This window comes from Alicyclobacillus sp. ALC3, from assembly GCF_028751195.1.
Taxonomy (GTDB): Bacteria; Bacillota; Bacilli; order Alicyclobacillales; family Alicyclobacillaceae; genus Alicyclobacillus_L.
Window position 1 is genome coordinate 57,672 of the sequence record NZ_CP066785.1, and the last position, 57,671, is coordinate 115,342.

The window sequence follows — 57,671 nt, forward strand, 5'->3', positions numbered from 1 at the left end:
ACGACTGCGTTGGTGCTTCCGTTGATGGCGGTGACGTTGCCATAGATGTTGGCGGAATACACATCTCCATTTTTGGGGTCGTAGGCCAGTGCAATTGGATCTCCACCAATGGAGTTGATGATTGTAACTAGTGAGTTTGTGTTGCCATTGATAACAGCTACGTCACTGCTGTTGCTCGTGACATAGATATCTCCATTGCCGGCATCGTAGGTTATACCTTGAGGGTATGAACCCACACCTCCGATTGTTCCAACGTCTGACATTCCGTTTATCACACTAACGCTACTAGAACCTTCGTTCGTGACATATAGATCATGGTTACCGGAATCATAGGTTATTCCTTGAGGGTATGACCCAACACCCACAGTCCCTATGACTGAGTTGGTGCTCCCGTTGATGACATAGACGTCATTCCCTTCCAGGTTCGGCACATACACATAGCCGTTGGATGGGTCGTACGCGACAGAGTAAGGCATCGTCGATGCACCGAGATTTAGTTTGGTAAGGACTGCATTCGTAGTGCCGCTTATCACCGTGACCGTTCCATCGCCTTGGTCGGCTACGTACAAATTGCCATTGGCTGAGTCATAGGCGACGGCTTGGGGATACCATCCTGTTGTTACTGTAGCAGCGAGTCCATCGCCGCCAGAGGCAGGCACCGAAAGTCCGGGGATGGATGGATTCCCTGGTTTCACAACCTGTGCTACGTAGTGGTCCGTTGCCGGACTTGATTTTGTCTGCAAGGCGTTGAGGGTCGACTGTCCAGAATGTCCCGAAGCAATAGTCTGTCCGGTCGTTTGATCCACGATGTCGAGCATGTACCCACTCGGGACGTTCTGCGCGCTGGCAGCAAGGTTACTGGACGATCCTACAGGCAAGGTTGTCGGGCTTGCGGTTAGCGTCACAGAGTACCATTTCACTGCCTGAATTGGCGACGTGACAAAAGCACTGCTGACCGAATTACTCGTACTGACATAGGCAACATAGCTGTCCGTTTGAGCGGTGGACTCTGTTTGTGATGTGGACACCGTAGAACTTTGGCTTGTCGCAAGCACTTGGCCGGTAGTTTCATCGAAGAGAATGAGCCAGTCCCCGCTTGGCATGTTTTGCGCGTTCGCAGTGATGGTCGAGGCATGATTGATGTCGAGAGCGCTAGGTGTTGCTGAAAGCGAAGCACCTACCCATTGGACTTGGTCCGTGTTAGATAGAGGCCCCGTCTGCACATAACCATCCGTTACGTATGCCACGAAGTCATACGTTCTTGCCGAACCCGACGCATATTGTCCGACAAGCGTTGAAGCACTACCCGATGCGACAGTCTGGCCTGTCTGCTCATCGACAATGACCAGGATATATCCGCTCGGGATAGGCGTCGACGTGGTTGCAGTGAGTGTCGTGGATTTCCCAACAGCGAGGACGTTCGGACTCGCGGTCAACTGGATGGTGCCCGTCCAGGCGTTCGTCCACTGCACGCTTGTCTGTGCACTGGCAATGGGTTGCCCGCTACTGCTCCGTATAGTCGCTGTGTACGTCTCAGCTATCGTCTGTCCGCCGCTAGGGTCCTCCGTTTCGGTATCACTCTCTGACGTAGATGTCTGCCCCGCCGTGTTCCACGGGTGTGCGGCGTTTCCCGAACCTGTCACCGAAACCGTGTCACCGGCAGGCAAACCGCCACTGACGGTATACGTGAGCCTCGTGGGTTGCCCAGGGACCATTTTCGTCGGACTTGCCTGAAGTGCAATCGATGGGGGCGTACTTGTCCATGTCACGGACACGTTGTTGGAACGCGCCACGAGTTGCCCTGCATCGTTGAGTACGTCTGCAGAGTAGTTGACTGTCGTGCTGTTTCCGTTGACCGGTGACTGGACTTGAATGTAACGGCCACTCGACGTATACGAGGACGTCGAAAAGACCGGGGTTCCTGACGTTGTCGTTCCGGTCAATGACACAGAGTCTCCCGATGGCAAGTTGCTGACTGCATACGAAACCGTGGATGGTTGGCCGCTACCCAGTGATTGCGGATTGGCCGAGAGTTCGATGCTTGGCGCAACGGGTGGAGATGGCAGGACTGCGCTCGCCCCCCACTGTACTGAGGCTGTGGCGGTGGCATCGACCGCGTCCGTTGTCTGGTTGACCAGCTCGGCCTCGTAGTTTACCGTCTGAGCGGTTTGCGACGTGACCTGTGTCTGCAACTGTGTCGCGCCGACCTGGTTGTTGGTGTACGAATTGGCGCCTGAGAGCGTGTTGGCTCCGGACTTGTCGATGATCTTGATGATATCTCCCGGTGGCACGTTGCTCGCGTTGGCGGTCAGTGTCGAGCTTTGACCAGCCGTTGTAGAGGATGGACTCGCGTTCAAGCTTATGACGGGTTGTCCCGAGGGCGCAACCGTAAATGTGTTGGTTGCAGGCGTGGCACTAATGCGATCGACGATGTCACCGGCCCAAAACGAGGCTGTGTAAGTGCCGACTGGAAGGTTGGCGTTGTAGGTGAAGGTGTCCGAAAAGTAGCCGTGCCCGCCGATTTCGCTTGTCATGCTATTGATGTCCGACGACCCACTGCCAGTGACCCAGTACGTCTGCCCGGTCGAGTTGTTGCGTAGTTGAATCGCGTCGTAATGGCGTCCCGAGGTCTGGTTGCCGCCGAGTTGTGGGTATATGTAGATGGCTGACTTGGCCGTGAATGTAACCGGGTCACCTTGAGTGATGTTGGCGCTGCCCGTTGTCGCATCGACTGCGGACAGCCCCGTGGCAACCGGTGGACGTGATGTGTAGATGTGTTGCGTCGTCGTGTACTCGGGATATGATTTCCCGTTGCTGCCTTTGTATATCTTCCCGTTCGGGACAGCGGTTGGATTGCCGAAAACGGCTCCCGATTCGTTGACCATTAAGGAAAGTGGGTAGTAGGTGTAAGTTTGACCAGTTGCAATGTCCTGAAGTGCGATGATGTCGTGATGACTGTGCATGTAGTTTTCGACAAAGGAAAGATTTCCACCGAGACGCTTTACCCACGTCGCAAAGTCGCTGCTCTCATTCGGTGTCGCGATGAGAAGGTAGCCTGAACCGGTTCTGTTTGTGGTCATATCTGCCTGGATGACGGGCCAACTGCCTTGACCATCTGATACCATGGCCTGTTCTACGGCAGCGTACATGTACCCACCAGCTAAAGCAGGGTATTGACCTTCCTTTACAACATGAAATTCGTCCCCAGTGCGCGTCATGGACAGTTCATGGCTAAGGGCTCCTCCGCTCTCATCGTTATAAACGACAGAGTAGTCCACGTTTGGATAGTTTGGGTAGAGACTATATGCGTCCGCAGTGTTCGCAAAAATACCCGCAAACAGCATGGACGCTACGGCACCGATCCCGATGCCTGCCTGGATCTTCGTCTTTCGGTTCACGCACTCACATCCTTTGTCTTAATGAGCGAAGAACGGGACCCACTGAGCAGCCTCCGACGCAGGGAGGACACCGGGGACCTCAGCCCACGATGTAGGATTCTGTTCCGCATAGGTGTCAGGAGTCGGTATGTTCTTAGCGATATACGTGGTCGCAGTAGAGGGTAGCGGGTCTGTTGTGAAGCCGTCCTGTTTCCAGGCGGTTCGTACGGTAGACTTTGTGGTTCCTGTCCACACCACAGCAGGTTGCTTGCGGAGTTGAGACCAAATCGACTTGAACTGGTCAATGGCATACTTTTCTGACGGTGAGATGTACAGAATGGTTTGTGCCGTAGCCTTTGATGGCAACTTATGTACCAGGTTTTCCCGCTTGGACAACGAAGACAAGTGGGACTGTACGGACACGGGTAGACTGATTAGCGTTTTATTGGTGGCTTGGGTTCCACATCCGGACAACAGGAGTGCAATGACGATTGACGTGCCCAGGCATAGAGACGTAAGCTTCACGTAGATCCCTCCCAACATGCTCGGTTAAATTCTAGCAGGTTATATCGCTCATAATCCGCCATCTTAGCGCCATTCTTTGCGGGTGGAGGGCAAATAAATAGGTCTCCCACCATGTGGGGAGACCTGTTTGAGCGCTAAGTGCTGTTGTTTTGTCTGTGCGTGAGATTAGGAATTCATTTCATCAACCGGATTCCAGGTGATGACGCCATTGTTATCTTTTAAGCCAAACAAGTACTGTGTAAGGTTAGCTGCGTTGGACTGAATGGCAATTGAAACAATGGGAACTGATGAACCTAACTTTACATGCAAAGTGACGCCGCCATAGGAGTTGAAGTTAGTTCCGTAGGTTTGGAATCCGCGGGCTACGACATTCCAATTGAGCTGCATAGGCGTATTGGCTACATTGGGTAGTGTCAGGTTCAGGGTACCATTAGTAACCGTCGCCGTAATGCGGTCAGCATAGTAGGCGTCTTCTGCTAACGCCTTTTCGTAAGTCGCAACAGGTATCCCGACACCATCAACGACATCGGCGTACTCAACAAAGTCCCCATTTACAGGCGCATGCAAGTGATACACGTTTCCAACTTTCTTGTACCCGTTCAACATCCACTTCAGATTCGCCATGAGGGTTGAAACTTCGCTCGTCGTAATTACACTGTTCGACCCTGCTACGTTCACCCCATCAAACAGGTCATTTTCGCTTGCCCACGTGTATGGATCAGTACTGGTTTCATATTTGAGTGACCAAGGAATCCATTGGCCTGCGTTTCCGTATATTTGTCCATGGAACGCATAAGTGACATTAAGCGCGTACCCCTTGGACTGTGTCATCCAATCGTTGAGCCACGTTGCAACCTGTCCTGCAGTCACAGGGGCAGTCGTGGGCGTAACGCCGGACTGCTGCATTGTGGCGTGGGTGTGCACGTCGAAGGTGGTGGCGTCGAATACGTTCCACATCGCGGCGGCCATCGCAGTCTGGGACTCTGTGTTGCCAGTCGCTTGTGTCGTAATGGTCCACGTTGGTGTGGTCAGGCCACCGTTCCATACGTCCGTGCCATTGTTGAGGTTGAGCACGCGGTTGAGCAGCTGCTGGATGTACCAAATCGGCATGTAGGTAGTCGACTGTTGTGCGCCAGACGGTGTTTCCACCAGGCGCGGTGCGTACTCTACCACACTTCCGTTAATTTCAATCTCGGTGCTACCGGAATTGCTGTAGATGATGTTCGAGTTGGCGTTCGGAATGGTGAGGTTCCACGTCGGCGTCGACAGAGAGCCATCCCAAACGTCGGTAGCGGTGGTGAGGTTGAGCACCTTGTTGAGCACCTGCTGTACGTACCAAATTGGCATGTACGTCGTACCGTTATGTACGAGTCTTGGCGGTGTCGCAAGAGTCTGCCCGTTGACGACGATCTTCGACGTCTGCGCAGCGGCTGTGCCAGCGAAGGCAGTCGGCATGGTGAGCGCTCCGGATGTCCCTGCTGCAACTGTGAGTGCGAGTAGTGATGCGATGGTCTTGTTCATTGGGTCTCCTCCTTGGCTGCCATGTCACGGAAGTTCTTACATGTCTATATGTTACTAAACTTTGAGTGAGTCCGTGAGCAAAAGCGGACCAAATTTTAGTTTCCTTGGTAGCTTTGTACGACCGGTATCGTGAACGTATAGGGCTTTACGTTGTGCGCGTAGCTTGGCATGGTGAACTGAATGACCATGATGATGGACGGGGAATTGAGTGTCAGATGAATGCCGTAGGTGTTGTTCGTGTACGGATATGGGAACGTAGCGTCGCTCCAGTCGAGGAACTGTTCGTAAAGGACCTTCGGCGCGACACTCAGCATGGTGTTTGGTTTCGGTTGCAAGGTGAGTGCGTTCAGGTCAAGATTCGCTGCCAGCGTCTGGTCAAAGGCGGTGTTGGCTTGGGCAGTATTGAAGATGGGTTCGCTGCTTGATACGCTGGTCGGCTGGACTTGTTCCACGGCATCGAGTGTGGCGAGTTGCACGGCCTCCTGGATGCGCCGGTAATCCGTCTCCTGCATTTCAAGATTGAACACCTGCTGATGTGCCTCAAACTGCAGAATCATGAGTAAGACCACCATCATGACCCACTTCATTGGATGGCCTCGCTGTCGGCCGTCTCGGAGGACGTGAGCATCGTGCCGTTCGCAGAAGGAGCGATCGTGAACAGGTTGATCGTGGATGGGATGGATACGGACAGCTCAATCGGTTGGCCGCGGTCGGTCGGCGTCGTCGTCCCCGATACGAGTACCTCATCCGTTGGATAACCAAGCGTTGTCGCCACGTTGTCTTGAATGGTCTGGAGGTCGGAACTGCTGAAGTACCCCTTAATCTTCGACTCGGACAAGGCCGTGTTCACGGTCGCCTGAAGGTACTGAAGACGAGCCCCGTTGATGGCATCCATGTACGGCTGGTAGTTCCATGTCAAGATACCGAAGAATAGCAGGGCTACGACAATGACATCTCTCACAGTTTTCCGACCTCCATCCCGAATTCACGTTAGGGCGCTGATGATGTTGACAGTGAAGACTCTGCACCGGAAAGTTGGGTTGCTGTATAGGTTTGCGCGGATTGTTGTTGAGATTGACCCCAATTATTCGAGGCCATGACGCCGACCACTGCTGCGATGAGCAACATCACGCCTGCAACAACACCTGCCATAACTCCGTTCATGTACCGTTCACCCCCTTTCAGCGAGAAGCTAGGTTTAGGTCGGGCGTGGTCTGGATGACAGTCACGCCTCTTGTAGCAATACTGTTCATTTGGACTGAGCCAAACTGCACGTCTGACACCGCCAGCAGTACGAACACGAGGATCATCATAATCGCGGCGATTATCTGTCTCAGATGGCTCAGCCCCTTCCTGCAGTTTCACTCTAGCACGATTCCCGCTCATAATTACGCCATCTTAGCGCCATTATTCAGCCGCCGAAGCTCGCTTTCATCAGTGTCGCCGTGTAGACCTGGATGATCACTGTAATGTCGTAGATGGCTGCGCCGACACCGAGCATCGTGAGAGCTGTGCCGAGGAGTGCACGAGATTGCAGGTACGTGGTAAATGCAGCGATACGGTCGGTGCGGAAACTCTCCTGGTTGTTTTGGAAGATGTCCAGCGCGACGTCGGTGCCAGCCTCCTCGATTTGGGTGAGCATGTGGGCAAAATTCTTAGCCTGTTTGGTGCCAAGGTCTTCCCCGAACTGCTGGAGAGCTTTGACCGGGTCTTCCATCCACTGGTTGAGACAGCGTTCCAGGAACGACCGAATGGTAGGGACTCTGTGCAACTGTCGGCGGAGCATGTCATTCAATCCAATGCGGCTGTCCTTGAAGGCCATGACCTCTTGCAGAAGCAGACGGTACAGCAGGTAGAGGCTACGGTCGCGGTTCGCCGCGGCTTGCTTTTGCAGCCATTGGAATCCGAAGTGCATGGGGAACGGACGTCGATACTCGAGTCCGAACCAAATCAGGACCGGGAACACAAGGGTCAGGCCGTGTCCGGAAAGCAACCCCATGATGGCGATGAACGCGAATACCGAAGTCGCTGCAATGCGAAAGTAGTGATACATCGGCGCACTGATCTGCAGGCCACTGCGACGGAGCAGGACAGTCAGTTGGTCGTCCTTGAACCGGTTCCGCATTCTCCTGCGCGTTGTGTACCAGCCGCCTGAAAGCCTTGCTTGGAATTGGAACCGCTCGTAGTCAGTCTGCGTTGCGCTATAGAAGACAAGACCACTGGATATGACGCCGAGAGCCAGAATGACCCACCCGATGTAACCCATGACTCCACCCCCTTACATGTCCTGCTTGGGTCGGTAGAAGATGATGCCGACCATAAAGGAACCAAATGTGAAAATGAGTGTAATGATGAACCAGCGGAAACTTGCCGGTGTGTCGAACTGGTACAGGAAAATGTTTCGAGAGAGATAGAAGTAGAACAAGACCATCATCCCCGGCCACATGACGAATGGCACACAGGCGACGAGCAGGCTATCCAGTCGGGCAAACTTCTGGCCTTTGCGCGCGTCTTCGATCTCCTTAAACTCCTTGTGTGTGAGCGACAGACTGAATTCGACGTCGACCCCATCCACGATGGCGTGTTCAATGTCGTTGGCGATCTGCACAGCCCAGCTTGTTCCGAGTTCCTTGGAGAACTTGTCCACTGCCCGTCTGGCTTCGACGGGTGTTACGTGGTTGGCCAGCTGGTCCACAAGCCTTGCCACGGAACGCCGCAGGGGACCTGTGGGGAGATACTCCACGGCAGCGGTGAGTGCATGCAACATGCTACCGTGGTGCTTTCTGTATTCGGGCACGAGGATGTCGATCAAAATCCCGATGTCGTACGAGTTCTGGATACCTAAATGGTATCTGCGGATGTTCAACAGTCCGTAGGGTGCGACAAGTGCGAGAAGCGCTGTGACCGCAGCCAGGGGCAGGTTGTGTACGCCAGCCAAAGCAAGCAGGAACACGACCGCGGAACCTACGACAGACCCCATGACGAAGCGGGATACCGATGGTTTGCTGGACTTTTTGAGTGTTGCACGCAGCAAGAGCTCGAGGTGTTCCTGGACTCTGTCATTCGTCGTCGCTTTCTTCGACGAACGGAATCCTTCGCTGACCCGCAGCATCTGCCGATGACCAATGCCGTAGTACGTGTGCCGCATCCAGGCATAGACGTCACGCCATACATGCTCGAACAGCAGGAACACGCCCACGCAGGCGAGGGTGTATAAAACAATTTGGATGAGAGTGTTTAGCATGGCCGCCATTGTAATTCCATCACTCCTTTAGACTCGGACTGTCCGAACCGCTTGTCCGGACAACGGATGTGCTTGTGCAAGCCTCTGAAACTCTGTCAGGAATGGCACCAGCACGTCCGGGTACGTGTCTTCCAACCGTTGCTTCAACTGCGGCGGTATTTCAGCGTGAAAGGCCCACGCGTCCGTCTGCCGGTCATACTTCATCCATGTCGTTACCGTGAAGCTGGAGGATTCGTGATCGAACTCGTAGGCGTAGACACCTGTCACGATTTTTCTGCCTGTAGGGTCCTCCCACATCGTGATTGCGACGTCGAGGCTCTGCGCGGTGCGAACGTACGTCGCCCGATGGTCACGGTTGGGTCGCACTTCCAGACTCAGGTCGGCAAGTTCAAGCGGGATATTCAGGACGTACGGGCTGTGATAACTCGCCAGACAGCCGTTGCCCCGTTCTCGCGACAGGATGAGCAAGTCCACTTCCATGCTCCGGATTTCCGGCACCATCATGTAGTGGGCATCACTGCGCAAGAATGCAGGAAAGAGCGAATTCATGTCTTCGAGAGTCGACTTGAGCGAATGGATTCGGGAGGAACGCTTGGGAAAGTCTCGCTTGAGATGGGCCTCGAACGTGCCCCGCTCCACCGTTACGACTTCGAGATCCGGGTCACGGGCGCCATATATGACCTTGAGCAGCGTGGTCTTCCCACTGCGTCGAATGCCTGTGGTCATCATGGTCAACATCAAGCGACTGAGCAGCTTCCACCACTGCACGGAGTCCCCGGGAATGGTGCGATGCTTTGCCACACTCTCAAAGGTGAATTCGTTGAACAGGTATTGGCGGAATACGATCACGTAGGTTTCCGATAACGGCGGTGTGAAGATGGTCACGCGCGTGCCATCCACCATGTCCACCTGTGTCCAGTTGTGGGTCTGGTTCACCTGCGTGTCGGCGTCCTTCAGCGTGAGCGTCCGGATGAGACGTTTCACCTGGTCGATGGAGTCGAACTCAAACGGCTGTAGTTGCTTGGTGCTGCTGCCGTGGGTGCCGAATAAGATCTGTGTTCCGTTGACGGTGGCCGATTCTGTAGGGTTCGCGAACCACACGCTCATCGGTCCGAACCCAAGGTGATGCTGGAAGATGGCCTCCGTCAGGCTCGGATAATACTCGGGGTACCGGGTGTTCTGGTACTGTGGGAACTCACGAATGAAGTCGTGGACTTTTTGGATGAAGTACTGTTTGTCCGCCTTTTCCCCGATAATGGCCCGGTGCTTACGAGCCAGGTACTCGGTATCGATGTCCTCCTTGCCATCCCGTGCATCCAGTTCTCTGCTGATGTAGTGTCGGAACGCCTCGATCACCTTATCGAAGGTGACTTCGCCCATGAGTCGCGCCTGTCCGGCCTGTGAACGGTCGAGATAGGCGTCTGCTCTGAACGGATTGGAAGGCAGAAGCTCTTGCGTAGTCATGACGCCACCCCCTTTGGCAACACAGAGGATGCGATAGCCTCGGCTGCCTTGCGGAACGTCTTCTCAGCAAAAAACAATTTGAGCGGATCAGGCTGTTGCTCTGCGTACAGGTCGATAGAGGGAAATGTCGGGATCGCGGCCATAGGGAGTAGGCCAATTGACTTCGCAAATCCACTGTTGCTCTTTCCATGTAGCTGATTCCCCACAAGTAGCAGCTGGTCCGGATCGATCCCGAGGGGCTTGAGCACATAGTCGATGTGGTCAAAGAACTGTTTCTGTGTGGACACCAGGTCGTTGGCCACCACGAATCGCTGTGTCGCGGCATTCATGCCTTCGAGTGCAAGTGCGGTGTTGAGGATGGAACCCAAATCGAGAATCAACACGTCAAAGCACGATTGGGCCACGTCAATGAGGCTGCGAACGTGCTCGGGTTGCAGCATCAATGCGTTGGTCTGGTTGCGCAATCCGGGTAGATATTTGATTCGGTAGGCACTTTCCATCGAACCAAGCAGGACTTGTCGGTCCAGTTTCCTGTGTTGCAAGAAAGATGAGATGTCGTCTAAATGATGTTCTGTATCGTTTAACATCCAATGCCCCGGATTGTAGGCGTTGAGTCCCACCATGCCGACTGACTTCCCGTGCTGTTCCGCCAACACATGCCCGACTGCCATCGCGATGATGGAGGTTCCAAGGCGTGGGTAGACACCCCAGAAGGCCAGGATAGGCGTCTGCTTTGCCTCATTCTCATCGGCACGCAGGGAAGCCACGACTCTTTCTGGTTCGATGAGTTGAATGCTGTGGGCAGCGGCAAATGTGCTCATGGTTGGGCTCATGCTGTCCACGACATAGGTCAGGGTCGCATTCGGGTGCTCTTCCATGAAGGTGTACAGTTCCGATTTTTCGACGCCAGCAGAGTCCACCAGGTATTGCGTTTCATGCACGTCGCCCAGTTCAGCAAACGTCCGATACATGGGCATGGACAGCTGGCCTTGTAAACTGTCTCGAAGTCCGATGGCAATCACTGTGTTCCCCCTCCCCTCTCGTTCCCAGAAGCGACACCGGTGATGAACAACTGCGTTTTTTGTTCAATGTAGGAGGTAAGCAACTTTGCCTGTGCCGTGGTCATCTTTAGGTCAATGTTGCTCGGGTTGCCTGTGCCGTTGTATAAGGTACCAATCGTCTGTGTCCCTGTTGGCGGTGCAGCATTCGTCACTTCCTGGTTGTTGCTGGTGTGCACGGAGAGCACCAGGATATTGTTCAGGCTGACGTTGCCTGGTGATATCGTGTTCGGTGCATTGGCTGTTGTGGACGCATTCCCTGTGGCGCTCGACGTCGTGGTGCCTTGGGGTTGCGCCAACGGCGTGATGTCCACGTAGTCACCCTGTCGCAGTGTCTCTGACACGGAGGCGATCCACGAGGACGGGATCGGCACATCTTGCGTTCCAGGCGTGATCGTGAATGGATCGGCCTCTGTGTCCATGGCGGTGAATTGCTGATTCGCTGACATCGGCTGAGCGGTGTACATCCCAGCAAGTTCGGCAGGGTTGGTTACCGCTCCAGGTGACACTTGGCTTTTTAGGAGACGTTCCCGCGTCCAGGCCCCGGTCTGAATCGGTGCATCGGCGTTAAGGCTGTGGGTTGCCACATACACCGATTCGCTGTTCAGATACGGTTCGAGGAGTTGGTTGTACGCAATGCTCCCACCGACCCCGACCACAAAGAGGGTGGTGGCGATAGAGTATTTCAACCACGCTTTCATGTCGCATTCCCCTTTAGAGCGTTGACAGCGGTTGTACGAGACGCATTGTGAGCGCCTGTAGGTCCGCGTCCACCTCAGATATGTTGATGAATTGCCCGTCCCACAGTGCCTGTTGCATGCGCTCGGGTGACAGGTAGGGCACCTTTACGGCATCTTCGAAGAGGTCCTCGTATTGGGCAAATCGTGTCCACTTATTAAGCACCGTGACCACACGACCGGGATGCTTGCCAGTCAGGTACTCGTACTTTTTCCCGAGTTCCTTCACGCTCAGGTAAGTCGGATCGCAGTCGAGGACGCAAACGATGTGGTCTGCCATGCCAAGCAGCATGTCGTCCGCGATATTTTGACCACAGTCGAGGACAGTGACGGGTCGGCGCCGTTGGCGGAAAATGTACTCGACCATGCGGGTCTGTGCGTCGTCTTTCACGCCTTCGAATCCCGGTGGGAGAGGTACCAGACTGACTCCATCGACTTCGATGGTTTGGTCCGCCCCCTGCAGCCAGTGGTGATACTGTTCTGCTGGCAGGTGCTTGTCCAATTGAAAGTGTTCCCACATGCGCCCCCACTGTTTGGGGTGTTCCACACAGGTCACAGAGTTCGGCGGCAAGCGCTCTGCGAGTCGCTTGGCCAATAGGTACGAGATGGTTGTGGTGCCAGCGCGCGGCCAGACGCCCACCACACACACCAGACGCGGTTGCAGAATGCGTACCGTAGACGGAGGGGATGTTTTGCCCCATCTTGAGCCGCCACGCAGGCGGTCTCGCAGCCCACGACGCCCATGGGGCGCAGCGGGTTCATCTTCAGCGGTTTCCTCGACGACTGCAGGCTGCGCATTTGGGCTTGCAAAGTCCTGCGGGAGAAATTCGCGTACGTCAGCAGGGGTTCGTGGATGTTCTATGAGATCGTCGATTCTGCCCAGTACAATTTCGTCCTTGAAGAACAGGAAGTCGTAAATGCCCATGAGGCAAAGCTGTTGCTTGAAGTCGGCTGTGTCAAAGTCGGTTGGCCCGACATAGATGACTCGGGTGCCCCGCTGCCGCGCACGGTATGCGAGGTGGATGAGTTCCGCCTGATCCGTCACGGTCCACCACGCCAAGACTAGCGTGTCATCCGGTGTAAACTGCGTGTCCTCAATCTCTCTTGTGTGCGTCAGCCATGTGCTGTCTTTGTATCGGTCACGCAGGTCTTGCGGAAACGCCAGATAGAGCACTGCCCTTCACCCCCTAGCTGTAATCATATAGGGAAAACACCCACATAGTGCGCCATCTTTACGCCAATGTTGCGGTGCTTGATGTCCCGGTCGGTGTCAAGGTCTCAGGTCCGAAGTACTTGGTGAGCGCAGGTACCCAACGGTTCTGGATCTGATTGACGTAGTTGAGTGTTTGGGCATTCTGAGCGACTTGGTACCCCTGCGACAGGGCTTGCTGCTCACCGCCCGGACCTGCGTTGTATGCTGATTCGGCTTCCACCGGATTGTTGCCAAATTCGTGGTACAGCTCGGAGAGGTACATGGCGCCAATCTGAATGTTTGTGGCTGGATTCGACAGGTCGGCCATGACGCTGTTGCCGATGTATGTACCGTTCAGATACATGCCGGAAGCGGTGGACGGTTCGATTTGCATGAGTCCCATAGCTCCCGTAGATGAGGTCAGGACACCGCCCGAGCTGCTGTATTCGTTACCGCTTGATTCCTGGCTCATGACGCCAGCGATGAGTACCGCTGGAATGCGATACTGTGCCGCGGCCATCTCAATGTAGGTCTTCCAACGAGCCACGTTCTTGATGGTGTTTGGACTTGCGGGTCCGACTGCTGTCCCTGTAAAGGCTCCGGTGCCACTGGGGAACAGGACGGTTGCGACCATCGCCTGAACGTGTGGGTCGGTGATGGAGTAGTCTTGCGCCGCGATGAGACCGGCCAGTGTTTGTTCATTGAGCTTTGTCTTGGTGATGAAGAAGTGCCTTCCACCGTTGTCTGCCGGGACATGGGCAAACAGGCTCCATACGCGTGACCACGTATAGGTCCGCTTTGTCGACGACAGTTCGATGTGCCGCGTCCAAACCCCGTTACACCCGACGTGTCCGGAGGTGACCCAGTGGTATGTGTCGCTCAGTGTGCCGTCCCAGGTATTTGCGCGGACGAGCATGGTGACAGGCGTATAGCGCACCGACTGGACACACACGGTCTGTCCCGTTTTCGGGTTGACATGTGAGTGATAGGTGATCGTTTCGTCTTTGAAGGTTTGCCAAGTGAAGCTGGGTTTCAGGTCGTTGGCGTACTCGTAGGCGTTCGGTGGATTCAAGTTGTTGATCATTTTGCCAATCGCCAGCAGCACAGCAGGGGGCGTACCCACCTGCTGTTGTTCCACTTGGCTGATTTGAGACGGGCTGAGACCGGGTTGCCATGTGTCGGCCGCGTGCTGGTAGGTCAGTTTGAGCTCGGTATTTTTCGCAATCGTGGCACTGTCCAATGTGACGTTTGTCCCATTCACAGAGCCGTTCCCTGAACTCTTGTAGTCGCCAATGAGAAATCCGAACAGGGACAGTGCGCCGATTAACAGTGCCAAGTAGCCCAATGACCCTCCACATCCAAGGTAAAGGAACATCTGTTTAATCACCCACACGAGCAGGTCTCGTGGATTCCTTGGGATGCGAAACGGGTTTGGGAACTTCATCGCGCAGCGCCTAACACGAGGGATTCGGACACCTTGTGATGTGTGGATGCAAGCAGTTGAATGAACTCTTCCTCTTCGTGCAATAGCCCATCCACCAGATGTGGGTCGAATTGACTGCCAGCAAGGCGTCTCAATTCATCTCGGGTGCTCTTCCACGGCCAGGCCGTTTTGTAGGGGCGAACGCTCATCAGTGCGTCGATCACGTCGACCATTTTCACGACACGTGCGACCATGGGGATGTCATTCCCGGCCTTTCCTTCAGGATAGCCAGAACCATCGAAGTTCTCGTGGTGATACAAGGCCACCTGCTTGGCGTACGAGAACAGGGTTTCGTCAAAAGCAATCTGGTTTGTCACAAGGGTTCGCTCGACGTTTTCGATGATGTTGAACCCGTGATGAGCATGTTGGCGAATGTAGACTCTCTCGTCCGCTGTGAGAGCCCCTGGACGGAGCAACAGCTCACGCGGAATGGTTGTCTTCCCGACATCATGAAGCAGGGCTGCCAAGGCGAGTCGTGTAGTCTCCTCGCTATCCCATTCCAGCACGTACTCAGCGACGAACCGAGCGTAATCTGATACCCGTTGCACGTGGTTCATCGCGTCTGGTTCTACGTACTCTGCCACATAACTGATGGCCTCGAACATCGGCTGCAGTTGCTGTAATCCCATCTCATTTGCGGTCAATTTCAAGAGACTCGCCTCCTCGAAATCACACTAGCACAGATTCAACGCGGGAATCCGCCATCTTTACGCCAATGTGATTGGAGGGGGCGAACGAGTCAAAGCACGTGTGCAAACGGGAGGCATGTAGGCGGGGCGCAAATGGAGCGGTTGTTGTACTACGTTAAAACCACGTGGTACTATGTTGTTGAGTAAGGCACTAAGTTTCTCAGTAATAAAACCTAAAATTTATTATTGAGAAGTGAATTAAAGTGCTTCATGAGCGCATACTAAACTAAGTGCAAAAGCCCCAGCACGAATGTACTAGGGCTTTTGCAGGGCCTGCTAGAGCTTCGTTCGGGCCTTTTACTGAGGCAGAGCAGTCAATCCTTGTCCGGGCCAGGACTTTGAGGGGATTGGCTGTTCGTCGTTTCGGACTCGATCTCCACTTCGAAATCGTGGAACAACCACCGCCAGATCAGACGAAAACGTATCTTCCTCATATGGACAACCTCCTTCCACCTTGCATTCAGAACATCGTGAAATGTCCCGAACGAAAGCTCCGAGGCCACAGAGCCAAGTGGAAGGGGTTGTCCAACAAACGAATACTCCAGGGTACACACTGAGATGTACGCCTACTATTCTATCATGCTTTGCAGTGGGCAGACGCTCAATCCGGTTCAACGGCATTGAGGCTTGGAAACAGCACAGCCCCGGCGCAATCGACCGAGGCCATTGTGAACCTTAGTTGAAGTTGTTCCCACCGCCCGGGATGAGCACGGGTTTTTCGTCGAACTTGTGCGCTTCTTTCTCGGCTTTGGCAGCTCTGTCCTTTCTCCACTTCTTCCACTTGTACCAGAAGCGCCATACCACGAGAAGGAGGATAACTTCCTCCACGAGCACCCATGGCAGCGGTATCCACACCACGTATCCGGTCCAGAAGGCGGAACGACTCCACACACGCGCTCTCGCCACGAAATGTTTGCGTATGCTGTTCTTATCGAACCAGGCGAACTCTTTGAACAGCATCGGGGCGATGAACTCCGTCATGACATATACGACAGGGACAATACCAATCGTCCACGCGCCTACCTCCCACCACCTTATGGCATGGTGCACGAGTAGGAAAAATCGTGCGATAGGCGTATTGATGATGTGGTTCAAACGCTGCAACACGTGTAGGAGTAAGTGGAAGGCGTGCTGGACGGTCATGTGTGTTCACCTCTCAAGATGAGGGTACCAAATTACGCGACGTGATGTTGGCGGTTCCGGTTGTGATTTGAGCCAGCAGGTGTACGTCGTCCTCGGAGATGAAAAACGACCCCCGACTCGGAGGCCGTTTCCCCTTAAAAGAAAGGTTTACTCGACCGTTGATGCGACTTCCTCATCGGCCGGGGAAGTGTAGCTTGGTTGATTCACAAAGACCGTACCGCATTTGTTGCACAAAAATTTGAGCTGCCAATCGCTATACAATTGAGGCCACACGTTCTGGTTATACCGCAGTCTGGTGTAGCCCCAGTATGCAAGTGCCAACCCGACGATGAGCATGACAATGCCGATACCGTGCGTGATTTTGGACAAACCAAAGAGTACCAAGACAATGCTTAATATCACCTGCCACCGCAAGCGTTTCTTTGCGGGTGCCGCGGTCATAGCTCCCACCGCTGTCTGTTGAGTGCCGGTGGTTCTGCTCTTGGCTGTTCCTACGCCAAGGCCACCGCGACCGACACCAACGCCAGCCGTTCTCGTCGAGGTATTTACGACTGAGGTGCCGTGGGCGTTTAAGATGGAAAAGCTTTGGCAGTTGTCGCTGCCGCATGATGGACAAAGAATTGCGCTCACCAAACCTACCCTCTTCCACTGTGATGTCACATTTTTCAATGGTAACTTCTACATCACACGCTATTTCCCTTTACGCTTGGTTTCATATTCCAGTTCACGTAGTCGATTGCACCGTGGTCGAATTTTTAGGACACGGTATATCAATCCTCGTTTTTTCCGCCATCCACCACCTGAAACTTGTCCTTATTCCAGTTCACGTAGTCGATTGTACCGTGGTCGAATTTTTAGGACACGGTTTAGGAATCCTCGTTTTTTCCGCCATCCACTACGTGAAACTTGTCCTTACGAATATTCTGGCCCAGAAATAGTGCTTCTCGCTCCCGAGCGGCTCTCAGTTCAGCTTCGAACCTCTCGTCCACTTCCCTTTGATCGTAGTAATACCTGCCTTCCGCCTTGGCCTGAGTGAGTGAACGTGCCTCCATCCCCTCAACAAACCACACGACCAGAAGAAACCCATATATCAGTAGGGCGGGAATGCCGAGCACGATCCACAGGAGGATCTCGGTTCCCCAGTATGGTAGTGCAAACCACCATGCGTAGAAGATCCAGAGTGCCCACATACCGGTTATACGGGCTATCCGGAGCATTTCAGCATCGTCCTCTGGGTGTAGGCCAGGCGCCACAATGACCCATGGCACAAGAAAGACGTAGAGTGCCGCGATGGCCGGCCCCCACCAGTGCAGCGCATTATGGAATTGAATGAGTCGCTCGGCAAACATCGCAGACACTCCCTTCAATGTCTTTTAAGTGTAGCAAATCAAACGTTGTGCATTGGAGGCTTTCAGGACCGAATCTAATGCCCGTTTACAATGGCTTTCCTTGCGTCGTACAAGAACGCGTTGGTACCTGCCGTTTTCGTCTTCAGCGGGTCTTTCGGTGGCGTGACTGCTACCCTGCCGGCGACTACGGCCTCTTTTGCTTTGCGGTCTAACTGTGCCGGCTGATAGGTTGCATACGCCTTTCGATACGCTTCCTGAGCGGCTGGCGTGTAGCTGCCGAGATTCGGCAGATGTTGGCCAACATCCCACTGTTGCTGTGCTGTCTCCGAGAGGTTCTGTGCGTCCCTCGGTGACACGCCGGATTCACGGAGTTGATTCACAAACTCGTTTCTGGCCGCAGAGTGCTTCTGCTCCGCGGGAGACGACAGTCCCTGAAATGTGTTGTTCTGTGCGTCATACAGATGGCTGATGCCGGGTACCCGTGCGGCTATGGCATTGTTTTGCATGACCTCTTTAATGTGGTCACGCGCGGTTTCCAATCGTTCTTGCCGAAGCTCTCGGTTGGCCAGGTGGCGTTGAGCTTTGTTTGCAACCGCGTCGGTCATGGCGGAAACCGGTCGGCCAATGAAGCGTTTGTTGCCCAAGGATGACCCGATGGACCTTGCGATCTTGTTCTTGCCCTTTGCAGATAAGTCACCGGCCTTGCCTCGGATGCCCCCTTCGTTCTGGAGTCCCTTCCACCCAGTCGTTGCCCATGTTCCAAGATTGCTGTGTGCAAAGGCGTGTTTCGTGGCTTGTACTGTTCTTCCGATTTCTCCAGCCGTGTGCGTGCGTGTGAGTGGCAGGCTCTTGCCACGTGCGCCACCCCTGGCTCCACCCGACCCAGTACCGAACCCCCGTGCACCCCCACTGGCGGCCTCAAGACCCACACCGCCATTGCGAATCGGGTCACCCTCTGCACCGTACTTCTGATGCATCATGATGTCGTCCATCGAGGCACCGGCTTGTACGGCTCCTGCGTGTACCTCACTCTTGTCACCGATTTTCGTTTTAGCCAAGTTCTTTGCCCACTTTGTATTGTCTACCTTGCGGAACGCTTTCCCCGCAGCAGCGCGTCCGGTACGGAGACTGGCCTTGCCGAGCAGGTCTCCGGTCATCCCAGCTCCGGCAGCCATCGCCATGCTGCCCCACGCCATACCGTGGTTGGCTCCAATCATCGAGGCACCAAATCCCTGCGCGACCATGTCAATGAGTTTCCGCATATACGTGGCAGACGCCAGGAGTCCAATCGTCCCTGCGAAGGAGACGAACACATCGGCGGCTGTCAATGCACCGCCACCGGTTGGACTGGCCACGGCGCTGGCTACACCAAATACGACCGCCTGGCCGAATGGAATGGCCATCTGGTAGATCCACTCGGTCCACCACATCTTCGCGATGCCACGTGTCTTGTCGTTCGCATAGAACGCCATCGCGAGCGGGAAAAACAGCATCCATACATAGAGGAACAACGCCCGGAACTGGTACACAATCCACACGACGATGGATAGAACCGCCTGCAAGAGGTTCACGGCTGACCCGAGCAGTTGCTGACCCCCTGTATGCGAAGGGGTCGACGCAGAGAAATTCGATAGGGAGTGTGGCAGACTCAGGAAGTAGTCGCTGAGGTAGTAGAACATCTGCGTCACCAACACCGCGAGGTGGGAGCCCTGCCAAATCAGGATGGCCGAGATGATGAGACTGAGGACTCCCTTCTTCAACCGTTCCCGCTGAATGGAACTCTCAGCCGCCCCTGCCACCTGGATGGCAAGAAGATAGATGGAGCCTAGCAGGAACGCCCAGCCAAACGCCCAAAAGGAGAGGGAAAACAGTTTGAGTGATGCGACTGCCTTCGGGTCCATGAGATTCGAGAAATTTCCTGAACCCCACGGAGGCGGGTTGCCATGCGGGAAGAATCCACTACCGAGGATGATGTTCCCCATGACCGAGTGCGTCAGACCCTTGACGGATACTGCTTTGGTTACCAACGCACTGATGCCCGTAGCCAGCACGTTCAGGATGCCTGCAATGATGCTTCCAAACCAACTCAAGCGAGCTCCCTCCTTTGCATCGCAAGCTGATGTTCAGACTGCGCAAAGGTTGTCGAGAACAGCTCTGCCTCTTCATCGAATGCGTTGAGTTGGTTGTAGAACACTTCCTCGCCGACGATCCAGCGCCCCTTGCCTTTGCGGAACCCAACCAGGTCGTCAAACTCCTGGTCTTCGAGGCCAAACACTTCCATGACGGCATCCTTGTCGCTCTTGGCCTGCTTGAGGAGGACCTTGGTGGCACTGTTCTGCACAATGGCGCGGCCGTGTTCGTTTTCGGCGAACTTTAAGAAGTCCTGACTCGCGGCCACGGCTGACCCGGACCGTTTCCGGATACGACGAAAGACGTCCTCAAGGAAGTGCGCGTGGTCTTCGGACTCGAGCATCTTCTGTGCCTCGTCGATGATGACGCGCTTGCGCATGTTCACGTTCTTCTTTACGAAGCGCTCAATCACCCATTCCAACACCACTTGCATGCCAAGCTTCCGTGCCAGAGACTTTTCACTGAGACTCGACAAGTCAAAGTGGATGATCGGCGTGTCCTGAAGTTCGACGTTGGAATAGCAGTCGAACATGCCCTCGGTACCGTCTTCACGGAACCGACGCAGGCGCATGAGCAGTTCTTCCAGGCGGTTATCTTCGTCCGCTGCCCGTTGAAGTTTCGTGTAAAAGTCCGAGAATCGGGGTTGAGACCGCTTCTGGCGGATGATCAGGCGATCCCCTTTGGCATCACGTTCCCAACTGTCCTTTCGTTCGTAGAGAGATTCCGGATCGGGTGTGAACTGAAAGTCCTCTTCATACATCTTCTGCAGCAGGTTGTTGATGCTGGCGGTGGTGTAGGCGTCCAGGTGGTCCGTGTCGCTGTGTAAGTGCGCCATGCTGCTGATCAGTCGTTCCATCTCACTGATCTTTTCCTTGATGTCGACAAACCTGCGAATGGTCCCATCTGGCAGCTTCTCTTCTTCCTCAGACAGTTCGAACGGGTTGAACTTGTGCGGCGAGCGCTCGTCGATTCGGATCGTCACACCGCCGAGCGCATTGACCAGGGCACCGTATTCGCCATCGTAGTCTACGATCACGTGTCGGATGCCGAAGGCTGCGGAGCGAGACACGAGGCCCTTGAGCAGAAAGCTTTTGCCGCCACCAGACGTGCCAATGACGATCATGTTGTGGTTGGCCAGATTCTCATGCCAGGCGTCGTATCGGTTCAAGTGACCGGACGACCAGTCGATCCCGATTGGAACACCGTACTCATGACTGAAATGCGAGTTCGTGAACGGGAAGGCATTGGCGAGGGCAGTGGCTGTCATTTCAATCGGATGGCGCAGCACGTTCTCCCCGATTGGCGCAACGGCTCGCAGACCCAAGTCGTGTTCCTTATACGCCTCCCGAATGAGGAAGCCCTCAAAGCCTTCTCTCTCGATTCGCTCACAGGCGGCGACAAATTCGTCACGGTCCGGGGACGACACCGTAAAAATGAGCGTCACGTAGAAGAGACGTTCAATCCCCAGACGAAGCTCTTCGCGCTCTCTTTCGAGCAGCTGGTACTGTTGCTGCAGGAACGCGATCTGCTTGTTGGTGCCCGCCTTTTGCTCACCAAGAATCTCGGCCTCGATCTTGGTCATCATCTTCGTTCGCTTGGACATTGCGAGAGCGTTGTCCCCTGGGTCGACGTGGATGCCAATGTGAACGTCTGCACCGATGTGAAAAAAGCGGTTGAGATACGCGAAATGGACTGTGGATGGGAGTCCCGTCACGTAGTACGTCTTGGTGTATCCACTTGGAGAGACAAAGATTTCTGTGTCTCGAACCTCGATGCCATCTGCCACGGTCATGAGGTCATGAATGGTCGGTGCATGCTCGCCAAGGACACTTGGATCATCGAGATAGACCTTTTTTGTAGCCTTACGCTTCGCCGACATTAGGTTTCACCTCACTCCCAATCATGCTGCTCCCGCTTACCTTCGGCGCGTGCGACCTACGAACGAGTGCGTCGCGGTAACGCTGTGTTACGGCTCGCTCGCGGTTCCAGAAGTTCTGAGCGGCTTCGATCACCTCCACCGGTTCCAGGGTCTGGAACGGGACGCCCATATTGGACAGCCCCGCCTCGACATAGGCGTGTTCGCGGTCCAGACGCTCCAGCTGCGCCTCTGGCGATTCCGCACCCATCCTTGGAACGACACCCACGACAATGATGTTTTCCCTGGCCGTGCGTGGCTTGAGTGCCTCTTCTTTGATGTACTGCTTGAGTCCCTTCGCATACTCGTTGAACACCGGATTCTTGTAGGCGTTCATCGTGTCGTCGACCGCGGACTCTGTGTACTTCACAAAGTCCGTATAGTTGGCTCGACGTGCCTGAACCGAAATCTGAAACGGATTGTCCAGGCGTTGCAGCATTTCCTTGAATCGGTCTCGCGTTGCTTGAATTTCTTCCACCGACATGGAGTACAAGTTGACATCCCCGACGTGAATGAGACGTCTGAATCTCTTATTGACGACAACCGACCCATCTTCTGCAAAGCGTTCAATGGGCAGGAATTCTTGCAAAGACCCTGAGACCTTCTTTTTGCCAGACGAACCTCTCTGCTTTCGTACATCGCGGGTGATGAGTACAGCCAGAAACATGACCATAATCACCGCGATCACTATGATCTTCACGCGACTCCCCCCTTGCGATGAACGCGGACTCTATACGTCCTGTCATACAGGATGACCTTCGGTCTCCTGGAGAAGCGATAACTGAGCCAAAGCCAGTCCGCTAAAGGTCGGCCTTTCACGGGGACCATTGCGAAGACGACCGCAAACACGGCGCCAATCACGAACACACCCAGTCTCGGCAGCCCAAAGTGCGGAAAAACGGGGAGTGCGATGGCCATGAACGGGGTGGATATGCCCACCCCGATCACCCCGTGCAGTACGTGCTTTGTGCTGATTCCCCAGGCTAAACTTTCGCCTTCCGTCATGGGGATGGGCGAGAACACTTCTAGCATGAGGACCCACTCCTTAGTGAAATGTTCCGCCGAGGTTGAACAAGGCCCCTGCGATCACGCCCGCGGCGCCCAACATGACACCTGAGATGGCCACGTGAATCAGATGGGACTTCGCCTCATCCCGCTTGGCTGCGTGGTTGGCTCCTGCCATGAAGCCGAGAATGGCTTTGTAGAGGTGAAACAGAAACCACGCGCCTGCAATCGATGCAATCGCAGCGAGAGCCCACGACATCACACCGTTCACGAAGCTACCGACACTGCTTGAGTTCCCGGACAAGGGATTGGTGATAGCCCCGCTGGTCGCGGCAAAAACGGGTGAAGCGAGTGCAGCCAAGGTAAGCGCTCCTGCTGCGGATGCAATTCCGGTAACACTTTTCACTGCATACTTGATGGACATGTTTTCACTCCCTATGCGTGCAGGTTGTTGTTGATGGCGACGATGACGCCAGGCAGAATCGTGGCTGCAATGAATCCCAGTATTGAATACAAGATGATGTGACCGCCCGTCCGTTTGATCCGGCTGTGGTGCCCGATGGAACCGACGAGAAATACGATGACGCCGACCAACACAGCAATTTCGGAGAGAAAGTATATCCAGGCAAAAACGACCTGAATCAGCGTACCGAACGAGGCTGTGATGTGATTGAGTAGCCCGAATGGGTTAACAGGTCGAAACCCCAACTTGGACATCGTTTGACTAACATTCGGCAACGTAGCGGTGGTTGCATTTGTACCGGCACTCACATAGGCTTCCTCCTTCCTCTAATAAGTAGGCTTGTTGCAATGAAACCTGTTGACTCCACCATAGCAGGTTTTCGCGCTCTAACTCCGCCAAAATAGCGCCATTCTTTCGGGAACGCCGCAATTTTAGGTTTGGCTGCTGTATGATTTGGAGAAAGCAATCCAAGGAAGGGGACAAGCAAAATGGTGAGAATCGAGTACGTGGACCGGGTGAGGCATGTGTTTAGCGAGCACCGCACAAATGACGAGGAACTGGCGTACGCCCTGACGATTGATGAGCCGGCAGAGTCGATTGACATCAAGACATTGAACGACGCGACCACAGTCGAAGTTGTGACGCCGCAGACGGTCTATCATTTCAGCACGTTTCGTGCGGACTATGTCGGCCACGCATCGAGAACGTTGGTGCAGCTGCTGGAGCACTTTCACGTTCATCTGCCAATCGAATACCTGACCGCCCACCAGACGTTTACGGTCTATGTAAAGGGTGAACGGATCGTCTCTGAAGACGAAAAGGAGTATCCCATTGCGAAGCGCGCAGACCAGTATGAATTGGTCGAGCCAGTTACGATGATGATGTCGCGAGAGGTACTGGACACCGTCCTTCAGTTTGCCGAGGAGTTCTCGGTGATGCCGGTAGAGATAGTAGAAAGTGCCATGGGCGCGTTCTATTCGATATTGTCCTTTGCGAATGAACACGCCATGGCACCGGAAGAAGTGTTGTCTGTGGTCACGAATCTGATCTCCAATGAACGGCCGGAAGAGACACCCGACGCTACGGTTCCAGTTTAGTCGGAACTCAGCTCTATCAGTTCCTTCAACCTGCGCGCAGTGAGTGTGGCATGCAGGACTCTGCCGATGTGGATCGTCATTTCCTTGACCTTTCGATCAAGAGTTCTGCTTGCGTAATTCGCTTCCTTCGCGCAGAGGTGATGTTTGAGTCTCAAAATATACTTCAGTTCGAAAATACGTTCCCATTCCGTATTTTTTACGATCTGCTCGATTTCCGCCATTTGCTGCTGTTGCTCCCGCAGCAGTTTCTGGATGGGCTTCTCGCTTTGTATGTGGGTAAGATGATTGACACTGGCTCGTAACCACACGTAGCTCTTCATGACTTTCTTACCGAGTTTTAGAAAGTCAGTCTCAGTCATTTGCCCTTCGGGAGTCACGAGGGGCAACGGGAACAGAACGGATACCTTGTCGTCGGCTCCGTAGACAGCCTGCCACGCCGCCCCTTCCTCTCGAGCGTAGATGGCAATCGGTAGCTCATTCCACTGGAATCCCATGGTTTGTGCAAACTTCGCCAGAACTTCGATTAATTCGTCCGGTGTCGCGGCGGTCTGCACTTCCTCCTCGTGGTCCATGTGCATAATCGTGTAGGTGTACGTCGCTGGGCCTTGCCCTTCGTGATCCATGCGCATCACCGTTGACATTGGCCTCTCCCCCTCATTTGGCTGAACCATTTCCAATGGCCCCTTATGTTCCCAACATACATCATTTTCAGGCACATAGTCCGCCAAAATTACGCCAATATTTGAGAGTGAGTGTTGAGGCTGTGTGGAATTATCCTCCTTCATGAATTTCTGCTGCATTTCTCTCTGTTGGATTAGCACAATCCTCACCCCGGTAACGTATACCCTTTACCCGCTCGTGTAGTTTTTGTGTATGTATTATGTCTACAAGGCATAAGTATAATCTGATTCGACAAAAGTTGACAATACTGTAGTTAAAAAAAGTTAGAATCAAGGTGCCAGAAGAGGCCAATGAGATGCTATGATGTGGTCACTTGTGGACTCGTTCAGGGAGGCGTCACGTGGGCACGATAGGGGAACAAATCAAGTCTCACCGAAAGAAAATGGGTATGAGCCAAACTGAACTCGCCAAGTTGGTTGGGGTGTCCCAGGGACACATCAGCCACTTGGAGAGCAACGAGAAACAGCCCAGCCTCTCAATTTTGGCGGACATTGCAAAGGTCTTTGGCGTAACGATCAGTCGCTTGATTGGGGACACCTCTGCACTCGGCTCTGGCGCGTACGATGTACTGGATATCTCCATCGAGATAGATCAGCAATGCCTCCATGAACAGTTCGGCGAAGCACGTCGTCTGATTGATGAGGCACGCAATATGCCTTACTTTTCCGACCTCCACAACCTCGCGGCGTTGGAAGTCAGCCTCGCGATCACGTATGTTCATGAGGAAAATCACGAGGCAGCCGTGCGAATATTAAAACCCTGGTTCGAACGTCTGGGCGAATTAGGACCAGGCCTTGCGGTGGAAGTCCTCTATTGGCTTGGTTATGCGACTCGTTTGGCCGCAACATCGACTGGGTCCGAGAAGATCGAAGAAGCTCTGGCATTTCTGCGTGAGGCAAAATCCGTGCTTGCATTTGTGGATCGGCGTAGTCGCTTGGAAACCCGAGCCATGGTTGAACTGGAGCTTGGCTATTGTTACCGAGACATTGGTGCTTCGGACAAAGCCCTCGAAAGTTTGCAGCAAGCCAATGCTCTCTTGTCGCCACGAGTGGCCTATATGGACCGACAATTGGCATATCTAACGCTCGCCATGGCCGAAGAATACGAGCGTGCGCAGAACTGGGAGCAATGTGTCGACGGTGGGATGCGCGCACGGGATCTATTTCGTAACATAGTGCGGGATGCCGAGGGCGAGTGTAAGGCCCTGCATACCGTTGCGAAAGCTCTGGTGGCGTTGGGGCGGCGTGAGGATGCCCTCAAGACCTACCATGAGGCGTACGCTTTGGCGAAGGATACCTCGCTGACTATGGTGCAAGCGATTTCGGAGAGCGCTGCGTCCAGCGGATTTGACCTGGGCGATGTGTGACCGGTGCATCGCAGTGATGGTCTGGCTTGTAGTCTTGGCTGGGTCTGTGTGTCGAGCGCGGACCAGATGCAGAGCGGTGAAGTTAATTGGCTCAGGAACCTATTCACTTGGTCCGGGTGTCCGTCACACTTCATAAACGCCGAACCCTTGGTCGACCATCCAATACTCGTTGGAAACGTCTGTACCGATACGCTCGAACAGTCGCTTGCAGTTCTCGTTGTCGGGAGCCGCGACGATGGAACCGTACTCGCTTGACAGGGACGCTATTGCTGCGGTGCCGATGCCGTTTCCGCGTTGCTCTTCGTCGATATCAAGGCGCTCCAAGTACGCGAAATGTGTAAATGCAATGAATGAGATAACAGGGACTCCTACGAAACAACCAAGTTGTTTTGCATCACCCGCCCAACAACAAAGTAGAACATCGCTAAATTAACGATGTCTTCCTTATGCCAATAAATAACTTGTGTTGACATGAAGTATATTTTGACATATTATTACATTAATTATAATGTTTATTATATAATTAATTTATTTGGAATTATGAATCGACAAAACGAATAATTTATGGGCATTTATGGTTTACATTTGATGTAATGATTGCTAAAATTATAATTAAACAGATAACAGATTCATTGGGTAAAGGCTCAACAGAGGGAAGCACAACGGTCTAGTTGACTTAGTAGGCCTGTGCTATCTTGGCGGCTTGGGTGGTTGAGCCCACACCATGAATCCACTAACGCACCCTGGCATGTTGAGAGTCAGGTTTTTTGTGTTTCCCTTGACTAAAAGAGAGGAGGGACTGTCACGTTTTAAGCCATCTAAACGTCTATAAGGAGGAGATAATGGTGAAAAAAATTGTCGCTGGAATCACTTTCGCTCTCGCGATGATGTCGCTACCAGCATTGGCATATGCGGCGACAGGGCCATCACCAAACGGGCACTATTATGGTGTTGCCCAGTGGAATAATGCCACCACAAATGAGGGTGCCTACGCAGATCTATATATCTCTTCAGGAAGTGCTGCAGACTACGCGAGTGGTGGGCACATTAACCAAACAGTGTGGGAAGGAACAAACTACTCGTCGACCGGATCGGATTGGGTGGAAGGTGGTTACACCTATGGGTACCACGGTGCAAATGTTCTAACGTATTACTGGGCACAAAATAACCCGACAACAGGCTACAGTGATCATCGAGTGACAAGTACTACACCCACTGTTGGCAATTGGGAACCAGTAGAGGTTTATTACATCGGGAACGATACATGGGATGTAGACTTTGACTGGTCCACGCAGACAGACTCTGACGGAACTCACACAGTAGCAACTGGCCAGCCACCGTATAGTAACTATATGGCGACAGGTGTGGAGTCAACAAGTTCTTCCAGCACTCTGAGTGGAGCGTATTCTTCGGGTATGGAATACGAAAATACGAGCGGAACTTGGAGTAGTGCATGGGGAAGTGGCACAGGGCTTCTAATATACACACCTGCAGAAGCTGCGTGGACTACGACAAACGCGAAACTCCACGATTGGCAAAATTGATGAAAGGGCGTGAACTGTAATGAAAAAAGGTCTCCTAATCGTCGCCTCTGGAGTGTGCGCACTTGCCCTAGGTAGTGGATTAGTGTGGGCTAACACGGTGCACAATTCTACCCCAAAAACGGCCCATGTAACGACTGGGGCACTACCTAGCTCGGTACCTAGTTTTGTATCTTCCTTAGCCCGAAAATTAGCTAGTCAAAATGGCGACAGCATCCCAGCCGGTGCACAAGTGGTGTTAACCACAAGACAAGCGGCTAATTCTTTGGCATTCAATGCAACAGTTAAGTCTAATCAGTCCGTGTACTTGGTGGTAATGAAAGGACATTTCGTTGACAAAAACGCATTTCTTCCACCCAACGCGAAAGCGCCCACAGGTACTACGCTGAGTTTTGTCGTGGACCCGACTACGCATCAAGTACTGGATTTTGGTATTAACAATACGAATCCTGCCTTGTCTCATTTGGGGCACGCAGCTAATCTTCCCGTACAGTAAATCCCTTAGGCAAGAAGCCGAGCCTCATTTGTAGGCTCGGCTTCTTCGATAAGCATTCGTCGACGTTGAGTTTCTATAGAGTGGTTCGACTGATCTAAATTTTGCGGTAGATCGCAATGACAAACGGTGTTCCTGTTCCCAAGCATGGGTCATGCGAGAGTGGAATGTGATACTTTAGCTCCATTCGGGTCATGAGCTGAAACAGGACGGGGTCCCTTGCTGTGCGCAAACATGGTCTACGGCCTGATTGCTAGAATATAGTCGCACGTTGGATGTCCACGTGGGTCTGTCAAGAGTTTTGTGTAAACCCCGGTTTGGAATCCTTCAGCGGATGTAGGGGTCAATCCGTTCTCCGAAATAGATGGAGAGTTGGCTGAGGATGGGGCCCCAGTTCTGAATTCGCATCGTCCATTTTTTTGTGACTTCCATCGTAGCCAGGTATAGCATCTTGAGGAGAGACTCGTCCGTTGGGAAAATGCTCTTGCCCTTGGTGACCTTTCGTAGTTGCCTATGGTAGCTCTCAATCATGTTCGTGGTGTAAATCAGTTTGCGCATCTCTGTGGGGTAGCAGAAGAAGGTAGAGAGCTCGTCCCAGTTGTTGCGCCAAGAGCGAATGACCATTGGGTACTTTGCGCCCCAGGCCTCTTCAAAGCGGTCCAGTTCGGCCCTTGCTGCTTCCTCGGTGCTGGCTTTGTAAACCGGCTTGAGTGCAGCGGTGACTGCCTTGTAATCCTTGTACGACACGTATTTGAGCGAATTGCGAATCTGGTGCACCACGCACTTTTGAATGTCCGTTTTCGGGTAGCAAGCGGCGATGGCTTCACTGAAGCCAGTCAAGTTATCCACAGAGACGATAAGAATGTCCTCTACGCCACGGCCCTTAAGTTCGTTCAGCACAGTGAGCCAAAACTTCGAGGATTCGTTTTCTCCGACCCACATGCCCAGCACATCTTTACAGCCTTCTAAATCGATGCCTATCACCATGTATGACGCCTTGTTGACCACCCGACCTTCCTGTTTCACCTTGTAGTGGATCGCATCCAGAAACACGGCGGCGTATACCGTTTGCAACGGTCGATGCTGCCATTCTTTGATGAGGGGCAACAACTTGTCTGTGATGTTGGAAATGAGCGTTGGGGAAACCTCCACGCCGTACAGGTGCTGCAGATGCGACTGGATGTCCCGTGTGCTTACACCCCGTGCATACAAGGCAATGACTTGCTCTTCGACGCCGGTCGTTTTCGTTTGGTGCTTCTTGACGATTTCAGGTTCAAACTCACCCTGACGGTCTCTGGGGATGGCGAGTTCCACCTCGCCATATTCGGACATCAGCGTCTTACGACTATGCCCATTACGGCTGTTTTCCGTCGCTTTATTCTTCACGTCGTGTTTCCCATAGCCCAGTTCGGTCTCGAGTTCGGCCTCCAACATTCCCTGCATCGTACTTGCGAACAGGTCACGCAGGGCGGATTGCACATCCTCCGCTGACTTGAGATTGTTTTCTTGAATAAACTGCTGCAGAAATTCCTTGGATACCTTCGTCATCTTCATATCCTCCCAATCTTGTACTCCCCTATAGGGACTGGGAGTTTACACAAAAGATCTTACACCCTCGTCCACGTGCACCTTTGCGGCTTACCCTCTCATGTCTCCCAGGGTCTCATCTGAGCCTCCGTACATTCCTTCGTTCTGCCTGCTAAGAGGGAGTGTCGTTGAACAGCAGTCGGCTAAAGCCCCACGTACGTCGCAGCGTTGTCATGGTAGAGCGAGGCATACCGAATGTAGCGGCGCACCATCGCCTCCCCCTTGTGCCCCGTCTGATTCATGATGGAATGCATGGAAGCGCCGGCTTTGGCGGCAGACGTGGCGAGTCCTGATCGCAGACTGTGGCCAGCGTACGACTCGCTTGGTAGGCCAATAGCCTCGGCGTAGTGCTTTACGATGCGAGCGACAGTTCGGTCGGACAGATGTTCGTCTTTTCCCTCTTTTTTGATCACAACTACCCCAACTCTACCCGCCTTGTCTACCCGTCGAAACACCGCGCCACTGGCGATGTCTGCTTGCTTCAGCCATTCTTGCAAGGTTCGCACGGGGCATGTTTCAGGACGTGACCCATAAGGGATTCCGACTTTCCGCCCGTAGCCTTCCTGGTCTGTTTTGCTGCGGCGGATGGTGATCGTGATCCCTTCTTGTGTCATCTCCAGGTCTTCTACGTCCAAAGCGACGAGTTCCGAGCGCCTGAAAGCACCCGCAAAGCCAACGAGAAGGAGGGCTCGGTCCCGGAGACCGCGCAGGTTGTCCGGTGCCACCTGAACCATACGGCGTAGGTGCTCTGTTAAAATGGGAGCTTTCTGTTTCGCCGCAACGCCCTGTTGGTGCCGAATGCCCTTCCAAGTGGACCGAACATACTCAGACTCAATGGGAGAGGGCAGCCCCTTCGCTCTGTGCGCGAAGCTGATGGAGGCCATGTGCCTGGCGATTGTGCTTACCCGTCTGCCTTGCTGGGACAAATGCGTTAAGTAGTTGGAGACTGCCTGGGGCGCTGCCGGCAGTGCGCTGTATCCTAGCCGGTCACACCAGGTAGTGAATGCTTCCCAGTCGGACTTGTACGCTTTTTGAGTGCTTGCTATCCTCGACTGCCTTTGGAACTCTTCCGTCCCTGCCGTGAGCTGTTCAATTTCCGTGGATACTTCGACAGTCACTGTACGATGCAACTGGATTGCCAAACGCCCCACCTCCCATCGCTATCAGTTGGCCTTGTAGACGAAGAGGCCTTTCTTTGGAGGCGCAACGCTCTGCAGCAGGCTCAACATCCATCCTTTAAGGGAACTGTCCTCCACATCCGTGTTGCAGCCACAAGCGTTCAATATCTCGCGGACTGTGCCTTGTTTGAGGATGTCGCGCCCAGACTTGATATCAATTGCTGGAGAGAGCCAGAGTTCCCGTCCTGAAGCGTCTTTGACGACCACGTTGAACACGGTTTTGTGCCCAAGTTCGTTAATTTGTGACTTATGAACATACCCCGACTCCTCAGCTGTTTCCTTTGTCATGACAATGACTTCGGTGGGACGTGGCAAGAATTTGCGGTACGTCTCCAAAGTCTCCACGCTCTGGTCACTGGTGGACGAATAAAGCATGGTCTCAAGTAGTACGAGTTGCCCATCCTTGGCGTACAGCAATGTGTTTGGTGTATAACGCACATCTGTGGACTTGGGTGATCCGACGCCATCATGTGCGTACACATCAACGGTACCGTTCTCGTCGCGGAACAGCTTCACGACCTGGTTGCTCAAGACCGGTTCCAAGTCATTTTGGCTGAAACCGCACCTTTCCAAAAAGCTAACAGCTAAATGTGGACCGGTGCCTGCGTATCCGCAGTTGGCGCCTGTGGACCAGAACTCCTGCCCATCGGTAAATCGCAACACAAAGGTTGGACTGCTGACCGTACGCAAAGGGCCATGAAAGTATGGTTGTAGTTCGAAAAACCCGTCCATGGCCGCATCCAGTGTCCTGTTATATAGGAAGGCAGCCTGTACCTGTTCGAGACGACCAGTCCGCTCCCAGTCGTCTATCAACTTGTGAGTCTGGACGTTTTCCATGTCGCTGATACGATTGCTTGAGGATGAATTGTCATGAGCAGATTTCATGAGATAGTCATCGATGTCAGAACGAAGGTATAATACTCCTTTACTCATTTTCTTGAGCGGATATAGGTGTCCTTCTCTAGTTAGTAAACTTACGTGTTGCCTCGTGCAACCCAGTATTTCTCCGACCTCATCAGACGATAATACATTCGAAGCCAATTCATAACGCATACGATCACTTGTAATGGACATATCCATGAACACCACCAAACAACAAATTGTAATCGGAATAATTATACCACTCAATAGATGCCAATTGTGAAATATAAATATATATATGTCGATAGATATTCATGTCCGATAACGTTTACTTATGGGACGTATACAAAGGTTAAGTATGGTAATTTCGTTAGGTGGTGAATGCGAAGCCTGGATAATGGGGAGATGTACAGTGGCTATTGACAGGTCTGCGACTAATTTAAGTTCTGGTAGGCATAGTCAATAAATCATAATGAAAATTTTATGCTCATGAATAAATGGATATTCTCTATGTATTATGTGCATGTCGATGGGTTCTGGGTGTCATCGTCTGGTGAACTGAAACACAGTAGTCTAGTTAAAGTCTTCGGTCGGCGTTGAATGCCAGCGACCCTTATTATGAATACTGGACGTTCAAGAGGGCTGGTTGAGTGCCGTCCAATCTCAATTTCTCGTGAAAGGGTAACCAGTTCTGTAACGTTTATTTTCTTAACGTACGATTTTTTCCGTTTCGTGACGCGACCCCTATACCGCATTATTGCGGGAAGTAGAACCACGATATGAAGTTTTTTGAATGAGGGACTTTTCTGCAGTGGATGATTGAACTGAAGGATCATGGATTCGATAACGCTTCATCATGGTGACCGCAGTTTCGAAGGACAATGGTATCCGGCTTTTCGTAATGAAACGTAATCCGGATGTCCATGTTGGCGCTGGCCTCAAAAATATCCGAATGGCCCTCCATCTTGTGTGTCCGCAAAGACGGATGATGAGGATTATCCAGTAGTAATCGTAAGGCCTTAGCTACTGCTTTTTGTGACTTTGTGTCCAGCTCTCCAAGGCTCTTGCCGAACCTTTCTGTCGGCCTCAGTATGGCCATCGGCTAGTCCTGTTGCACACCGAGGCCTTTGATATAGGCGTCCAGCTCCTCGGCATTTCGAATCGTAGTCATACGACCGGCGCGTGCATCTTCGTCGGCCTCTCGTTCACGTTTCTGCCACTCATCCGACCAAAACCACGCCTGTGAACGCGGAATGGAGAGCATCGGCTCCATAACGATCCGTCCATCAACAATCTGGACTTCAAACTCCGTACCCTCTTCGAGTTTCATCGCATCGACAATGGCTTTTGGTAGCACGAGCTGAGACCGCTTGCCGAGCTTGGCCTTGATCATGCGACGACCTCCATTCACTTTCGCTACACTCATTCCCACAGTATGCTCACTCCCAATGGTTATATTCAGACAAACGCATATTCTGATTTTCTGAGTTTAGGATAACACACATTGAAAGAGCTCGAAACGTTTGATGCCCAAAGCACGTCTAACTCTATACACCTAATATCTGAACGGCTAACAAAATAACCGCAGAACACACGCCGAGACAAGCTTCTCTAACCGCGAATAAGGTGGGTATTGCTTTTCATTTTCACAATGGGAGTGATGTTGATGCTATGCCGCGAACACTTAATCGATGCGTTGACGCACACTCACAGGGCGCTAATTGCCTGTTCTCAGTGCATTGAAGAATCATCGACCGCAGAAGAAAAGGAATTGCTTAAAGACCTTGGGTTTTCATTGGCGACTCAAGCAAAACAAATTCATGAAAAGCTGCTGGACTGCAATAAGTCCATGCATTCGTGAGAAGGGTTAAAAAGGAGAAACTAGATATGAAACGTCAATCCTACACTCCTCAGCAGCAAATCGCTTGGTACAAAACAGTTATTCGGCATGCCGCCATTCGTGTGAATCGAAAATATAGTCGCTGGGCCAGGGAATCACTGACTTTAAACACTGTGACAGACGAAGGTAGTGAACTTGGAGACCTCTTGCCTTCGGAGTCTGCGGAAAGAGACTTTCAAGACAGCGAACTATTAATGGCACTTGAAGTTTTACCAGAACAAGAACGGTTGATTGTTGAATCCATTTACGGTCACGGAGATACACAACGTGAGATTGCCAAAACACTAAATATGAGCCAATCGACAGTCTGTAAGTTGCACAAAAAAGCGCTAACAAATCTAAGGAGGTTCATCAGGGATGAGATGCACACAGGAACACATCCATGATATCGAAATTCAAATTCAGAACGGGGATAATTCGGCAGCGGTAGAACTCTGTCGTTGTTTTATGCCGGAGATAAAAGCATCTACACGTTTTGCTGGACGGATGCAATCAGATGCCATCCAGGAAGTGTGTAGCGTGCTCGTTAGCAAGGCTATTGAGCATAATTCGGACCAAATTCAACATTAACGTAATCAAAATCGAAGGTCGATGTCTTTCTATATGAGTAGAGGGCAAAACGTCCCTCACTGAGTCGGCCGACCAGTGATAAAAGGAGGAGATTGTCATGGCTTATATTGGTGGCAGTGGACCCCAAACTGGATTGTACGGTACTTTTACGAGTACGACTGCTGTTGTAGACGCTGCAAAGAAAGGATGGCCCGGAATTTCATCGGTATCTGGTACTGCACCAAGCAGCGCCTCTCCGTACACTAGTACATTGATGTACAACGGCCACACCGTACCGTACTATGTCGGCCAAGCGTATCACCAAGGAGTTAGTTTCTGGTGGAACGACTATTGGACAGTTTCAGGGCCGTCCAGTACTGAGAATGATTGGACCAGCGCCGGTAAAACTGCGGGAGAGCACGCTGCTGGAGTGATCATGACTGCTTCTAACTCCACGGGGTACCTACCGCAGTACGTAGTCATCGATTTAGAAGGTGCCATCCCGCCCACAAACTCGTCTCAATTCCGGACGTTGGTCCAAGGTTGGGTGTCTGGCATCATCACTGGATCTTCAGGTGAACTTACAGCGGCTTTGTACGCCAATCAGTATCAATGGAAAAGTTATGACTTAAACACGCTAAACGTCCCGGGATTTGTGGCTATTAGCCCCATTTCCTCGTCCAATCCACCTTCAGCAACCGGAAGTAACATCTCGGGCTTCAACGGGTACTACGGGACGTGCGTGAACGGTAACTGCAATGGGGATGTTACGGTTTTAAATAGTTTTGGAGAGACAAATTCTATACAGTTTAGCGACAGTGGCGACGACTGTGGTCCGTAATCTTTGTCTGAGGGTGTAAGATCTTTTGTGTAAACTCCCAGTCCCTATAGGGGAGTACAAGATTGGGAGGATATGAAGATGACGAAGGTATCCAAGGAATTTCTGCAGCAGTTTATTCAAGGGGTACCGCCAACAAAATGACGCAAAACCCACGCTAAGACAATTTATGGATTTAAATATCCGACTTTTTCTACGCTAAGCATCTTTCTCTCGGGTTTTAAGCGGTCGCAACGCATTCTCGCTAGTCGGTGGATTTGTACTGAAAGTGTACTCTCCAAGAAAATTGATGTGCTCCCATCCTAATGGGGAAATGTGATTTAGCAGTTCTTCACTAAGTATCCCTTTCTTCGTTTGGAATTCTGTAGCCTTAGTCAAATAGAGGGTATTCCATACGCTAATCGCATTAATCAAGATATTTAATGCACTCGCGCGCTGGAGTTGATCTTGTAAGGCTCTCTCACGTAGTTCCCCATGTTTCCCAAAGAAGATGGCTCTGGCCAATGCGTTCATCGCCTCACCTTTATTTAGCCCTCGGTGAATTCTTCGTCTCATGGATTCGCTTGAAACGTAATCCAAAATGAAAATCGTCTTTTCGATCCGCCCCATCTCACGAAGTGCAGTAGCTAAACGGTTTTGCCGTGAATATGAACCGAGTTTTATGGTGGCCCCATCTGTCAAGACAAGTTTTTTTAATCTCTAAGCTATAGTCTAGTTTTCCCCGTCCCTATCATCTTTTAGGAGGAGCGGGAGGGGTGAATGGCCATAGGCCAGAGGGGAGGAGCGAAGCGGCTTCCCCTGTCCCTGATCTTGTGTTTCTGGTCCTTAAGCAATCTCCCTTCCTGTATATGTATTCTGACGAGTGGAAGTAGGAATTGGATCCTCTGGCTTCATCCCCATCAGATGGATCTCAGCCGGTGTATGATCCCTTAGCGATTGGTGTGGTCTTTCATGATTGTATTTGTGTATGAATCTTCTGATTGATTCCCTCGCCTCTCTTGGTGTGGCGTACTCTTTTGTGTACACCTCTTGGTACTTGAGCGTTCGCCAGAACCGTTCGATGTAGATGTTATCCACAGCTCGGTTCTTGCCATCCATGCTAATTCGGACGCCGGCCTGCTTGAGCATATCCGTGTACTGTGGACTGGTGAAGTGACTGCCTTGGTCGCTGTTCCAAATCTCTGGCTTCGCATGGTTCAAGGCTGTTTGTGTGGCTTTCAGAACGAAGTCGATCTCGAGCGTCTGGTCAAGTTCCCAGCTCATAATGTAGCGGGAATACCAATCAATCACAGCGACCAGGTACATCCATCCGTGCTTCAGCCGAACATACGTGATGTCGATTGACCAGACATGGTTCGGGTGACTTGCCTTTACACCTGTCAGCAAGTAGGGATAAATCTTGTGGGCCAGGTTCCGCTTGCTGAGGTTTGGGCCCGGGCTGACACCAGCGATACCCATGTCTCTCATGCAGCGCACGATACGCTTGCGGTTGATGATCCAACCTTCTCGGCGCAGGATAGCTGTAATGTAGCGGCTGCCTGAGACTGGCCGCTCTGTGTATATCTCGTCGATGCGACGACGCAGACGCATCTCTTCATCTGAGACGTCTACAGGCTTGTAGTAGAGGCTCGTTCGACTCAGGCTAAGTAGGACCGCCTGTCTAGAAACTGAGAGTTCATCACTGTCGGTCTCAACCATGGCAACACGTTCCGCCCTAGTTCTGCTTGAAGCCAGATTTTTTTTTTGAGCCACTCAACCTCGGTGGTTAAGCGACCAATTTTCGCATACAGCTCGGAAGTTTCCTTTTCATGTTCTTTCTTTAGTACAGCGGTGTTCTTCTTCCCTTCGTCTTCGAAAAGGCTGGACATGTTCTCCAAGGCTGTGTTCTTCCACCGATGTAGCATGGTGACGTGTACGCCGTACTCTGACGAAATCTGGGCAATGGTCTTCTCTTCTTTCAGAAGCTCAAGAACGACTTCTGCTTTGAATGACGCCGGATAATGTTTTCTCATAGCCATATTGTAGCTTAACCGGTCCCTTCTCAGTTGTCTTGATTCCTGGGACCACTATATTTCCCCATAATAAGTGATGCCGAGACCGTGCCTTCTCGAATCGAATGTGCCAACCGCAGTACATCGTCGTAATTTTCCCGAATGACTTTCGTGTTGATTTGACCACGCAATAGTTTCTCTAGTTTGGGGAATTCATTAGCTTTACCAATTGTGTACAATTTGGCGTCGGCCAGATCACGCAGTCGAGGGGCAAATCGGAATCCTAGTAAATGAGTTAGGCCGAAGACTTGGTCAGTATATCCGGCAGTATCGGTATAGTGTTCTTCTATCGCCAAGTCGGTTTCATGGTGCAAAAGTCCGTCGATAACATGTACTGCATCTCTAGAGTTCGTGTTAATCACTTTCGTAAAAAAGCTAGAAAACTGGTCACTCACAAATCGGTAAATCGTAGCCCCTTTTCCGGTACCATAGTGCGGATTGGCATCTGCATGAAGCGCAGCCACACCAATCTGGACGCGCATTCCGTCCGAAGAGGACGTCGTACCGTCGCCCCAATAAGAAGGCAGGGTCAGCCGATGGTGAAAGTTAACCAAAACAGCCTGTGCTTTGTTCAGCGCGTCTTCGTAAAGTCTCCATTGTGAGGTATTGGCCATTTGCCGATATGAAATACCAGGTGTAGCTTCAGCCATCTTGGTGAGCCCAACGTTTGTTCCCATCGCCATAAGAGTGGCCAGAACCACCCTGGTTTCTTCTTCGTTAGGCGGGCGGTTTGTTGAAGCATGAACAAACTGTTCTTGAAAGCCAGTCCACCTAGCTACATCCATAAGAAGGTCCGTTAATTTAATGTGTGGCAGCAATTCGTATAATGACACGCTAAAGTCCCTGGCTTCAGTTGGAACATCTCTTTCCAACCGATTAATGTGGAGTTTCCCGTTCTCCAGGTTTATCCCTTCCAACTCATCGACATTCGAGGATACCCATTCCAAGCGTTTCAATAGCGATTCCATCCGTTCTTCTATGTATTCATCGGCCGACATGCTAACAGCCAATTTTGTCTGATTTAGTTTAATCTGCTCCCAATCTTCTTTGGAAACGAGGTATTCATCAAAATCCTTATGCTGGCGGCTTCCAACAATGGAGACATCACCGGACCGAATATAGTTTCGCAATTCCGTGAGAACCGCCATTTCGTAATAATGCCGGTTAATGGTTCCGTCATCGTCATAGACATGGCTTTGCCAGCGATTCGACACAAACTCAAGGGGAGCACCTTCAGGCACCTTACGTTTACCTGTTTCATTCATGTCCCGTACAATCTCGATGGCTTTCATCAAAGGCTCTGCGGACTTGGTTGAGCGAAATTCCAGTGACTGCAGGAGTGTTGGAGTGTATTTACGGAGTGTATAGAACTTCTTCTCAAGTAAATCCAAATAGTCGTAATCAATAGGACGTGCCAAAGTCTTGGCTTCTTCAATAGAGGATACAAGCTTATCCCAAGGCATCACAGTCTCTAGTGCCACGAAAGGATCAATGCCTTCATTGCGCGCTTTTATGAGTGCCTCCCCCAGATTGGCGAATTGAATGACTTTTTCATTGATCGATTTACCATTCTGTTTCTGGATTTCTTCTTGGGCCTTCCGACCCTTAGATAAAAGTGACATGATTTGACGGTCATGAATTTCGAATGCTTGGTCCGTTAAGTCCTGGGTCAATTCAAGTAAATAAGCGATTAAAATAGCGTATTTTTTCGAGGTATCAAATCGTCTCAGGGAATGTGGTTCGTATCGAGCACCGATTTTGGAAAGTTGGCGTAATCGATTTGGGTGGATTCCCTTTGTATCAATTTTCAACTGTAGTTGTCGGACATACTCGAGCTTCTCAATTACTTTAAGAAATGAATCCGGGGAACTAGTGCCTGGTATGTCACGAAGCCATGCCAGGTACGTTTTACTGCTTTCAGGCATGTAGGACAACGTGTGGTCCAACCTTTCCATCTGCTCAGTTGTTAACGCGGATACAAGGTGTTTAAAGATCTTTTCTTCGGCTCGTTGTCGGACCTCCCACACGAGTCGCTCTATGACAGTCATTCCAGGCAGAATAACCTTTTGTTTCCGAAACTCTTCTATTACTGCTTGAATTAGATATTCAGCATCTCCGTTCTCCATAGCGCGTCGCAACAGTAACTGAGACACATGGTGGTAATCATGAACCGTAAAATTACGAAAGCCAAACTCGCGTCTAATTTCATCAAGATGCTCATACTTTGTCTGTTCCCGCTCGGCGTATACGCCCAACTCTTTTGGCGAGACGGCTAATTGTTTGGCAATGTAGTCCACAACGGAATCGGATATGTGGTGGACATCAGACAATGTCCATCCTGGAAAGCGAAGAACACAGAGTTGCAGCGCGAAGCCTAATTTATTCGAAGCTCTTCGGTGACGTTTAATGATTTCAAGATCATCGGGAGACAACGTAAAATGACTTCCCAACTCGTAGTCGGTGAGATGGTCTGGTATGGACATAAACTCCAAACGTTGTTCTGAAGTCAGTAACTCCCTTGCTCTCCTATTGGGCACGGTTCTTCATCCTTTATTCCGATAGATTTTATTTGTTATACAGTGTCTGAGACCTTCTATGAAAATTGGTAAAAGGAACGCCTGACGAATCATACACAATGTACTTGTGTATGATTCGAAGAAGTCGTGCAATCCCTTGCTACGACTGGGTTTATAACCGATTTTGGATGTTTTTACTTCTGTACCATCTACGCCAATCAAACTTATTATATAATAGTATACAGTAAGTATGGTTCGACGGAGGGTCACTTTTGGAATTTGTTCAACCGATTCGCGAGAAAAAACAAATCGATTCTATAAAGAAAATTCTCAAGGCTACAAACTTGAGGGATTATTGCTTGTTCATATTAGGGATTAACTCTGGTCTTCGAATTAGCGACTTACTTAAACTGAACATTCGTGATGTGATGGACGAACGAGGACGAGTGAGAGACCGAGTGTCTATTCGGGAAACTAAAACAGGTAAAATCAAGGACTTTCCGGTTGGAGATACAGCACGTAAAGCCATCGTCGAATATTTGGGTACTCGGGCTTATACTTTAGATGATCCCTTGTTTTTGTCCAGGAAGGGCGGCCAAGCTCTGAAGAGGCAGCAAGCCTACAAGATCATTAACGATGCAGCCAGAGCAGTAGGCATTAAAGAAAACATTGGCACACATACGCTTCGGAAGACTTTTGGGTACCATGCGTATCAAGCAGGCGTCAGCTTAGCTGTGCTTCAGAAGCTATTCAATCATTCCGCTCCAAGTGTCACCCTGTCATACATCGGCATTACCCAGGATGAATTGGATGACGTGTATCTGAATCTGAATCTTTAGCCGTATATTTATGCGGTTTGCCCACCGCCTTCCCTATGGGACAAACGAGAAGAATGCAATAAGGAATTGGAGATACCAAAATGATAATTCGAGCTATATTTCTGTTTGTCTTGGCTGGTTTAGCCGAGATTAGTGGCGGGTATCTTATTTGGCAATGGCTGAAGAACGGGAAGTCACTTTGGGTCGGCATTATTGGAGCAGTTGTGATGATTTTGTACGGTGTGATTGCTACCCGTCAAGAATTTTCGTTCGGCAAAACATACGCTGCCTATGGTGGGATTTTCATAGCGATGGCGGTACTCTGGGGCTGGTTCATTGATAAGCGGTTTCCTGACTGGAGCGAATGGCTTGGTGCAGGGATTTGTCTTGTGGGTGTGGCTGTCATGTTGATGAAAAGGTAGCCCCTTGTTGCACAAACTATAATGGATGTAAGAAATAGTTAAAGGGGAATCGAAAATGGATGATTGTTGTGCTATTCCAACCCCCTCGAGGGATAACAATTTTCTTTGTCCCGAATGTAAACAAAAGGGTAAAGCCGTTGAAATAATTACGCTAAAAGCGTTACTCATACCCTCAGCTTTAGAAACAATTGATCCCCAGTCCTCCTATGGGTTTTGCCACAATCATTCGTGCGACATCGTTTACTTTTCCGATAATCAGAAGTTTCGAAGGCAAGACGTGAAAGTGCCAGTTTTTCAGAAGGATGCTGGATTGGATGTACCGGTTTGCTACTGCTTTGGATGGACTAGACAACGACTAGAACAGGCTGTCCAACAGCAGAAGCAGCCAAGCAACCACGTCAGTGAACAGGTTCAAGCAAATCGTTGTGGATGCGAGGTCAACAATCCCCAAGGAAGCTGCTGCTTAGGGAATGTTACGGCATATGTTCGTAGTCTTGGCAAAGCCAGCGTCTGAGAATATCAAGTAGGACGCCTTTTGTAGATCAGAATCTTGAACAAAGCGGACGCATTATCCCTGTAAAGTTGTACTTGTCCAAGCGTAAATACTCTTATTTTCCACCTTCTGTGTTTTGGGACTAAGGTTAATTCAGGGGTACCGACAACAAAACGCGGATTTACAACGCTAGAAGTGGACGAATATGTATATATCCTAGATTACTCAGTTTTAGTATTAGCGAGACCCTAACGCCCATTCTATAGATGACATCGAGTCCCGCCGTAAAACAGTAATTGAAAGACATCATATACCTTGAATCAATGGCAACAACCGCAAGTATCCTCGACGCCACGTGCCTCTTGAATCGCCTCAATGCCTTCTTTCACAACAAAGTACACCAATGCCAATCCAGCCAAGGCATTAAGCCACCACCAGCCGACCAAAGCGGTCAACATAAGTCCGACAATTAGCGTCCAAGCCATGTACGCACATACGATACTACAGGAACCATCCGCCCGAAGTGCCTTGCTGCCGATTTCCGTACCAATTCTCTTTTTCGCACGCGACAAGTACGGCATGATAATTCCCGAAGCGATTGCAAGTGCGAGCCCAAGCATGCTTGATTCCGAACCGGAACGTGTCCACAGGTCGTATGCGGCTGAAACAACGATATAAACTGCCAGAGCAATTAAGGCAACTCCAACAACCCATGAAGCCCTCTTCTCGGCTTGCTTTACACGTGCAAGGCTTGCGCCACTTGACTCAACATAAAGCCGCCAGAGGAGTATTGCACTTGCTACAAGTTCAATGATGCTATCTGCCCCAAACGCTGTAAGTGCCAACGAATGTGCAGCAATTCCAGCTCCGATTGCTACTGCCGCTTCAACAATCATCCAAAGGATGCTGACAATCTCAATGTTAATTCCCTTTTTAACCTGCAAAGCTTGAACTGACAACATTTTCTCCCCCTTGGCCTTGCTGCACTGTATTCAGAATTAGAGACCCCGCTGGTGACAGTCTGTAATAGACGAGTTTCCCCTCTTTCCGATACGTTGCGAGTTCGGCATTTTTAAGCCGCCGAAGGTGATGCGATGCGTTCTGAACGGTCATATCAAGTAGTGCTGCAACCTCACAGACACATAGTTCATCCTGAGCCAGTGCATAGGCCACTTGGAGACGTGTGGCATCCGCTAATGCCTTGAAAACCAAAGACGGATAATCGATTTCTGGTATGGCAGAGCGAAGCCTCTCCACCTTAGACATATCCACGCATTCGACTTGACACATGTCGCGTTTAATCATCATTTTTCACCTTCATTCAAATGTCTATTTGAATATAGTATGCCACGAATGTGACACACCCACAATTGGTATCGGGTAAATGTCATGTTTGCATAGCGGCGCTCGATGCTTATAATGACTATATGAGTATATGTTCATGTTGATAAATGGGGTGAGTGTTGTGGCAACACAATTACAAAAGGATTGTTGTGATCAGCTATCGGTACATTCGGATGCCGTTGCGGATTGTATGCCTACACAGCTTAGTGAATCTGCGGTCCAAAGTTTAGTGGACTCATTTAAGGCATTGGCAGATCCGACACGAATCCGTATGCTGCACAACCTGACCCGACGAGAACTCTGTGTTTGTGACTTGGCGGAGGTATTGGGCATGACACAATCGGCTGTTTCGCATCAGCTGCGGTATTTGCGGACGTTGCGAATTGTAAAGAGCCGAAGAGATGGAAATACGGTGTACTACACCTGTGACGATGCCCACATCGTAGGCTTATTACAAATGGGAATTGATCATATTTCTCACGTAGAACGTGATGAGGAGAGAGTGTATGAGTAGCCATAATCATAGTCCTGACCACGGTCATGATCACGACCATGGAGATGTATTTCACAGCCATGCGCCTGCTGGTAAAATGCAAACGGCTTTCTTCTTGACAGTAGTGATTTTGGCTGCCGAGGTAGTTGGTGGTTTACTGTCGCATAGCTTGGCTCTGCTAGCAGACGCCGGACACGTTTTAACAGACATTGCTGCCATCGGACTTTCTTGGTTTGCCTTAAAGCAGGCGGAAAAGCCATCTAATCAAAAAATGACATACGGCTACCACAGAGCCGGGATTTTAGCTGCGTTCATTAATGGAATGACGCTTATCCTCATTACCATCTGGATTTTGTGGGAAGCCTACGGTAGATTCAACCATCCCGAACATGTTACCCCGACCTGGATGTTCATCAGTGCCGGCATTGGTTTGTTGATGAATTTGTATCTTGGCCTTGGAATGCGAAACGAAGAAAACATCAACGTAAAAAGTGCTGTTTTGCACATGCTGGGGGATGCGGCCGCCTCTGCCGGTGTTATCGTTGGTGGTTTGATTATTATGGTAACGAAGTGGTACGTCATAGACCCTATTTTGAGTGTTCTCATTGCTTTGTTAATTGCCTCAGGGGCATGGAGAATTGTCACGCAAACAGTCGGGATTCTCATGGAAGGTACACCGAAAGGGATCGATTTACCGAAAGTCATTCAAGAAATCAAAGCAGTTACAGGTGTTCATGACGTACATGATGTACACGTATGGGGTATCACGAGCGGAAAAAATGCCATGTCGTGTCATATCGTGTTGGATGGCAGTATGTCTATCAGAGACAGTCAAAAAATTTTACGAGACCTGGAGCATCGCATGGTCCATATGAATATCGGTCATGTGACCGTTCAAACGGAAGATGCAAAACATCCCCATGATAATTCGGAGCTTTGTGCCACGGTGGAAACGGAACATCATCATTAAAGGGGTGTAGTACATGTCAGGAAAGATTATTCGTTATGCAGCCCAACAGATTCACGTGGATCCGCAGTTTTGAACTGCACATATGCGACACGTGAGAATACCGGGTGGGACCATCTCAAGGAAATTCGGCACACCTACGAATATCAGCCCTTTTCCATTCAAGTGTATCGGCGAGTATTTCAACGTCTCACGCAGCAGGCATCAGAAAATGATCATGCGCTGGATTTAATCCAATCAGTGATATCGCTGCTCCGACAAGAAAAGGTTATTCTCCCTGCAATGACGACAATTGAACACGTCGCTTGGAGTGCTCGTCGACGTGCAGCAGACACCATTTTCAAACACGTTTATTCGTTACTCACGAATGCGACAGAAGCCTAGGCACAGAGACCGTATAAATACACGAAACGCGGTATATTCAAAACCGCGTTTCTTAATGTTAGCGTAGAAAAAAACGAAGATTCGAATCCATAAATTGTCTTAGCGTGGGTTTTGCGTCATTTTGCTGGCGGTACCCCTTCAAGAAAACAATCTCAAGTCAGCGGAGGATGTGCAATCCGCCCTGCGTGACCTGTTCGCAAGTACGATGCAGGGAATGTTGGAGGCCGAACTCGAGACCGAACTGGGCTATGGGAAACACGACGTGAAGAATAAAGCGACGGAAAACAGCCGTAATGGGCATAGTCGTAAGACGCTGATGTCCGAATATGGCGAGGTGGAACTCGCCATCCCCAGAGACCGTCAGGGTGAGTTTGAACCTGAAATCGTCAAGAAGCACCAAACGAAAACGACCGGCGTCGAAGAGCAAGTCATTGCCTTGTATGCACGGGGTGTAAGCACACGGGACATCCAGTCGCATCTGCAGCACCTGTACGGCGTGGAGGTTTCCCCAACGCTCATTTCCAACATCACAGACAAGTTGTTGCCCCTCATCAAAGAATGGCAGCATCGACCGTTGCAAACGGTATACGCCGCCGTGTTTCTGGATGCGATCCACTACAAGGTGAAACAGGAAGGTCGGGTGGTCAACAAGGCGTCATACATGGTGATAGGCATCGATTTAGAAGGCTGTAAAGATGTGCTGGGCATGTGGGTCGGAGAAAACGAATCCTCGAAGTTTTGGCTCACTGTGCTGAACGAACTTAAGGGCCGTGGCGTAGAGGACATTCTTATCGTCTCTGTGGATAACTTGACTGGCTTCAGTGAAGCCATCGCCGCTTGCTACCCGAAAACGGACATTCAAAAGTGCGTGGTGCACCAGATTCGCAATTCGCTCAAATACGTGTCGTACAAGGATTACAAGGCAGTCACCGCTGCACTCAAGCCGGTTTACAAAGCCAGCACCGAGGAAGCAGCAAGGGCCGAACTGGACGGTTTTGAAGAGGCCTGGGGCGCAAAGTACCCAATGGTCATTCGCTCTTGGCGCAACAACTGGGACGAGCTCTCTACCTTCTTCTGCTACCCCACAGAGATGCGCAAACTGATTTACACCACGAACATGATTGAGAGCTACCATAGGCAACTACGAAAGGTCACCAAGGGCAAGAGCATTTTCCCAACGGACGAGTCTCTCCTCAAGATGCTATACCTGGCTACGATGGAAGTCACAAAAAAATGGACGATGCGGATTCAGAACTGGGGCCCCATCCTCAGCCAACTCTCCATCTACTTCTCAGAACGGATTGACCCCTACATCCGCTGAAGGATTCCAAACCGGGGTTTACACAAAACTCTTGACAGACCCCTTTGTCTCACTACTTTAGTTTCTGAATGTATGCCTCAACATGAAACCTCCTGAAGTCAAAAAGACGTATCTCTTGATATGTGTAGGTTGTCGAGGACGCCTCCGTTTTGGGGCTTCCTCGACGTTCCTTTGTTCCTAAAGGTGTTTTGGCAGACAGCCGTCATTAGTGCTTGTTCCAGCACTTTGCCTCTGTATCTTGCATATCTGTATCCATGGAGTTGTTTCGCGTCTCCGAAACTTCGTTCAATCGTCTGCTTTCGAAACACGTATAACTGCTTGCCAGATTTGCTGAGCCGGTTGGCTTTGACTTTCTCTTTGCTGTCTTCCCACACATGTCGAGTGACAATCTTACGGTCGTTTAAGCAGTACAAAAGTTCGCCAACATATTTGGTGGGCTTTCTGGATATGAAGAAATTCATCATCAAATCAATCTCCAAAACGTCTACGTCCACCTGATTCTTGTTCCTCCCTGCGTTGTTTCATCTTCCGATAAGTTGAGTGCCGTCCAGCGAAGTAAATACGTACTTCGGATGATATTGAACTGCCGAATGTCACATTGCGCGCGGTTACGCACAAAGAGATCATCGTATTCATGTCGTGCTCGAAAAGTCCCAACCGGTGGAGCAAACTGCTCCTTTAATGACATTCCCATTTTATAGAACAGAAAATAAGTATCCATAACTAACACGAAATCTCCACCCAGATGTATTTACGGTAGAAATGGATTTTGAAACGTTACAGGACGGCAGTCCGTCTGTTAAATGGGAGGTGTTTACGTGAATGAAAAGCGCCGACTCATTTCTTTAGGAGCTATTTCTTTATCCGTTTTAACTTTGGCCGGATGCGGTATTGCAAACCAAAGTCTCAAAACCACAGGTCTTAAAAACATTATTTCAAACCAGACCACGAATACGACTATAATCAATCCCAGCTATCCATACGTCACTTTTGAACGGATTTTAAGCGAGGGTCCCAATGGGGGTAATGCGTTTCAAATAGTTGCTACGCATGGGTTCGTATGGAAAAAGGATGTCAAATCACCAAAACTCGTCACACCTACGGAATTCTCCGTTCAAATCAATAATTCTGTGCATGGAGCACTGCCCGTAGATAAACACATCCCGATACACAATAACGCATGGGTTCGTTATATCACTCTACAGCAAGTGAGTCCTAATACGGTTGAGGTGTACGCCTTTTTAAGCCAGCCTGCTACAAAATGGTTTGGAATGACTTCCGGAGGATTCATGTTTGGGTTTGGATTCAAGGATAATAAAACTTGATAAGCACATCGTAGCGAAGGCATTCTTTGAAAGAATACTCCATTCCATTTATATGATATCAAAATCGAATTGGCAGTTGGTAAGCAGACATGACGTATATCAAAGCGCTGCCTTCGTATTTGGGTGGCGTTTTTTGACTCTAGTGGCCAAATCCCCTCACTCAGCATCAATCCGGAAGGGTGTCCGATTGACGAGCTACCAATGATCATGCCTTTTCTTTAGGTCAGAGGGAGATCGTCGGGAAATCCTCTAAACATCAGACGCCGTGTTACAATTCACAAGAGACAGCAAATGACTGTCATTTTAAAAAGTGAAGGTGGAATAAGTTGATGGAACGAGGCACAGTAAAGTGGTTCAACTCAGAAAAGGGTTACGGATTCATCACGGTTGATGGCGGCAACGATATATTTGTTCACTTTAGCGCTATTCAAGCTGACGGCTACCGTTCTCTAGAAGAAGGCCAGATCGTTGAATTTGAAGTTGTTCAAGGGCAACGCGGTCTGCAAGCGGAAAACGTCGTAGTTGTCCGCTAAGCTGCTGAGAACCTAGGCCCGTTCCTTGAATGGGCCTTTCTTACACTCATCTATTTTTACTCCGCCACTTTTGACATCCTCCCCATGCCTAAAGCAAGGGGTTTTACGACGCGTCCCATAAAGCCCTCCTGCACACAATCCAGGGCAAGTTGTTCGTCGTGCAAAATGCTATAGGCAATTGCAATGAGTTTCTTTTCGTATTCATCCATCCAGACCGACAAATATGCCGACCAAATTTACGCGTTCACCGCGGAAACACACTTGCTATACTGCGTACATCGTCGCAACGTTGGCGGAGTTTGCTAGTGATATTTGTCGACCAACAATTTAGACTATAGACATCTCACACGTGGAGGCTCATGTCGTGGACATTGGAGACCCGGAATACCAAGCGTTATCTGTGATCTGGAATGCGAAGGATGGAATACCGAGTCGTGCACGCTGTCTGCGCGACAATGTGGTCAAAGAAGCTTTGAAGCAATACGAATCCTTCGAGAGCATGTTGGACTCATTCATATCCTTGTATCACTCTATTCACGGCTACAAGGAAATCCCGGACTATTTATACGGAGTGTTGGTACACAGAGCCAAGGTTGTTCTTGACAAACGGGGTATGACTTTTCTGCGATTCACGACAGATGACCAATATCAGATTGAAGCACTTCGCAGTTTTGGTTATCGGATGGGTGTCTCCGCTTCGCGGAAGGGTTTGAGTACACAGTACATCCGTTTCTACGATCGAGACTTAATCGCAGCATTTGGTGGGTTGAGCAAACAAGGTTCTCCGTTTCGACCTAGTATCGACTTTGTACGAGGGTATATCGACGGACACAGCCATTTTAGACAAACAACTGCGTCGCGTCATCGTCTCACTATCACCGGCCCTCTGGTCCCGGAGTGCCATGACTTCCTTGTGAGATTAGGAGCCGCGAACACACAGGTGTCTATGGATGGTGACTCTTATAGGATGAACCTACACAGCAAAAGTCTCCGCGCAATCCGGGAGACCCTCTACCCTGACGGATGCGTATGCAACGAGGATGTAAAAATGAGGATGTTTCAGGAATGATGTTGCGGTGTAGGCTGAGCCGAACAGGTACTTTGGATGAGAACGCCGATTCATCACAACAATTGAGTAACGGTGCAAATGTTTAACGCCGGAAAGGGAAGTGACTCTCTATGCAGCATGAAAATCTTCAAGGTCTCTATTTCACCGTCATTGGAAATGGGGAAGTAATAGTCCTTTTGCACGATGGACCGGGGAGTCACATACATTTTCTTGCCCCATGTTTTGCTATTATCTGAACGGTTTAAATTAGGTTTTTATGACCAATGGGGATGCCACTGCCCAAATGCATCCCCGCTACGCAAGGCGTGTTTCATTGACTGGTACTCCTCACGAGTGAAGTTCTTTCCACTCGGTTTGTCGATGTAAATGTCTCGGTCGTTAATGCCTATACCTTTCATCGAATCCCATTGCCGTTGTGCGCTTAGGTCTTTACTACTTACGCGAATGTAGCCGTGTTTTGTAATTTCCACATTTCGTTCTCCTCAATGCCTCGCTTGAACGAACACCCTTCCGTACTGCTGTATTACGTTTCATGCAATGCATTCGTCTACATTACCGTGAGAACAGCCTGTCGACTTGACGTTGTACGCCTCCGTAGACCCACAACGGTATCGATTCACGCGTGGGAATCGGCAAGAAAGGTAAAGTCTTATTGGCTTGACGTCCATAGTTGAACCTAAATCGGTTAGCTCGAATGACAGCAGAATAGAACAGCAGTTCCTCTTCATTCAGTTCAACTTTAGGCTTCAAGTAGAACAAGTCACGTCCAGAATAAAAAGGCTCCAATTGCAGGAAGGTCTCAAGAACTGAACCTCCCCCAGCTACACTAAGCACCTTTGCGGGATTGGGTTCAACGTCTGAAATTAGCTTCACGCGTGCAGAGACTCCATTGTTCTTCGCGGTTCTTGAAACAAAGTTAATCCCATTTTGATCCCGTTCCAGTCGGATGAGCTCAAGATTCGTTCCGTAGATAACGTCAAATAGCTCTCCAACGGCGACTCGTTGCTCTCCGACAGTGTCCGTCCTACCCTCCGCCGCACTGACCGACGACAGTTTGAGTAGGCTGTCTATCAGTCTTTCATCGTGGCCAATAGGGGCATGGGTTACCCACTTCGGAATATCCTCTGGAGATGGTAACAAAATTTCACGCAAGGAACGATTAGCCTGCCTCCCGTAGCTATAACGGTACCGATTGGCACGAATACAAACACAGTAGTAAAGCAATTCCTGCGTGTCTAGTTTGACGCGTGGACGCAAACACGCTACATGGAAAGCAGTGTAATAGGGTCGGTTTTGAATAAACGTGGATAGCACACCGTTTCCACTCATGGCACAAGTCAGCTCTCCAGCAGGGTTAGGTTCAATCCCGTCTATTAGTTCTACGTAAGCTGCTATTCCGTTGTCGTGCATTTTTCGCGAAATGAACGGTATTCCTTCAGGCCCGGTCCGCCGAAGTCGATTCAATTCGAGACTATTGCCATATCTCACGTCAAAAAGCTCACTCAACTTCTTCGTCAATGGAATCACCATCTCTACGACTAGCATTTTCAAGCATTCGGTAAATGATATATTTTTGTACGGCCTGTTGGAATACGTCTTCTGTTATTCGCCCGTAATCTGTTTCCATAAACGCTTCTGCACACCACTCGTCTTCATGTGTTACGTATGCTGATACACTTTCGCCAGGGACTACCTCTCTGTTTCTGTACTGTTCCAGCCATCGGTCTCTAATCGATGGCCATGCGCCGTTCAAGTCGATACGACCTTTGTTTTTAGTCTTTACGAATCCATCGTGTTTCCAATAGCCAAACCACGTCTTTCTCTTACTTACTTTGTGCGGAACCCCAGCGGTAAATACCATGATGCACGTAATTACACCAACTGGATAAAACAACTCGTCAGGCATTGACATTACTGCCTCTAGGGTATGATGCTTCAGAATCGTCTCACGCATGGTATGCGGCGAGATGGCGCAAGACATCGGCACGATTGCAATACCTGTTCCGCCTTTCTGAATACAGTTCAGCATATGATTCACAAAAACAAGCTCGTGTAACTCCTCGTCACTTTGTGAGTAAGGTGGATTAAGCACACCGACATTACATTTGTGAGACTTAATCGCCTTGGTAATGCCAGAGTCAAAGCACGAACCTTGGTATAAATTGGCCTTTCCGTCCCCACGCAAAATCATGTTACTTGCGGCGAGTGCGTACATGTCTGGCTGTTGTTCCACTCCAACCAAGCAGTGCTCTCTTATGTATTTCCTCTCGCTCTCGGTTGAGGACACGCGCATCATTTGTTGCATTCCTGATATTAAGAAGCCCGCTGTACCTGCACAAATGTCCAGCATCTTAGTTGCCACAACCACGTCTTGTCCATTCTGTTGGTCCGTTCTAACACTCAAATTTGCGAGCAAAGCGAATAGTTCTGTGACATGACGAGGCGTCAATACTATGCCAAGAGATTTTTTGTCGCCGCCAGTATATTTTAGAAACTCACCATAAAACTGCCCAACTACATCGAAGTCGTGGTACACGCTAACAAATGGCCAAACTTTTTCATTCAGCCTTCTAATGAGTTCGTGCAACACGCCCTTAGGATACTTCGGGGTTGATTTCCCAAGTTCCGGATGAACTGCAATACTTGAATATGGCTGAACCATGCTCGGTTTTTTCGTATTGGGAATGTCAGCTTTTTCAATCTCTGTCCGTATTACGTGCATCCACTGACGTTGTAATTCCTCAGGCGTGTATTCATCATAGCTTTTAGCAAAAGCAGTGTTACGCAGAGCGATAAGGGTACCACTCACCAATAGAGGCTTTTGACTTTCCGTTAGTTTGGCGTGGTCTCGCATAAACTCGTGCAATTCTCGTGAGAACGCCATGAGGTCTTCATGCCTCTGCAAGGAAACTTCAGAATCGAATGATCCTAAACGGATAAAGTCATCAAAAGGCAAGATAGTTTCAACGTCTCTTCCATGTTCGTTGGTGAAAGGCTTTGGGTCGAGAGCGCCTTTCGCCCACAAGAAACAACTTACCTTAAGTTCTTCTGTACTTTGCCCACTGACACCTAGTGCGATGATGTTGTAGGCTCTTGACAACGCGCTCGCATAATGAAGTGCACCATCCACAGCGTATTCAATGGGGCGGTTCCGATTTGTGGATTCGTGCTGCCTCGTGCTTGCCTTACACTCTACGATGACAAGGAAGTCTGGTGACGAGGGAGAACTAATTATGAACTCTGGAGACCCTTTTCCTCCATTCCCAGATTTACTTGCCCCCTTCAGGAGCCTCTTAACCTCTTCGATGTGGCTCTTTTGTTCCTCCACTACAGTATCTACGGTTTGAGACATGTAACCCAATTCGCGTAACTTGTCCCGAACCAAATTCTCCGTTATACGTTCGTTGGTCATTGTGTGCCCCTCAATTCAAAACTGTGATTGGCCGTGTGCACTAACTCATCACTCTTTCTGTCTTGTCCGATAATATCCTGCAAAATAGGCATTACGTCAAACCACATGGCGTTAAAGCTAATTGCCCCGTAGCCGCGTCGTAACGGCTCGTAGGGCTCATTTGGGGCCTCTCCCACACAATCGACGACCACGCTCAGGGCGGTTTCTAAGCGCCGTATAGCCCTACGCGCCCCTTGTGTCACGTCGTCTATACTGCATTTGCAACCACCCATTCACACTACATTATTTATGTAACATTTTCGTATGGTGACGGTGACCACTGGAAGGTTGGATCATGCCCGAAGGTGGATAAGGTGTAAAGCAACTCTATTATGGAATCTGGGAGGACTGAACCATGTTAAAAAGCTATGGACACGGTAGAGAAGGCAGAAGCGTTCAGGGACGAAGCTAGGCGGTTACGGGCGGCCATACAAAGTTTATCGGCGTACCAACTCTGAGACGGGAACAGAGTTGTGCTACCTCCGCCATCAGAAGAATAAGTAATCTCGTCAATTTCACACTAAGCCGAAAGGGGTGAGCCTTCCGATGAACAACGACCGTGTGACTCCGACACAGCAACACAAGAACACATCATGAGTCTAGTCAGGCCATCCTTTGCAGTTGCCAGACCACTATCGTCGTCATCGCAACCGTATCTTGTATCCCCGAACTGACTTCTACACTTGGTCACGACTACCGTGTTTTTATGGACGCAGACGCCCAATCATCTTCCAATACCAATAGTTTACCGCGAAGCCACATACCTACTCAACGGATGTCTCGAACAGATTCCAGCCGTTCAGGTACACGAGTTTTCCAATTAACTGTCCGACTCCATATCGCCCATTCTCCTTAGACTTCCCCGTTGGCCACGGAGGGAAGTGGATTCCCGCCGTGGCGCGGGGTGAGACTAGTAGACGTTAAGCGTGGTCGCTGACTTCTCGGTCTTCTTGTTGAGTGGCCTCAACATCTCTAATGCGGCGGTCGATTGCCGTCTTCAACTCCAGGTTGATCGTTTGTCTGTTTAAGGAATTCCGCGTGAATAACACAAACACGAACAGCGCGATTATGCTTGCCACAGCGGAAATCGCGTCCAATGCTTTTGTTTTTTCCTCAATAGTCACCATTACGGCAATGGCAGATACACTGACTGTGATGAGTTATATTGTGGTTAGGTTGGTACGGCTACCAGCCTGACGACTTAGATAGTAAAGTTGGCCCAAGTCGTCGACTTCTCGAAGCAGCGTATCGACACTCTTTTTATCCCTCTGGGAGTCCCAGGCCAGCATATCTTCGTTGAGTTGCTTGACCAAAGACTTTTCTAAGTTCTTGTTCTTCAAATAAACCACCTCTTTCTGTTGTAGTTCCCCGCGTATGCGAGGAGGTGAATACCTCGCATACGCGGGGAATGTAAGTGGACGGCTTTAATGCTCTGCTGCCGAAAATTGGACCGTTTCCCTGAACGGGTCATGGAAGTGTCGGCAACGGGGGCACGTAAGCCCTTCGGTGCGATACACTCCGTGCTCTACGTGAAATCCACGTAGCCACCGTTGTAGGTCGTTCCAATTGCCGCAGTCGGAGCACTGCAGTGCATCTACTGGCTCGTCTGGGCTCACTCCGTAGAGTTGGACCAGCATGTCGAATTGTCGCCTTGGCTGCTGCATTGTCGCCTGTCTCATATGGTTAATGCAACTCCTTTCCTGCCCAGAGGGGCTTGTACCCCTCAGAGCAGTTGGCCAGTTATCTTGTTATCCGGCAAGCGCGACGGTATTCTCCTTTGCGGTCCTCTTGGACTTCTTGGAGCGCGTCGATTGCTGTTTCATGTGCTTCAGGAAACGCTGCAGGAATGCTTCCACCTCGTCTGTTGGGTCTGAGTTCTTATATCCGCGTGCTTGGTGAATCACCCCATCGGAGACCTCGACTGTGCACAGCGGCGTATCTGGCTCGGACACTCGTCTGAGGAGAAACAGGTCCGTTTTCCCTACAGCATAGCTATCAGAGTAACTCCCGACACAATGCTGCAAAGCCTTGCCCTCCTGGAACAACTCAATTGAGTCCTTCGCAGGCCGAATGAAGAAAGTGTCGTCGGCCAATGCGTACGCCTCCAACTGTGGGAGTCGGGCAGCAATCAGGCGGTTAAGCCCCTTGTCTCTCTTCACCTTGATTTTCCGTGTGGTCTTATCGTGAGCCTCACGCAAGTTAGACGGAAAGATCAAGTGATTCTGCGTGAGCTCGATGCCCAACTCTTTGCACTGATGAAGATAGTCCCGCCACTCCGTGAGAGCGGACGTTGCAGAATAGTGGTTCGGCGCGTCTGGACGCCGGTGCTGTTTCAGGAGGTACTTTGCAATCTCTACAGGCGTCCCGAATGGCTCATGTTCACTCAACATCTTCATGTAGTAGCCATCGGTTAGGTCCCTTAAGAAATGCGCATCCTCTATGCGCAAGTCCCACCCGAGCTTTCGCCAGAAGTGGTAACTATGCAGAGAGAGAGGAACTATCACATTCGGCATCTCTTTCACCGTTTGAAGGACCTGCCGTGTCTCTGACCGATTCATGCGCAGGACCTTGTCGTTGGATTTGCCTCGCCAGTTGACGACTCCGTAGGTTCTATCACCCCGAAGTTTCGCAAGCACCAGTTTTGTGAGACCGAGTTTCGTAAGGTACTCGATACACGGATACTTGGCAGCCAGGTCGAAGAAATCGAGTAGGAAGTACGATTGTGATTCGTATTCCTTCCACATGCTGTACTGAAGCGGTGTACCTGCCACTGCTCGTTCGATACTCTCGTAAGAGCAGTACGCTTCCTTGTAACTCCAACTCCAGCCCGGTCCGTTGATCAGCGCGCCGACCGTTTTCCGCTCCTTCCACTCGCCAGACCACCGGTTCGTGAACATTCGTCCGCCCTGACCCGGTTGAAACAGATACCGGGCCATTGGCGTGAACGATGTCTCCACTTGCCGATAATCCTCGCGGTAGTCGCGGCTCGTGTAGTACCACGTGGCCACGACAGCGGTTGGGTCGAGGACGGACTTGTCATACCAGACCACGTAGGCCGAATCGATCAACTTGCCGCGCCCAAGGCCGCTGTATTTTACGGTGCACTCCGACGAGCAGTTTAGGCATGTCGTCTTTTCATTGTGCTTGTATGCCGCCTGCCCAATGCCGAGAGGGTATTCCTCTTTGCAATGGGTGCAGTAGGTCATCTGTACTTTCTTCTCTCTCCACACAAACAGATAGCGGCTGGATTCCAGCACGGTGTCTCGTACGTAGTCTGCCAACAAAGGACTGATCTGCGTCGGGAAGTGTGTCATGAACTCACTGAAAGTGGTTTTCATCGGCGCCATCCCCCTCAGTTGGCTTCCCCAGCAAAGTCGAACAACGACATTTGCACGGGAGCCTCAGTCTTTGTAGGGGTACCTTGGGTAGCTTTTCCACCGACCGTACGAGTTTGAGCATTTGTGCGTGCCGGATTCGGAATGAACTCTTTGCGTTCCGGTTCAGCTGGGATTTCAAATGGTTCTCCATCCCAACATCCGAAGTACTGAAGTACAATCCCGTATCCATCAGCATCGGAAACCGCGGCCATGTTGCCCACCCGTTTTGTTTCCGCAAACCGCCGCATGGCATCCAGGCTCTTCGTGATGGTCTTGCCATCGGCGAGGACTTGCTCCGCATGCTCTGGATACTCTTCCAGGTGGTTCATTAAGTATTGTCCGATCATCTGGACATACGGATTTTTCTCATTCTTGGTCATTTCCTCAGTGAGCTTTTCAACAGCCTTTTCAAACATGGCGGTTCCTCCTGTCGTGGTATGTGATTCCCACAACCCCCTAGCCACGGAGGGTTGTGGTGCTGACCCCCGTGGCCGGGTTTACAGAGGATGACTTCTTACAGCGCGAAGAGGAGTACCTGGTCGTTTGCGACCTTGTCCATCTTCTTCACGCGCTTTGCCTTCGCTACCATGCCCATCTGCTCTCGCCAATTACCCACCGTCAATGGGATGACGTTTTCAGTCGGCGCGGACGATGGCGTGTCTTCGTTCGTGTAGGTGGCAGCAGCTGCGAACAGCGGCATGTCCATCAGGTTGCCTTGTATGTCGTCTTGTCTGTTGGAGTGAGAAGCGTTCTCCTGCAGCTGCGGAAGTTCGACTGGTTCGAACACACCTGCCAAACGTCGTGTTTCGGACGCCAGACGTTGCATCGCTCGGCCAATCTCCTCCTGGAACTGCTCTTCTGCAAGCATGACGACACCGGATGGGATGTCCTTGTCTGCTAAAGCTGACCACTTACTGGATAGGTCTTCGACGTTCCCAAGGCAGCTGGCAATCGCGAAGGTTGACGCCGACTTGTCATCCTGCTCGGTAAACTGAGCCACGGTTGACTTGTCCAATCTCCCCTCGAGTAGCATCGAATGGCTGCGCTTCGTGAGGAAACGTTTCAGTTGCACCATCTCGTATGTGCCGTTGTAAGCGTAGTAGAGCACCTTACACAATCGGTGCTGCATCAGTCTCCATGCTCTTCTGCTCGCCTGTCTCAACGTATTGATCTCGTCGGTGAACTGGTAAAAGAGTAGCGTCGGGAAGAGCATCAGGTCCAAACCGCACTCAACGAGCTTTGGGTTGGTAACCACGACTTCCACATCGCGTTGTACCGCATTCTCCAGCCACTCGATGCGATCCTCAGGAGAGACCGTTGCCGGCAGAACTTCCACCCGGATGCCGTGTCTTTTCAGGATGGCAGCAAGCCGCTTGTCTTGATCGGCTTTGCCACTGTAGCGCACGTACACCATGCACCGGCGCTTTTGCTCCAACTCCGCTTGAATGTCCTCGAGTACCTTGGCTTCTTTTGCGGAAAGCTGCTCCTCGCTATTTGGGGCTGAGAAGTAGACACCATCCTCACCAAGCTCTACCGTCTGTGAGACGTGCGGCTGGTTCGCGGCGTTGACTACACTCGGAATGAATTTAGCAAACGCGTGAGTGTTCCCAAGCGCGTACTGCTTCTTCATTTCCTGCTCCAAATTGTTGTGAAACATCATGTACTCGAGCGCATGGTCTTCCTCCATATCGACGAAGACTGGACGCTCATCGAGTTCCACC

The 57,671-nt window shown here is 50.9% G+C and carries 54 protein-coding genes and 3 pseudogenes (2 of these 57 cut by a window edge); 15 read left to right on the forward strand and 42 right to left on the reverse strand.

The annotated features are described in order from the left end of the window. From JC200_RS23840 to JC200_RS23950, 23 genes are all read right to left on the reverse strand, one after another. A protein-coding gene (locus JC200_RS23840; protein WP_274436787.1) for a YncE family protein crosses the window boundary here: on the reverse strand, positions 1 to 3,398 show its 5' portion. It extends 1,663 nt beyond the left edge of the window; only the first 3,398 of its 5,061 coding nucleotides appear in the window; it begins with the start codon at positions 3,396 to 3,398; its stop codon lies off the left edge, out of view. 18 nt (positions 3,399 to 3,416) lie between these two features. After that, positions 3,417 to 3,902 (reverse strand): hypothetical protein, encoded by a 486-nt coding sequence (locus JC200_RS23845; protein WP_274436788.1) that lies wholly within the window; start codon positions 3,900 to 3,902, stop codon positions 3,417 to 3,419. Between the two features lie 165 nt (positions 3,903 to 4,067). Beyond that, a complete protein-coding gene (locus tag JC200_RS23850) occupies positions 4,068 to 5,423 on the reverse strand; it encodes a hypothetical protein (RefSeq protein WP_274436789.1) in 1,356 nt (451 codons plus the stop codon). Between the two features lie 95 nt (positions 5,424 to 5,518). Then, positions 5,519 to 6,010 (reverse strand): hypothetical protein, encoded by a 492-nt coding sequence (locus JC200_RS23855; protein ID WP_274436790.1) that lies wholly within the window; start codon positions 6,008 to 6,010, stop codon positions 5,519 to 5,521. After that, positions 6,007 to 6,384, reverse strand: a complete 378-nt coding sequence (locus JC200_RS23860) for a hypothetical protein (protein ID WP_274436791.1) — start codon at positions 6,382 to 6,384, stop codon at positions 6,007 to 6,009. The genes JC200_RS23855 and JC200_RS23860 overlap by 4 nt, the downstream gene beginning before the upstream one ends. A gap of 29 nt (positions 6,385 to 6,413) precedes the next feature. Beyond that, the gene (locus JC200_RS23865; protein ID WP_274436792.1) at positions 6,414 to 6,587 is read right to left on the reverse strand and encodes a hypothetical protein; all 174 of its coding nucleotides are present in this window, start codon (positions 6,585 to 6,587) and stop codon (positions 6,414 to 6,416) included. 247 nt (positions 6,588 to 6,834) lie between these two features. Further along, on the reverse strand, positions 6,835 to 7,689 hold the full coding sequence (locus tag JC200_RS23870) for a hypothetical protein (RefSeq protein ID WP_274436793.1): 855 nt from the start codon (positions 7,687 to 7,689) through the stop codon (positions 6,835 to 6,837). A gap of 12 nt (positions 7,690 to 7,701) precedes the next feature. Further along, the gene (locus JC200_RS23875; RefSeq protein WP_274436794.1) at positions 7,702 to 8,676 is read right to left on the reverse strand and encodes a hypothetical protein; all 975 of its coding nucleotides are present in this window, start codon (positions 8,674 to 8,676) and stop codon (positions 7,702 to 7,704) included. A gap of 18 nt (positions 8,677 to 8,694) precedes the next feature. Then, positions 8,695 to 10,131: an ATPase, T2SS/T4P/T4SS family gene (locus JC200_RS23880; RefSeq protein ID WP_274436796.1), complete on the reverse strand. Its 1,437-nt coding sequence runs from the start codon at positions 10,129 to 10,131 to the stop codon at positions 8,695 to 8,697. Beyond that, a complete protein-coding gene (locus tag JC200_RS23885; protein ID WP_274436797.1) occupies positions 10,128 to 11,153 on the reverse strand; it encodes a CpaE/TadZ family protein in 1,026 nt (341 codons plus the stop codon). The genes JC200_RS23880 and JC200_RS23885 overlap by 4 nt, the downstream gene beginning before the upstream one ends. Continuing rightward, on the reverse strand, positions 11,150 to 11,890 hold the full coding sequence (locus tag JC200_RS23890; protein WP_274436666.1) for a CpaB family protein: 741 nt from the start codon (positions 11,888 to 11,890) through the stop codon (positions 11,150 to 11,152). Before JC200_RS23890 ends, JC200_RS23885 begins: the two co-directional genes overlap by 4 nt. A 13-nt stretch (positions 11,891 to 11,903) precedes the next feature. After that, on the reverse strand, positions 11,904 to 13,100 hold the full coding sequence (locus tag JC200_RS23895; protein WP_274436667.1) for a MinD/ParA family ATP-binding protein: 1,197 nt from the start codon (positions 13,098 to 13,100) through the stop codon (positions 11,904 to 11,906). 58 nt (positions 13,101 to 13,158) lie between these two features. After that, on the reverse strand, positions 13,159 to 14,511 hold the full coding sequence (locus tag JC200_RS23900; RefSeq protein ID WP_274436668.1) for a lytic transglycosylase domain-containing protein: 1,353 nt from the start codon (positions 14,509 to 14,511) through the stop codon (positions 13,159 to 13,161). Positions 14,512 to 14,558: 47 nt separating this feature from the next. Next, positions 14,559 to 15,251 (reverse strand): HD-GYP domain-containing protein, encoded by a 693-nt coding sequence (locus tag JC200_RS23905; RefSeq protein WP_274436669.1) that lies wholly within the window; start codon positions 15,249 to 15,251, stop codon positions 14,559 to 14,561. A 714-nt stretch (positions 15,252 to 15,965) separates the two neighbouring features. Beyond that, positions 15,966 to 16,433 (reverse strand): hypothetical protein, encoded by a 468-nt coding sequence (locus JC200_RS23910; protein WP_274436670.1) that lies wholly within the window; start codon positions 16,431 to 16,433, stop codon positions 15,966 to 15,968. A gap of 147 nt (positions 16,434 to 16,580) precedes the next feature. Next, complete coding sequence (locus tag JC200_RS23915; RefSeq protein ID WP_274436671.1) at positions 16,581 to 17,063, reverse strand: hypothetical protein; 483 nt, start codon at positions 17,061 to 17,063, stop codon at positions 16,581 to 16,583. Positions 17,064 to 17,299: 236 nt separating this feature from the next. Then, a complete protein-coding gene (locus JC200_RS23920; RefSeq protein WP_274436672.1) occupies positions 17,300 to 17,782 on the reverse strand; it encodes a hypothetical protein in 483 nt (160 codons plus the stop codon). Between the two features lie 74 nt (positions 17,783 to 17,856). After that, on the reverse strand, positions 17,857 to 19,872 hold the full coding sequence (locus JC200_RS23925) for a hypothetical protein (protein ID WP_274436673.1): 2,016 nt from the start codon (positions 19,870 to 19,872) through the stop codon (positions 17,857 to 17,859). Beyond that, positions 19,869 to 21,791, reverse strand: coding sequence for a VirB4 family type IV secretion system protein (locus JC200_RS23930; protein WP_274436674.1), 1,923 nt, complete (start codon positions 21,789 to 21,791; stop codon positions 19,869 to 19,871). Before JC200_RS23930 ends, JC200_RS23925 begins: the two co-directional genes overlap by 4 nt. Then, positions 21,775 to 22,527, reverse strand: coding sequence for a hypothetical protein (locus JC200_RS23935; RefSeq protein ID WP_274436675.1), 753 nt, complete (start codon positions 22,525 to 22,527; stop codon positions 21,775 to 21,777). Before JC200_RS23935 ends, JC200_RS23930 begins: the two co-directional genes overlap by 17 nt. Further along, positions 22,524 to 22,859, reverse strand: a complete 336-nt coding sequence (locus JC200_RS23940) for a hypothetical protein (protein WP_274436676.1) — start codon at positions 22,857 to 22,859, stop codon at positions 22,524 to 22,526. The genes JC200_RS23935 and JC200_RS23940 overlap by 4 nt, the downstream gene beginning before the upstream one ends. A gap of 13 nt (positions 22,860 to 22,872) precedes the next feature. Further along, entirely contained in the window at positions 22,873 to 23,256 is a 384-nt protein-coding gene (locus JC200_RS23945; protein ID WP_274436677.1) for a hypothetical protein, read from the reverse strand. Positions 23,257 to 23,267: 11 nt separating this feature from the next. Then, positions 23,268 to 23,603, reverse strand: coding sequence for a hypothetical protein (locus JC200_RS23950; protein ID WP_274436678.1), 336 nt, complete (start codon positions 23,601 to 23,603; stop codon positions 23,268 to 23,270). 180 nt (positions 23,604 to 23,783) lie between these two features. On the opposite strand from JC200_RS23950, the gene JC200_RS23955 reads away from it, so the two are divergent. Further along, positions 23,784 to 24,392 (forward strand): hypothetical protein, encoded by a 609-nt coding sequence (locus JC200_RS23955; RefSeq protein ID WP_274436679.1) that lies wholly within the window; start codon positions 23,784 to 23,786, stop codon positions 24,390 to 24,392. Here the strand turns inward: JC200_RS23955 and JC200_RS23960 are convergent. Beyond that, positions 24,389 to 25,033: a hypothetical protein gene (locus JC200_RS23960; protein WP_274436680.1), complete on the reverse strand. Its 645-nt coding sequence runs from the start codon at positions 25,031 to 25,033 to the stop codon at positions 24,389 to 24,391. The genes JC200_RS23955 and JC200_RS23960 overlap by 4 nt on opposite strands. A 380-nt stretch (positions 25,034 to 25,413) precedes the next feature. On the opposite strand from JC200_RS23960, the gene JC200_RS23965 reads away from it, so the two are divergent. Then, positions 25,414 to 26,439 carry a helix-turn-helix domain-containing protein gene (locus JC200_RS23965; RefSeq protein ID WP_274436681.1) on the forward strand — a complete coding sequence of 342 codons (1,026 nt, stop codon included), beginning with the start codon at positions 25,414 to 25,416 and terminating at the stop codon, positions 26,437 to 26,439. Positions 26,440 to 26,562: 123 nt separating this feature from the next. Here JC200_RS23965 and JC200_RS23970 read toward each other — a convergent pair whose 3' ends face one another. Beyond that, positions 26,563 to 26,796, reverse strand: a complete 234-nt coding sequence (locus JC200_RS23970; protein WP_338000224.1) for a hypothetical protein — start codon at positions 26,794 to 26,796, stop codon at positions 26,563 to 26,565. Positions 26,797 to 27,284: 488 nt separating this feature from the next. On the opposite strand from JC200_RS23970, the gene JC200_RS23975 reads away from it, so the two are divergent. Then, entirely contained in the window at positions 27,285 to 27,983 is a 699-nt protein-coding gene (locus JC200_RS23975) for a hypothetical protein (protein WP_274436683.1), read from the forward strand. A gap of 817 nt (positions 27,984 to 28,800) precedes the next feature. Here JC200_RS23975 and JC200_RS23980 read toward each other — a convergent pair. The 4 genes from JC200_RS23980 to JC200_RS23995 form a co-directional block, all read right to left on the reverse strand. Beyond that, entirely contained in the window at positions 28,801 to 30,021 is a 1,221-nt protein-coding gene (locus JC200_RS23980) for an IS256 family transposase (protein WP_274435513.1), read from the reverse strand. 182 nt (positions 30,022 to 30,203) lie between these two features. Then, a complete protein-coding gene (locus JC200_RS23985; protein WP_274436684.1) occupies positions 30,204 to 31,202 on the reverse strand; it encodes a site-specific integrase in 999 nt (332 codons plus the stop codon). Between the two features lie 21 nt (positions 31,203 to 31,223). Continuing rightward, complete coding sequence (locus JC200_RS23990) at positions 31,224 to 32,123, reverse strand: hypothetical protein (protein WP_274436685.1); 900 nt, start codon at positions 32,121 to 32,123, stop codon at positions 31,224 to 31,226. Positions 32,124 to 33,201: 1,078 nt separating this feature from the next. Further along, on the reverse strand, positions 33,202 to 33,492 hold the full coding sequence (locus JC200_RS23995; RefSeq protein WP_274436686.1) for an AbrB/MazE/SpoVT family DNA-binding domain-containing protein: 291 nt from the start codon (positions 33,490 to 33,492) through the stop codon (positions 33,202 to 33,204). Positions 33,493 to 33,986: 494 nt separating this feature from the next. Between JC200_RS23995 and JC200_RS24000 the strand changes: the two genes are divergently transcribed. Continuing rightward, positions 33,987 to 34,385 carry a sigma-70 family RNA polymerase sigma factor gene (locus tag JC200_RS24000; protein WP_274436687.1) on the forward strand — a complete coding sequence of 133 codons (399 nt, stop codon included), beginning with the start codon at positions 33,987 to 33,989 and terminating at the stop codon, positions 34,383 to 34,385. A gap of 281 nt (positions 34,386 to 34,666) precedes the next feature. Next, on the forward strand, positions 34,667 to 35,389 hold the full coding sequence (locus tag JC200_RS24005) for a hypothetical protein (protein ID WP_274436688.1): 723 nt from the start codon (positions 34,667 to 34,669) through the stop codon (positions 35,387 to 35,389). A 195-nt stretch (positions 35,390 to 35,584) separates the two neighbouring features. On the opposite strand, the pseudogene JC200_RS24010 reads toward JC200_RS24005, so the two are convergent. The 3 genes and pseudogenes from JC200_RS24010 to JC200_RS24020 all read right to left on the reverse strand — a co-directional run. Beyond that, a pseudogene (locus JC200_RS24010) lies at positions 35,585 to 36,046 on the reverse strand (Tn3 family transposase); the annotation flags it as partial. A 165-nt stretch (positions 36,047 to 36,211) separates the two neighbouring features. Continuing rightward, positions 36,212 to 37,404, reverse strand: a protein-coding gene (locus tag JC200_RS24015; protein ID WP_274436689.1) for an IS3 family transposase whose coding sequence is annotated in 2 segments (ribosomal slippage) — positions 36,212 to 37,129 and positions 37,132 to 37,404 — 1,191 coding nt in all. Because the reading frame shifts where the segments join, the coding sequence is not laid out codon by codon here. A 29-nt stretch (positions 37,405 to 37,433) separates the two neighbouring features. Beyond that, a pseudogene (locus JC200_RS24020) lies at positions 37,434 to 39,920 on the reverse strand (Tn3 family transposase); the annotation flags it as partial. A gap of 305 nt (positions 39,921 to 40,225) precedes the next feature. Here JC200_RS24020 and JC200_RS24025 point away from each other — a divergent pair. The 3 genes from JC200_RS24025 (at position 40,226) to JC200_RS24035 (ending at position 41,707) form a co-directional block, all read left to right on the forward strand. Then, complete coding sequence (locus tag JC200_RS24025; protein WP_274436690.1) at positions 40,226 to 40,792, forward strand: site-specific integrase; 567 nt, start codon at positions 40,226 to 40,228, stop codon at positions 40,790 to 40,792. 83 nt (positions 40,793 to 40,875) lie between these two features. After that, positions 40,876 to 41,193, forward strand: a complete 318-nt coding sequence (locus JC200_RS24030; RefSeq protein WP_274436801.1) for a YnfA family protein — start codon at positions 40,876 to 40,878, stop codon at positions 41,191 to 41,193. A 55-nt stretch (positions 41,194 to 41,248) separates the two neighbouring features. After that, on the forward strand, positions 41,249 to 41,707 hold the full coding sequence (locus JC200_RS24035; protein ID WP_198854252.1) for a putative iron-sulfur cluster-binding metallochaperone: 459 nt from the start codon (positions 41,249 to 41,251) through the stop codon (positions 41,705 to 41,707). Positions 41,708 to 42,006: 299 nt separating this feature from the next. Here JC200_RS24035 and JC200_RS24040 read toward each other — a convergent pair whose 3' ends face one another. Together JC200_RS24040 and JC200_RS24045 are read right to left on the reverse strand one after the other, a co-directional pair. Beyond that, a complete protein-coding gene (locus JC200_RS24040; protein WP_274436691.1) occupies positions 42,007 to 42,648 on the reverse strand; it encodes a cation efflux transmembrane domain-containing protein in 642 nt (213 codons plus the stop codon). Continuing rightward, positions 42,620 to 42,991, reverse strand: coding sequence for an ArsR/SmtB family transcription factor (locus JC200_RS24045; protein ID WP_274436692.1), 372 nt, complete (start codon positions 42,989 to 42,991; stop codon positions 42,620 to 42,622). The genes JC200_RS24040 and JC200_RS24045 overlap by 29 nt, the downstream gene beginning before the upstream one ends. Positions 42,992 to 43,301: 310 nt before the next feature. Here JC200_RS24045 and JC200_RS24050 point away from each other — a divergent pair, with 310 nt between their 5' ends. The 4 genes from JC200_RS24050 (at position 43,302) to JC200_RS24060 (ending at position 46,195) form a co-directional block, all read left to right on the forward strand. Continuing rightward, entirely contained in the window at positions 43,302 to 43,544 is a 243-nt protein-coding gene (locus tag JC200_RS24050) for an ArsR/SmtB family transcription factor (RefSeq protein ID WP_274436802.1), read from the forward strand. Then, positions 43,537 to 44,493 carry a cation diffusion facilitator family transporter gene (locus JC200_RS24055; protein ID WP_274436693.1) on the forward strand — a complete coding sequence of 319 codons (957 nt, stop codon included), beginning with the start codon at positions 43,537 to 43,539 and terminating at the stop codon, positions 44,491 to 44,493. Before JC200_RS24050 ends, JC200_RS24055 begins: the two co-directional genes overlap by 8 nt. A 69-nt stretch (positions 44,494 to 44,562) precedes the next feature. Continuing rightward, positions 44,563 to 44,874 carry a DUF4158 domain-containing protein gene (locus tag JC200_RS24655; RefSeq protein WP_443111938.1) on the forward strand — a complete coding sequence of 104 codons (312 nt, stop codon included), beginning with the start codon at positions 44,563 to 44,565 and terminating at the stop codon, positions 44,872 to 44,874. Between the two features lie 118 nt (positions 44,875 to 44,992). Beyond that, a complete protein-coding gene (locus JC200_RS24060) occupies positions 44,993 to 46,195 on the forward strand; it encodes an IS256 family transposase (RefSeq protein ID WP_274436803.1) in 1,203 nt (400 codons plus the stop codon). A gap of 98 nt (positions 46,196 to 46,293) precedes the next feature. Here the strand turns inward: JC200_RS24060 and JC200_RS24065 are convergent. Further along, positions 46,294 to 46,596 (reverse strand): annotated as a pseudogene (locus JC200_RS24065) (transposase); the annotation flags it as partial. Between the two features lie 417 nt (positions 46,597 to 47,013). Between JC200_RS24065 and JC200_RS24070 the strand changes: the two are divergent. After that, the gene (locus tag JC200_RS24070; protein WP_274436694.1) at positions 47,014 to 47,520 is read left to right on the forward strand and encodes a hypothetical protein; all 507 of its coding nucleotides are present in this window, start codon (positions 47,014 to 47,016) and stop codon (positions 47,518 to 47,520) included. Between the two features lie 329 nt (positions 47,521 to 47,849). After that, positions 47,850 to 48,053, forward strand: a complete 204-nt coding sequence (locus JC200_RS24075; protein WP_274436695.1) for a cold-shock protein — start codon at positions 47,850 to 47,852, stop codon at positions 48,051 to 48,053. Between the two features lie 56 nt (positions 48,054 to 48,109). Here JC200_RS24075 and JC200_RS24660 read toward each other — a convergent pair whose 3' ends face one another. Then, positions 48,110 to 48,262, reverse strand: a complete 153-nt coding sequence (locus JC200_RS24660; RefSeq protein ID WP_443111940.1) for a sigma factor — start codon at positions 48,260 to 48,262, stop codon at positions 48,110 to 48,112. 155 nt (positions 48,263 to 48,417) lie between these two features. Between JC200_RS24660 and JC200_RS24080 the strand changes: the two genes are divergently transcribed. After that, entirely contained in the window at positions 48,418 to 49,122 is a 705-nt protein-coding gene (locus tag JC200_RS24080; RefSeq protein ID WP_274436696.1) for a hypothetical protein, read from the forward strand. Positions 49,123 to 49,376: 254 nt separating this feature from the next. Here the strand turns inward: JC200_RS24080 and JC200_RS24085 are convergent, their stop codons facing one another. The 6 genes from JC200_RS24085 to JC200_RS24110 form a co-directional block, all read right to left on the reverse strand. Beyond that, on the reverse strand, positions 49,377 to 49,592 hold the full coding sequence (locus JC200_RS24085) for a recombinase family protein (RefSeq protein WP_274436697.1): 216 nt from the start codon (positions 49,590 to 49,592) through the stop codon (positions 49,377 to 49,379). A gap of 82 nt (positions 49,593 to 49,674) precedes the next feature. Continuing rightward, positions 49,675 to 50,640, reverse strand: coding sequence for a restriction endonuclease subunit S (locus JC200_RS24090; protein ID WP_274436698.1), 966 nt, complete (start codon positions 50,638 to 50,640; stop codon positions 49,675 to 49,677). Next, positions 50,621 to 52,534, reverse strand: a complete 1,914-nt coding sequence (locus tag JC200_RS24095; RefSeq protein ID WP_274436699.1) for an HsdM family class I SAM-dependent methyltransferase — start codon at positions 52,532 to 52,534, stop codon at positions 50,621 to 50,623. The genes JC200_RS24090 and JC200_RS24095 overlap by 20 nt, the downstream gene beginning before the upstream one ends. A 1,787-nt stretch (positions 52,535 to 54,321) precedes the next feature. Beyond that, complete coding sequence (locus JC200_RS24100; protein WP_274436700.1) at positions 54,322 to 55,911, reverse strand: PcfJ domain-containing protein; 1,590 nt, start codon at positions 55,909 to 55,911, stop codon at positions 54,322 to 54,324. Positions 55,912 to 55,925: 14 nt separating this feature from the next. After that, the gene (locus tag JC200_RS24105) at positions 55,926 to 56,366 is read right to left on the reverse strand and encodes a Cas9 inhibitor AcrIIA9 family protein (protein WP_274436701.1); all 441 of its coding nucleotides are present in this window, start codon (positions 56,364 to 56,366) and stop codon (positions 55,926 to 55,928) included. 98 nt (positions 56,367 to 56,464) lie between these two features. Then, on the reverse strand, positions 56,465 to 57,671 hold the final stretch of the coding sequence (locus JC200_RS24110; RefSeq protein ID WP_274436702.1) for a DEAD/DEAH box helicase. Its footprint extends 2,060 nt past the window's final position; the window shows 1,207 of its 3,267 coding nt (coding positions 2,061–3,267); its start codon lies off the right edge, out of view; the stop codon is at positions 56,465 to 56,467.

Coding starts and splice junctions, on each gene's coding strand:
- JC200_RS23875 (WP_274436794.1), bottom strand. CDS start 8,676: ATGGCGGCCATGCTAAACACTCTCATCCAAATTGTTTTATACACCCTC.
- JC200_RS24105 (WP_274436701.1), bottom strand. CDS start 56,366: ATGTTTGAAAAGGCTGTTGAAAAGCTCACTGAGGAAATGACCAAGAAT.
- JC200_RS23870 (WP_274436793.1), bottom strand. CDS start 7,689: ATGGGTTACATCGGGTGGGTCATTCTGGCTCTCGGCGTCATATCCAGT.
- JC200_RS24075 (WP_274436695.1), top strand. CDS start 47,850: ATGGAACGAGGCACAGTAAAGTGGTTCAACTCAGAAAAGGGTTACGGA.
- JC200_RS23865 (WP_274436792.1), bottom strand. CDS start 6,587: ATGAACGGAGTTATGGCAGGTGTTGTTGCAGGCGTGATGTTGCTCATC.
- JC200_RS24095 (WP_274436699.1), bottom strand. CDS start 52,534: ATGACCAACGAACGTATAACGGAGAATTTGGTTCGGGACAAGTTACGC.
- JC200_RS23960 (WP_274436680.1), bottom strand. CDS start 25,033: ATGTCAACGGTGATGCGCATGGATCACGAAGGGCAAGGCCCAGCGACG.
- JC200_RS24660 (WP_443111940.1), bottom strand. CDS start 48,262: ATGGATGAATACGAAAAGAAACTCATTGCAATTGCCTATAGCATTTTG.
- JC200_RS24050 (WP_274436802.1), top strand. CDS start 43,302: ATGCTGCACAACCTGACCCGACGAGAACTCTGTGTTTGTGACTTGGCG.
- JC200_RS24005 (WP_274436688.1), top strand. CDS start 34,667: ATGGCTTATATTGGTGGCAGTGGACCCCAAACTGGATTGTACGGTACT.
- JC200_RS23955 (WP_274436679.1), top strand. CDS start 23,784: ATGGTGAGAATCGAGTACGTGGACCGGGTGAGGCATGTGTTTAGCGAG.
- JC200_RS24000 (WP_274436687.1), top strand. CDS start 33,987: ATGAAACGTCAATCCTACACTCCTCAGCAGCAAATCGCTTGGTACAAA.
- JC200_RS23920 (WP_274436672.1), bottom strand. CDS start 17,782: ATGTTTGCCGAGCGACTCATTCAATTCCATAATGCGCTGCACTGGTGG.
- JC200_RS24040 (WP_274436691.1), bottom strand. CDS start 42,648: ATGTTGTCAGTTCAAGCTTTGCAGGTTAAAAAGGGAATTAACATTGAG.
- JC200_RS23880 (WP_274436796.1), bottom strand. CDS start 10,131: ATGACTACGCAAGAGCTTCTGCCTTCCAATCCGTTCAGAGCAGACGCC.
- JC200_RS24055 (WP_274436693.1), top strand. CDS start 43,537: ATGAGTAGCCATAATCATAGTCCTGACCACGGTCATGATCACGACCAT.
- JC200_RS23855 (WP_274436790.1), bottom strand. CDS start 6,010: ATGAAGTGGGTCATGATGGTGGTCTTACTCATGATTCTGCAGTTTGAG.
- JC200_RS23910 (WP_274436670.1), bottom strand. CDS start 16,433: ATGACCGTCCAGCACGCCTTCCACTTACTCCTACACGTGTTGCAGCGT.
- JC200_RS23890 (WP_274436666.1), bottom strand. CDS start 11,890: ATGAAAGCGTGGTTGAAATACTCTATCGCCACCACCCTCTTTGTGGTC.
- JC200_RS23850 (WP_274436789.1), bottom strand. CDS start 5,423: ATGAACAAGACCATCGCATCACTACTCGCACTCACAGTTGCAGCAGGG.
- JC200_RS24035 (WP_198854252.1), top strand. CDS start 41,249: ATGGATGATTGTTGTGCTATTCCAACCCCCTCGAGGGATAACAATTTT.
- JC200_RS24100 (WP_274436700.1), bottom strand. CDS start 55,911: ATGAAAACCACTTTCAGTGAGTTCATGACACACTTCCCGACGCAGATC.
- JC200_RS23940 (WP_274436676.1), bottom strand. CDS start 22,859: ATGCTAGAAGTGTTCTCGCCCATCCCCATGACGGAAGGCGAAAGTTTA.
- JC200_RS23995 (WP_274436686.1), bottom strand. CDS start 33,492: ATGATCAAGGCCAAGCTCGGCAAGCGGTCTCAGCTCGTGCTACCAAAA.
- JC200_RS23980 (WP_274435513.1), bottom strand. CDS start 30,021: ATGACGAAGGTATCCAAGGAATTTCTGCAGCAGTTTATTCAAGAAAAC.
- JC200_RS23990 (WP_274436685.1), bottom strand. CDS start 32,123: ATGAAATCTGCTCATGACAATTCATCCTCAAGCAATCGTATCAGCGAC.
- JC200_RS23945 (WP_274436677.1), bottom strand. CDS start 23,256: ATGTCCATCAAGTATGCAGTGAAAAGTGTTACCGGAATTGCATCCGCA.
- JC200_RS23930 (WP_274436674.1), bottom strand. CDS start 21,791: ATGTCGGCGAAGCGTAAGGCTACAAAAAAGGTCTATCTCGATGATCCA.
- JC200_RS24045 (WP_274436692.1), bottom strand. CDS start 42,991: ATGATTAAACGCGACATGTGTCAAGTCGAATGCGTGGATATGTCTAAG.